This is a genomic window from Microbacterium trichothecenolyticum (assembly GCF_030818955.1).
Taxonomy (GTDB): domain Bacteria; phylum Actinomycetota; class Actinomycetes; order Actinomycetales; family Microbacteriaceae; genus Microbacterium; species Microbacterium trichothecenolyticum_B.
Map to the genome: position 1 here is coordinate 2,053,961 of NZ_JAUTBF010000001.1, position 56,281 is coordinate 2,110,241.

At 71.0% G+C, this 56,281-nt stretch carries 54 protein-coding genes and 4 pseudogenes (2 of these 58 cut by a window edge); 22 read left to right on the plus strand and 36 right to left on the minus strand.

Translation table 11 applies throughout. From position 1 onward, the window contains the following. The 3 genes and pseudogenes from QE412_RS09810 to QE412_RS09820 form a co-directional block, all read left to right on the plus strand. Window positions 1–1,505: pseudogene (locus QE412_RS09810) on the plus strand (ATP-dependent helicase) (it extends 3,173 nt beyond the left edge of the window). Next, a complete protein-coding gene (locus QE412_RS09815; protein WP_307482888.1) occupies window positions 1,498–2,274 on the plus strand; it encodes a DNA-formamidopyrimidine glycosylase family protein in 777 nt (258 codons plus the stop codon). The pseudogene QE412_RS09810 and the gene QE412_RS09815 overlap by 8 nt, the downstream one beginning before the upstream one ends. A 280-nt stretch (window positions 2,275–2,554) precedes the next feature. Continuing rightward, the gene (locus QE412_RS09820) at window positions 2,555–2,962 is read left to right on the plus strand and encodes a transferase (RefSeq protein ID WP_307482889.1); all 408 of its coding nucleotides are present in this window, start codon (window positions 2,555–2,557) and stop codon (window positions 2,960–2,962) included. An 83-nt stretch (window positions 2,963–3,045) separates the two neighbouring features. Here QE412_RS09820 and QE412_RS09825 read toward each other — a convergent pair whose 3' ends face one another. Continuing rightward, entirely contained in the window at window positions 3,046–3,435 is a 390-nt protein-coding gene (locus QE412_RS09825; protein WP_307482891.1) for a DUF1304 domain-containing protein, read from the minus strand. Between the two features lie 34 nt (window positions 3,436–3,469). Here QE412_RS09825 and QE412_RS09830 point away from each other — a divergent pair, with 34 nt between their 5' ends. The 4 genes from QE412_RS09830 (at window position 3,470) to QE412_RS09845 (ending at window position 8,021) form a co-directional block, all read left to right on the plus strand. After that, the gene (locus tag QE412_RS09830) at window positions 3,470–4,189 is read left to right on the plus strand and encodes a LysR substrate-binding domain-containing protein (protein ID WP_307482894.1); all 720 of its coding nucleotides are present in this window, start codon (window positions 3,470–3,472) and stop codon (window positions 4,187–4,189) included. A 121-nt stretch (window positions 4,190–4,310) separates the two neighbouring features. Further along, window positions 4,311–6,296 (plus strand): CocE/NonD family hydrolase, encoded by a 1,986-nt coding sequence (locus QE412_RS09835; RefSeq protein WP_307482897.1) that lies wholly within the window; start codon window positions 4,311–4,313, stop codon window positions 6,294–6,296. A gap of 112 nt (window positions 6,297–6,408) precedes the next feature. Further along, window positions 6,409–7,137 carry a GMP synthase gene (locus QE412_RS09840; RefSeq protein WP_307482901.1) on the plus strand — a complete coding sequence of 243 codons (729 nt, stop codon included), beginning with the start codon at window positions 6,409–6,411 and terminating at the stop codon, window positions 7,135–7,137. A 68-nt stretch (window positions 7,138–7,205) separates the two neighbouring features. Then, window positions 7,206–8,021: a tryptophan-rich sensory protein gene (locus tag QE412_RS09845; protein ID WP_307482903.1), complete on the plus strand. Its 816-nt coding sequence runs from the start codon at window positions 7,206–7,208 to the stop codon at window positions 8,019–8,021. Window positions 8,022–8,076: 55 nt separating this feature from the next. Here QE412_RS09845 and treZ read toward each other — a convergent pair whose 3' ends face one another. The 7 genes from treZ to QE412_RS09880 all read right to left on the minus strand — a co-directional run bounded on the left by treZ (window position 8,077) and on the right by QE412_RS09880 (window position 16,802). After that, window positions 8,077–9,828, minus strand: coding sequence for a malto-oligosyltrehalose trehalohydrolase (gene treZ / locus QE412_RS09850; RefSeq protein WP_307482906.1), 1,752 nt, complete (start codon window positions 9,826–9,828; stop codon window positions 8,077–8,079). Window positions 9,829–9,887: 59 nt separating this feature from the next. Then, window positions 9,888–12,275, minus strand: coding sequence for a malto-oligosyltrehalose synthase (gene treY, locus QE412_RS09855; RefSeq protein ID WP_307487160.1), 2,388 nt, complete (start codon window positions 12,273–12,275; stop codon window positions 9,888–9,890). Window positions 12,276–12,280: 5 nt separating this feature from the next. After that, on the minus strand, window positions 12,281–14,503 hold the full coding sequence (gene glgX, locus QE412_RS09860) for a glycogen debranching protein GlgX (RefSeq protein ID WP_307482909.1): 2,223 nt from the start codon (window positions 14,501–14,503) through the stop codon (window positions 12,281–12,283). Window positions 14,504–14,585: 82 nt separating this feature from the next. Continuing rightward, complete coding sequence (locus QE412_RS09865) at window positions 14,586–15,074, minus strand: glutaminase (protein WP_307482914.1); 489 nt, start codon at window positions 15,072–15,074, stop codon at window positions 14,586–14,588. Further along, on the minus strand, window positions 15,071–15,922 hold the full coding sequence (locus tag QE412_RS09870) for a transposase (RefSeq protein ID WP_307482917.1): 852 nt from the start codon (window positions 15,920–15,922) through the stop codon (window positions 15,071–15,073). Before QE412_RS09870 ends, QE412_RS09865 begins: the two co-directional genes overlap by 4 nt. A 21-nt stretch (window positions 15,923–15,943) precedes the next feature. Next, window positions 15,944–16,621, minus strand: coding sequence for a GTP pyrophosphokinase (locus QE412_RS09875; protein WP_307482920.1), 678 nt, complete (start codon window positions 16,619–16,621; stop codon window positions 15,944–15,946). Between the two features lie 43 nt (window positions 16,622–16,664). Further along, window positions 16,665–16,802: a hypothetical protein gene (locus QE412_RS09880; protein WP_307482922.1), complete on the minus strand. Its 138-nt coding sequence runs from the start codon at window positions 16,800–16,802 to the stop codon at window positions 16,665–16,667. A gap of 120 nt (window positions 16,803–16,922) precedes the next feature. Between QE412_RS09880 and QE412_RS09885 the strand changes: the two are divergent. Next, window positions 16,923–17,250 (plus strand): annotated as a pseudogene (locus QE412_RS09885) (DUF7882 family protein). 2 nt (window positions 17,251–17,252) lie between these two features. On the opposite strand, the gene QE412_RS09890 reads toward QE412_RS09885, so the two are convergent. Next, window positions 17,253–17,570, minus strand: a complete 318-nt coding sequence (locus QE412_RS09890; protein ID WP_307482924.1) for a DUF7882 family protein — start codon at window positions 17,568–17,570, stop codon at window positions 17,253–17,255. Between the two features lie 114 nt (window positions 17,571–17,684). Here QE412_RS09890 and QE412_RS09895 point away from each other — a divergent pair, with 114 nt between their 5' ends. Beyond that, window positions 17,685–17,996: a DUF7882 family protein gene (locus tag QE412_RS09895; protein WP_307482927.1), complete on the plus strand. Its 312-nt coding sequence runs from the start codon at window positions 17,685–17,687 to the stop codon at window positions 17,994–17,996. 1 nt (window position 17,997) lies between these two features. Here QE412_RS09895 and QE412_RS09900 read toward each other — a convergent pair whose 3' ends face one another. Beyond that, window positions 17,998–18,252 (minus strand): three-helix bundle dimerization domain-containing protein, encoded by a 255-nt coding sequence (locus tag QE412_RS09900; protein ID WP_307482930.1) that lies wholly within the window; start codon window positions 18,250–18,252, stop codon window positions 17,998–18,000. A gap of 92 nt (window positions 18,253–18,344) precedes the next feature. Further along, a complete protein-coding gene (locus QE412_RS09905; RefSeq protein ID WP_307482933.1) occupies window positions 18,345–18,872 on the minus strand; it encodes a MarR family winged helix-turn-helix transcriptional regulator in 528 nt (175 codons plus the stop codon). Between the two features lie 136 nt (window positions 18,873–19,008). Here QE412_RS09905 and QE412_RS09910 point away from each other — a divergent pair, with 136 nt between their 5' ends. Beyond that, window positions 19,009–19,497, plus strand: coding sequence for a MarR family winged helix-turn-helix transcriptional regulator (locus QE412_RS09910; RefSeq protein ID WP_307482937.1), 489 nt, complete (start codon window positions 19,009–19,011; stop codon window positions 19,495–19,497). A gap of 39 nt (window positions 19,498–19,536) precedes the next feature. Here the strand turns inward: QE412_RS09910 and QE412_RS09915 are convergent, their stop codons facing one another. Further along, window positions 19,537–19,776 (minus strand): DUF3072 domain-containing protein, encoded by a 240-nt coding sequence (locus tag QE412_RS09915; protein ID WP_307482939.1) that lies wholly within the window; start codon window positions 19,774–19,776, stop codon window positions 19,537–19,539. 78 nt (window positions 19,777–19,854) lie between these two features. On the opposite strand from QE412_RS09915, the gene QE412_RS09920 reads away from it, so the two are divergent. Continuing rightward, window positions 19,855–20,820, plus strand: coding sequence for an alpha/beta fold hydrolase (locus QE412_RS09920; RefSeq protein ID WP_307482942.1), 966 nt, complete (start codon window positions 19,855–19,857; stop codon window positions 20,818–20,820). Between the two features lie 30 nt (window positions 20,821–20,850). On the opposite strand, the gene QE412_RS09925 is transcribed toward QE412_RS09920, so the two are convergent. From QE412_RS09925 to fepB, 5 genes are all read right to left on the minus strand, one after another. Further along, on the minus strand, window positions 20,851–21,951 hold the full coding sequence (locus QE412_RS09925; protein WP_307482945.1) for an LLM class flavin-dependent oxidoreductase: 1,101 nt from the start codon (window positions 21,949–21,951) through the stop codon (window positions 20,851–20,853). Then, window positions 21,948–22,760 (minus strand): ABC transporter ATP-binding protein, encoded by an 813-nt coding sequence (locus QE412_RS09930; protein WP_307482948.1) that lies wholly within the window; start codon window positions 22,758–22,760, stop codon window positions 21,948–21,950. The genes QE412_RS09925 and QE412_RS09930 overlap by 4 nt, the downstream gene beginning before the upstream one ends. Continuing rightward, on the minus strand, window positions 22,760–23,839 hold the full coding sequence (locus QE412_RS09935; RefSeq protein WP_307482949.1) for a FecCD family ABC transporter permease: 1,080 nt from the start codon (window positions 23,837–23,839) through the stop codon (window positions 22,760–22,762). The genes QE412_RS09930 and QE412_RS09935 overlap by 1 nt, the downstream gene beginning before the upstream one ends. After that, entirely contained in the window at window positions 23,836–24,837 is a 1,002-nt protein-coding gene (locus QE412_RS09940; RefSeq protein WP_307482952.1) for a FecCD family ABC transporter permease, read from the minus strand. Before QE412_RS09940 ends, QE412_RS09935 begins: the two co-directional genes overlap by 4 nt. Before the next feature lie 102 nt (window positions 24,838–24,939). Next, complete coding sequence (gene fepB / locus QE412_RS09945; protein WP_307482955.1) at window positions 24,940–25,932, minus strand: Fe2+-enterobactin ABC transporter substrate-binding protein; 993 nt, start codon at window positions 25,930–25,932, stop codon at window positions 24,940–24,942. A gap of 149 nt (window positions 25,933–26,081) precedes the next feature. Here fepB and QE412_RS09950 point away from each other — a divergent pair, with 149 nt between their 5' ends. After that, window positions 26,082–27,515: a helix-turn-helix domain-containing protein gene (locus tag QE412_RS09950; RefSeq protein WP_307482957.1), complete on the plus strand. Its 1,434-nt coding sequence runs from the start codon at window positions 26,082–26,084 to the stop codon at window positions 27,513–27,515. A 263-nt stretch (window positions 27,516–27,778) separates the two neighbouring features. On the opposite strand, the gene QE412_RS09955 is transcribed toward QE412_RS09950, so the two are convergent. Then, window positions 27,779–27,952, minus strand: a complete 174-nt coding sequence (locus tag QE412_RS09955; protein ID WP_307482960.1) for a hypothetical protein — start codon at window positions 27,950–27,952, stop codon at window positions 27,779–27,781. Window positions 27,953–28,023: 71 nt separating this feature from the next. Between QE412_RS09955 and QE412_RS09960 the strand changes: the two genes are divergently transcribed. Both QE412_RS09960 and QE412_RS09965 read left to right on the plus strand, forming a co-directional pair. Further along, a complete protein-coding gene (locus QE412_RS09960; RefSeq protein ID WP_307482964.1) occupies window positions 28,024–28,710 on the plus strand; it encodes a hypothetical protein in 687 nt (228 codons plus the stop codon). 389 nt (window positions 28,711–29,099) lie between these two features. Beyond that, window positions 29,100–29,885 (plus strand): LamG-like jellyroll fold domain-containing protein, encoded by a 786-nt coding sequence (locus QE412_RS09965; protein WP_307482967.1) that lies wholly within the window; start codon window positions 29,100–29,102, stop codon window positions 29,883–29,885. A gap of 9 nt (window positions 29,886–29,894) precedes the next feature. Here the strand turns inward: QE412_RS09965 and QE412_RS09970 are convergent, their stop codons facing one another. The 3 genes from QE412_RS09970 to QE412_RS09980 all read right to left on the minus strand — a co-directional run bounded on the left by QE412_RS09970 (window position 29,895) and on the right by QE412_RS09980 (window position 32,295). After that, window positions 29,895–30,695: a DUF1206 domain-containing protein gene (locus QE412_RS09970; RefSeq protein ID WP_307482970.1), complete on the minus strand. Its 801-nt coding sequence runs from the start codon at window positions 30,693–30,695 to the stop codon at window positions 29,895–29,897. Continuing rightward, window positions 30,692–31,390 carry a phosphatase PAP2 family protein gene (locus QE412_RS09975; RefSeq protein ID WP_307482973.1) on the minus strand — a complete coding sequence of 233 codons (699 nt, stop codon included), beginning with the start codon at window positions 31,388–31,390 and terminating at the stop codon, window positions 30,692–30,694. The genes QE412_RS09970 and QE412_RS09975 overlap by 4 nt, the downstream gene beginning before the upstream one ends. A gap of 83 nt (window positions 31,391–31,473) precedes the next feature. Continuing rightward, on the minus strand, window positions 31,474–32,295 hold the full coding sequence (locus QE412_RS09980) for a TetR/AcrR family transcriptional regulator C-terminal domain-containing protein (protein ID WP_307482976.1): 822 nt from the start codon (window positions 32,293–32,295) through the stop codon (window positions 31,474–31,476). Here QE412_RS09980 and QE412_RS09985 point away from each other — a divergent pair. The 3 genes and pseudogenes from QE412_RS09985 to QE412_RS09995 form a co-directional block, all read left to right on the plus strand. After that, window positions 32,183–33,856 (plus strand): annotated as a pseudogene (locus tag QE412_RS09985) (amidase); the annotation flags it as partial. The gene QE412_RS09980 and the pseudogene QE412_RS09985 sit on opposite strands and share 113 nt — an antisense overlap. A gap of 366 nt (window positions 33,857–34,222) precedes the next feature. After that, window positions 34,223–37,087: an aminotransferase gene (locus QE412_RS09990; protein ID WP_307482980.1), complete on the plus strand. Its 2,865-nt coding sequence runs from the start codon at window positions 34,223–34,225 to the stop codon at window positions 37,085–37,087. Window positions 37,088–37,133: 46 nt separating this feature from the next. Continuing rightward, window positions 37,134–38,162, plus strand: a complete 1,029-nt coding sequence (locus tag QE412_RS09995) for an agmatine deiminase family protein (RefSeq protein WP_307482982.1) — start codon at window positions 37,134–37,136, stop codon at window positions 38,160–38,162. Window positions 38,163–38,166: 4 nt separating this feature from the next. On the opposite strand, the gene QE412_RS10000 is transcribed toward QE412_RS09995, so the two are convergent. Both QE412_RS10000 and QE412_RS10005 read right to left on the minus strand, forming a co-directional pair. Continuing rightward, on the minus strand, window positions 38,167–38,733 hold the full coding sequence (locus QE412_RS10000; RefSeq protein ID WP_307482985.1) for an AAA family ATPase: 567 nt from the start codon (window positions 38,731–38,733) through the stop codon (window positions 38,167–38,169). After that, a complete protein-coding gene (locus QE412_RS10005) occupies window positions 38,733–39,089 on the minus strand; it encodes a TA system antitoxin ParD family protein (protein WP_307482988.1) in 357 nt (118 codons plus the stop codon). The genes QE412_RS10000 and QE412_RS10005 overlap by 1 nt, the downstream gene beginning before the upstream one ends. A gap of 141 nt (window positions 39,090–39,230) precedes the next feature. Between QE412_RS10005 and QE412_RS10010 the strand changes: the two genes are divergently transcribed. From QE412_RS10010 to QE412_RS10025, 4 genes are all read left to right on the plus strand, one after another. After that, window positions 39,231–39,992: a Rossmann-like and DUF2520 domain-containing protein gene (locus tag QE412_RS10010; RefSeq protein WP_307482991.1), complete on the plus strand. Its 762-nt coding sequence runs from the start codon at window positions 39,231–39,233 to the stop codon at window positions 39,990–39,992. Then, entirely contained in the window at window positions 39,989–40,876 is an 888-nt protein-coding gene (gene panC, locus QE412_RS10015) for a pantoate--beta-alanine ligase (protein WP_307482992.1), read from the plus strand. The genes QE412_RS10010 and panC overlap by 4 nt, the downstream gene beginning before the upstream one ends. Beyond that, entirely contained in the window at window positions 40,873–41,727 is an 855-nt protein-coding gene (gene panB / locus QE412_RS10020) for a 3-methyl-2-oxobutanoate hydroxymethyltransferase (RefSeq protein ID WP_307482996.1), read from the plus strand. The genes panC and panB overlap by 4 nt, the downstream gene beginning before the upstream one ends. A gap of 213 nt (window positions 41,728–41,940) precedes the next feature. Then, window positions 41,941–42,510: a hypothetical protein gene (locus QE412_RS10025; protein WP_307482999.1), complete on the plus strand. Its 570-nt coding sequence runs from the start codon at window positions 41,941–41,943 to the stop codon at window positions 42,508–42,510. A 16-nt stretch (window positions 42,511–42,526) separates the two neighbouring features. On the opposite strand, the gene QE412_RS10030 is transcribed toward QE412_RS10025, so the two are convergent. From QE412_RS10030 to QE412_RS10075, 11 genes and pseudogenes are all read right to left on the minus strand, one after another. After that, entirely contained in the window at window positions 42,527–43,330 is an 804-nt protein-coding gene (locus QE412_RS10030; protein ID WP_307483002.1) for a DUF1684 domain-containing protein, read from the minus strand. Next, complete coding sequence (locus QE412_RS10035) at window positions 43,327–44,445, minus strand: LLM class flavin-dependent oxidoreductase (RefSeq protein ID WP_307483005.1); 1,119 nt, start codon at window positions 44,443–44,445, stop codon at window positions 43,327–43,329. Before QE412_RS10035 ends, QE412_RS10030 begins: the two co-directional genes overlap by 4 nt. Further along, window positions 44,442–45,575, minus strand: a complete 1,134-nt coding sequence (locus QE412_RS10040) for an LLM class flavin-dependent oxidoreductase (protein ID WP_307483008.1) — start codon at window positions 45,573–45,575, stop codon at window positions 44,442–44,444. The genes QE412_RS10035 and QE412_RS10040 overlap by 4 nt, the downstream gene beginning before the upstream one ends. Before the next feature lie 63 nt (window positions 45,576–45,638). Next, entirely contained in the window at window positions 45,639–47,300 is a 1,662-nt protein-coding gene (locus QE412_RS10045; RefSeq protein WP_307483009.1) for an ABC transporter substrate-binding protein, read from the minus strand. 23 nt (window positions 47,301–47,323) lie between these two features. Beyond that, window positions 47,324–49,024: a dipeptide ABC transporter ATP-binding protein gene (locus QE412_RS10050; RefSeq protein WP_307483014.1), complete on the minus strand. Its 1,701-nt coding sequence runs from the start codon at window positions 49,022–49,024 to the stop codon at window positions 47,324–47,326. Then, on the minus strand, window positions 49,021–49,878 hold the full coding sequence (locus QE412_RS10055) for an ABC transporter permease (RefSeq protein ID WP_307483017.1): 858 nt from the start codon (window positions 49,876–49,878) through the stop codon (window positions 49,021–49,023). Before QE412_RS10055 ends, QE412_RS10050 begins: the two co-directional genes overlap by 4 nt. After that, the gene (locus tag QE412_RS10060; protein ID WP_307483020.1) at window positions 49,875–50,888 is read right to left on the minus strand and encodes an ABC transporter permease; all 1,014 of its coding nucleotides are present in this window, start codon (window positions 50,886–50,888) and stop codon (window positions 49,875–49,877) included. Before QE412_RS10060 ends, QE412_RS10055 begins: the two co-directional genes overlap by 4 nt. Next, complete coding sequence (locus QE412_RS10065) at window positions 50,885–52,198, minus strand: amidohydrolase (protein WP_307483023.1); 1,314 nt, start codon at window positions 52,196–52,198, stop codon at window positions 50,885–50,887. The genes QE412_RS10060 and QE412_RS10065 overlap by 4 nt, the downstream gene beginning before the upstream one ends. After that, on the minus strand, window positions 52,195–53,139 hold the full coding sequence (locus QE412_RS10070) for an aldo/keto reductase (RefSeq protein ID WP_307483026.1): 945 nt from the start codon (window positions 53,137–53,139) through the stop codon (window positions 52,195–52,197). The genes QE412_RS10065 and QE412_RS10070 overlap by 4 nt, the downstream gene beginning before the upstream one ends. A gap of 579 nt (window positions 53,140–53,718) precedes the next feature. Further along, a complete protein-coding gene (locus QE412_RS17725) occupies window positions 53,719–53,859 on the minus strand; it encodes a hypothetical protein (RefSeq protein ID WP_373426545.1) in 141 nt (46 codons plus the stop codon). Between the two features lie 23 nt (window positions 53,860–53,882). Further along, a pseudogene (locus QE412_RS10075) lies at window positions 53,883–54,848 on the minus strand (IS3 family transposase). A gap of 85 nt (window positions 54,849–54,933) precedes the next feature. On the opposite strand from QE412_RS10075, the gene QE412_RS10080 reads away from it, so the two are divergent. Then, a complete protein-coding gene (locus tag QE412_RS10080) occupies window positions 54,934–55,230 on the plus strand; it encodes an ATP-binding protein (protein ID WP_307483028.1) in 297 nt (98 codons plus the stop codon). A 191-nt stretch (window positions 55,231–55,421) separates the two neighbouring features. Here QE412_RS10080 and QE412_RS10085 read toward each other — a convergent pair whose 3' ends face one another. Continuing rightward, the gene (locus tag QE412_RS10085) at window positions 55,422–56,009 is read right to left on the minus strand and encodes an NAD-dependent epimerase/dehydratase family protein (protein WP_307483030.1); all 588 of its coding nucleotides are present in this window, start codon (window positions 56,007–56,009) and stop codon (window positions 55,422–55,424) included. Beyond that, window positions 56,006–56,281: the 3' portion of a GNAT family N-acetyltransferase gene (locus QE412_RS10090; RefSeq protein WP_307483032.1), read on the minus strand. It continues 192 nt past the right edge of the window; 276 of the gene's 468 nt are visible here — the last part of the coding sequence; the start codon falls outside the window, past its right edge; it ends in the stop codon at window positions 56,006–56,008. The genes QE412_RS10085 and QE412_RS10090 overlap by 4 nt, the downstream gene beginning before the upstream one ends.

Here is a 56,281-nt window from a genome sequence, read left to right on the forward strand (position 1 = left end):
CGGTCGCCGACCGGCTCGGCGTCGGAGTCGCCGTCGCGCGGCTGACCCTGCAGCGCCTCGAGTCGCAGGGACGCCTGGCCAGCGGCTTCTTCCTGCCCGAAGCCTCGGGCCGATCGCGCGGCGACGACACGGAGTGGTGCGACGTCGAGGTGCTCCGGCGCCTGCGCATGCGCTCGCTCGCCGCCATCCGTGGGAGCGTCGAACCGGTGCCCCCGGCGGCCTACGCGCGGTTCCTGCCGGTCTGGCAGCACCTCGGCCGCCCGCTCGAGGGCATCGACGGGGTCCTCGCCGTGGTCGAGCAGCTCGCCGGCGTTCCCATCCCGGCGAGTGCGTGGGAGTCGCTCATCCTGCCCTCGCGGGTGTCCGACTACTCTCCGGCACTGCTCGACGAGCTCACCGCGACCGGTGAGGTGGTCTGGTCGGGCCACGGCACCCTGCCGGGCCGTGACGGCTGGATCGCCCTGCACCCGGCCGAAGCCGCGCCCTTCACCCTGCAAGACCCCGACGATCCCGACGACCCTGCACCGGATTCGCTCGAGGCGCGCCTCCTCGACGCCCTCGAAGGCGGTGGGGCGTACTTCGCGGCGCAGCTGAAGCAGCTCGCCGGCGCCGAGAACGAGCAGTCCGTGAACGATGCCCTCTGGGCGCTCACCTGGGCCGGACGGGTGACCAACGACACCTTCGCTCCCGTGCGCACGCTGCTCAGCGGGGGCGGGCAGTCCCACCGCGTGGCGCGGCGGGCCCCGCGGGCCAGGATGTACCGGGGCGCCGTCGTTCCCCGCGCCTCGTCGGCACCTCGCCCTCCGTCGCTCGGCGGGCGGTGGTCGCTCCTGCCCCAGCGCGAGCCCGACGCGGCAGCCCGGGCGACCGCGACGGCCAGTCTGCTGCTCGACCGCTACGGCGTCGTCACGCGGGGAGCGGTGCAGTCCGAGGGGGTTCCCGGCGGATTCGCACAGGTGTACCGCATTCTGGCGGGGTTCGAAGAAGCGGGGCACTGCCGCCGCGGGTACGTGATCGAAAAACTCGGCGCCGCGCAGTTCGCGGCGTCGGCGACGGTCGACCGCCTGCGCGAGTTCGCCGCGGTCGCCGACCCGCCGCCACTGCGCACGGTCACCCTCGCCGCGACCGACCCGGCGAACCCCTACGGCGCGGCGCTCGGCTGGCCGGCGATCGAGGGGGTCACCCACCGCCCCGGGCGGAAGGCCGGTGGACTCGTGGTGCTCGTCGACGGAGAGCTGACGATGTACCTCGAGCGCGGCGGTCGCAGCGCTCTCGCCTTCACCGACGATGAGGCGCGGCTGCTGGGTGCCGCCCGCCACCTCGCCGAGACCGCAAAGCGCCGCCGTCTCGAGACCCTCACGGTGGAGCAGGTGAACGGCGAGTTCGTGTACGGCACCGCGGTCGGTCGGGCCCTGCGCGAGGCCGGGTTCGTCGAGTCGACCAAGGGCCTGACCCTGCGCAAGGTCACCGCCGGTGACACGCTGCGAGAGGCCGCGCGTGCCTGAGGGCGATACCGTCTACCGCGCCGCGGCGAAGCTCACGGCCGCCCTGACCGGAAAGGTCGTGACGCGGTTCGACGTCCGCGTGCCCGGCAGCGCGACCGCCGACCTGCGAGGTGAGACGGTGCACGAGGTCGCCGCACGCGGAAAGCATCTGCTGCACCGCATCGGTGGCTACACGTTGCACTCGCACCTGAAGATGGAGGGCCGCTGGGACATCTATCGTCCCGGTGAGCGATGGCGGCGTCCGGCGTTCAAGGCGCGGGCGATCGTGGGCGTGAGCGGGGCCGATGCCGTCGGATTCGACCTCGCCATGGTGGAGGTGCTGCGAACGGTCGACGAGCACACCGTCATCGGTCATCTGGGTCCCGATCTGCTGGCCGACGACTGGGACGAAGCCGAAGCCGTGCGCCGAGTCTCGGCCGACGAGCGCGCGGCCCACGTCGCCCTGCTCGATCAACGAAACGTCGCGGGTTTCGGCAACGTCTACGCGAACGAACTGCTGTTCGTGCGCGGCATCGCTCCGACGACCCCGGCGACCGACATCGACGCGCAGGCCACGATCGCGCTCGGCGAGCGCATGATCCGAGCCAACCTGCCGCGTCCCGAACGCACCTTCACCGGCGACACGCGCCCGGGTCGCCGCTTCTGGGTCTACGGCCGGGAGGGCGCCCCCTGCCGCCGTTGTGGCACACCGATCCGCGCCACCTCGCTCGGTGCCTCGGCGACCAGCGAGCGCAACGTCTACTGGTGCCCGACATGCCAGCCCGGGTGACACCGTCGACGAGCCGGCGCCGCGCTCGCCGCGCGAATCGCGCGTGGTGCTCCCTCGCGAAGACGACCCCTTCGCACCGACCTGTCAACCCGGCAGTGGCTCCCGGCTCGCCGTGGGAGAACGGAGGGACGAAACAACGCCGGGGAACGAGCCGCAGTTCCTTCGACGTCGAGCAAACCGATGGCGGCACGGGCGACGAAGAAGCATTCGAGGGAATGAAGCTCATTCCCGACCCGTTGTCATTTATGTCGGCCGACCCGATAGCCGTCCGGAGGGGATCGTGGGAAAGAACTACATCGACATCGAGAACGACCACGGCGAGACGCTGCGCTACCGCAAGCACGTCAATGGTCGTGGACTCGTCGCGCACGGCGCGAAAGTCCACCCGTCGGCGCTGGTCGAGAACGGCGCCTACATCGAACCCGGCGTGCAGATCGCCGCGGGGGTTCGTGTCGGACGCGGCGCGTGGATCGAATCCGACGCCGTCATCGGGCCCGAGGCGCACATCGAGCCGCACGCGCACATCTGCGCCGGCGCGGTGATCGGGGCGGGTGCCCACATCGGTGTTCGCACGCAGGTGGGTCACAACGCGCGCGTCGCGACCGGTTCCCTCATCGGCGACGACGAGATCATCAACGACGGCGAAGCCGTCGCGACGGATCGGCGGGGGCTGCGTCTGGCCGCCTGACGCGCTGACGATCCGGCATCCACGACCCGCACGACTCCTCGGAGCGTGCGGGTTCGCGCGTCGCGGGCGATGGTCCGCGCGGGTCAGGTGAGGATCGTCAGCACCAGGCCGATGAGCGGCAGGGTGCCCTGGATCGCGGCGGGCCGCACGTACTTCCGGCCCGAGGTGATCAGCACGAGGGCCGCTGCCAGCATGGAGGCCAGCGAGAAGCACAGCAGGGTGCGCCCGACCGGGTCGCCGATGCCGCCGACGATCCACACGACGACGCCCACGAGGGCACCGATCGCGAGGAACAGGTTGTAGAAGCCCTGGTTGTAGGCCATGGGCTTGGTCGCATCGGCGGTCCGCTGGTCGACGATGCCGAACACCCGCCAGGTCTTCGGCTGCGTCCATCGCACGCTCTCGAGCACGAAGATATAGACGTGCAGCAGGGCCGCGAGCCCCGCGAAGACGAGAGCCAGGATGCCGATCATGCTCCCACGGTACTCGCGCGGATAGCCTGGAACCATGGCGAACGGCAGCGGCTCCCGCGGACGCGGCTCCGGCGGCAGCGCGCGCAAGCGCCCCGCCGTGCGTCCCCACACGGCGAAACGCCCGGCGAAGCCGAACCCCCGCCCCGCCCCGTCGCCCGCCGAACCGCCTCGCACGTTCGTGCTGGGCGCGGTGCCGGGGACGACGCCCGGCAAGTGGATCGATCTGTGGCGCGAACGCATGCCCCACGTCGCGCTCGAGCTGCGCGAGATCGATGTGGCCACCCAGCGGGCGCATCTCGACGACGTCGACGCCGCGCTCGTGCGCCTGCCCGTTTCGGCAGCCGACGACCTGCATGTCATCGAGCTCTACGCGGAGCTGCCCGTGGTGGTCGTGTCGGCGGATTCGCATCTGTCGGCCGCCGATGAGCTCGACGCGTCCGACCTCGCCGGCGAGATCGTCATCGTCCCGCTCGACGACGTGCTGCACGCGCAGATCCCGGATGCCGTGACCCCGGCGTTCGCGCCTCCGGCCGACACCGCCGAGGCCATCGCGACGGTCGCCGCGGGCGTGGGCGTCGTGATCGCGCCGATGTCGCTGGCCCGCGCGCACGCCCGCAAGGACGTGGACTATCGCGTGCTGCGGGACGGACCCGTCTCCCCCGTCGCCCTGGCATGGCTGCGTGAGCGGACGACGCCCGACGTCGAGGCGTTCGTGGGCATCGTGCGCGGCCGCACCGCCCGCTCGTCGCGCTGACACCGCGGCCGACACGGTGCCGCACCGCGACGCGGATGAGGCGCCGCGCCCGGACGCGCGTTCCCACGCGCGGACGCCGCGCGCGATATGTTGCCAGCGACGCGCACCGAGGGGAGACGGAATGCAGCGGCGACGCAGGATGTACACGGCGACGGCGGTCATCGCCGTGACGGTCGTCTTCACGGGTACTCCCGCCGCCGAGGCTTGGGACGGGACGACCACGACCACGCCGGTATCCCTCATCGACGCCGCATCCCCCGCGGTGTCCGAGGGCACCACCCACGCCGAGAACCCCTCGGTGCCCGAGGGGGCCGTCTGGAGCGAGCACTACCTGCCGGCGACCGTGCCCACCCGCGACGGTGGCGCCGTCGAGCTCCATGCCGACGTGCTGCGTCCCGCCGGCCTGTCCGCCGATGCGCGCACACCCGTCATCCTCATCAGCGGCCCGTACCTCTCGCACGCCGGCGTCCAGAGCGACGAACACAAGGCCTACACGGGCCCGACGATGCGCCACCGCGCATTCATCGACGGCGCCGGACTCATGGCCGCGGGCTACACGGTCGTCTTCGCCGACCTGCGCGGGTTCGGCGGTAGTTCCGGGTGCTACGACCTCGCCGGCCCCGGCGAGCAGGCGGACGTGCGCACCTTCGTGGAGTGGGCGGCATCCGCGCCATGGTCGAACGGTCGGGTGGGAATGTACGGCAAGTCGTACGACGCGGCCACCGGACTCATGGGCATCGCCTCGCGCCCCGCGGGTCTCGCCGCCGTCGTCGCCCAGGAACCGGCGTGGAACCTCTACGACTACCTCTACGAAAACGGCATCCCCTCCGAGAACAACCGCGTGACCATCAACGCGTTCAACCGCATCGCCGCGCTCCCCGGCATCGACCACTCCGGCACGGTCGACGGCGTCGTCGTACCGCCCGACACCGAGCGCTACCGCGCGAACGCGGCGTACGAGCAGACGCATCCGGAGTGCGCCAGCGGCATCCTGGCCGACACCCTGTCCACGCAACGCACCTCCCCCTTCTGGAGCGCTCGCGACCTCGCGGCGCAGGCCCACGGTTCGACGGTGCCGCTGTTGCTGACGCAGGGCTGGACCGAGAACAACACCCGCCCCGACGGCATGGCGGAGTTCCTGGATGCCATCGACGCACCGGTCAGCGCGTGGGCGGGGCCGTGGAACCACGTCGCCGGCAACGACGTCGACGACCAGGGGAACCTCGAGATGGGCCGTGCCGACTGGTTCGGCGAGGTGCGCGCGTTCTTCGACGCCCATCTGCGCGACGCTTCCGCGCCCGCCCCCTCGTGGGCGTTGCAGGACAATCTCGGCCGCTGGCGTCTGCAGTCCACCTGGCCGGGGGCGACACGCGAGGTCACGGCGTCCCTCTCCCCCGGGACGTACATCGACACCGGGGCCGGTGCAAACGCTCTGCCGCCGGGCGATCAGGGCGACGGAACCCTCTTCGGCACGGCGCCGCGCGATGCGCAGAGCATCGGCGCGTCGCAGACGCTCTCGACGCCCGTCACGGAGGCGACGCGGCTCAGCGGCACCATCGAGGTCGCTCTGCGGGCGCGCGGGAGCGGGGTGACCCACGTACGCGTGTGGGACGTCGGGACCGACGGCGTGCCGACCCTCTTCGACGAGGCGGCGGCGCCCGTGTCCGCCACGGGCGAGACCTCTCTGCACCTGCGCGACGTCGACTGGACCCTGCAGACGGGCCACGCGGTGCTCGTCTCGGTCGGGACGACCGACTCGACCGCGTGGCGCCCGACGCCCAGCGGTCAGACGATCACGATCGACGGCGGCACCATCGCCCTGCCCGTGCAGAGCACGGCGGGCGATGTCGCGACCGAGGGGCAGCCCGCACCGTTCCTGACGACCTATCTCGCGAACGCGCGGTGGCCGGTGGCGATCGGGGCGATATCGCCGAGCTTCTCGCTCTCCGCCCCCGCCCCGACACCGGCGCCGACGACGGCCGCGCCCGCCCGCCTGGCGGAGTCGGGCGTCGACATCGAGCCGACCGTGGCGCTGTGGGCGCTGGGCGCCGTCGCCGCCGGCATCGCCGTCGGTACGCGACGACGACGGTGGGCGCGTCGCCGCTGAGCGGGTCGCGGAGCGCGGGCGGCTTCCCTCGAGCGGAGCGCCCATGCGGGCACGGTGGCGTTCGCAGTCGCGCGCGGACCCCGGCGCCCTCGCCGACGCATAGAATCCCTGGGTGACCGCACGCCTGCTCTACGTCTGCGCCCGGCCGCAGCGCACAGCGGCGGTGGCCGAGTGGGCGTCGTTCCGCGACGGCCTCGGGGTGGGCGATGCCGACCTCGTACACCACGACCTCGTGCGCGATCCCCTGCCCGACGACCTCGACCGGTACGGCGGCGTCGTCGTGGGCGGGAGCCCCTTCAACGTCACCGACCCCGACAAGACCGATGACCAGCGCCGGCTCGAGCGCGATCTCGAACGCCTCGCCGGGGCCGCCATCGACGGCCGGACGAACGCGATGTTCACGTGCTACGGCATCGGCGTGGTGACGCGACTCCTCGGCGGCGAGGTCACGCTCCTGCACCCCGAGGGCACGGGCCCCACCGACATCTCGCTGACGGTGGCGGGGCGCGACGACGAGCTCTTCGGCATCCTGAATCCCCGGTTCGAGGCGCTCACCGCGCACAAAGAGGGCACCGCGAGCGTGCCGCCCGGGGCGACGCTGCTCGCCGAGAACGACGCCTGCCCGGTGCAGGCCTATCGCGTCGGCGCCGGGCTGTGGGCGACGCAGTTCCACCCCGAGCCCACCGCCGACGCGTTCGTGGCCCGCATGGTCGTGTACCGCGACGCGGGGTACTTCGACGCCGATGCGTTCGACGAGGTGTCGGCGCACGTGCGCACCGTCTCGGTCGAGCAGCCGACGCTGCTGCTGCGCTCGTTCGCCGCGCGGGCCGTCGCCGCGTGAGGCTCTCGCACACGATGCCGGATGTCAAGCCCGCGCCCGTGACTAGCTAGCTTTTCTAGTGTTCTACCATGAACGCAGCAACTCCCCGCCGGGGTAGCGACCTCGCCCGCCAGATCGTCGTCCTCTCCGCAGTGTCGTTCATGCTCATCGCGGCCGTCATCGGAGCCGGCGCCTTCGGCAACTCCGCCGTGCAGAACCAGCAGGGCGGCGCACTCGACACCGACGGCTCGTATCTCGCCCCGGCCGGGCCCGCCTTCTCGATCTGGTCGGTGATCTACCTGGGCCTCATCGCCTACGCGATCTGGCAGGCCCTCCCCCGCCAGCGCGCGAATCCGCGGCAGCGCGCGCTCGGATGGCTGATCGCCCTCACGATGGTGCTGAACGGCTCCTGGCTCGTCGCCGCGCGCTTGGGCCCCCTGTTCTCGACCGTCGTGGTCATCGTGCTCCTGCTGGCGGCCCTCGGTTGGACATTCCGCATCGCCGTCCTCACCCGCGACCCGCGCGGCGGGGTCGTCGACGCCGTGCTGATCGACGGCGTCACGGGCCTGCACCTCGGCTGGGTCACCCTCGCCACCGTCGCGAACGTCGCGGCGTGGCTGACGACGATCGTCCCTCCGACGTGGGCGGACGCCGCGGGAGCCATCGGCGTCGCCGTCCTCGTCGTGGTGGGCGTGATCGGCCTGGCCATCGCGTGGCGCAGCTCGTGGCGCCTCGCGCCCGCGCTCGCTCTCGCGTGGGGCCTGAGCTGGCTCGCCGTCGAGCGGTTCACCGGTCAACCACTCAGCACCGCGATCGGCGTGGCGGCCATCATCGTCGCCGCGGTGATCCTGCTGCCCCCGCTGCTCGTGAGCGGGCTGCGGCTGCTGCGCCCCGCGGTCGACTGACGCCGACGCCCCGCATGTCCCGAGCGCGCCACCGGCGCGGACCGCGGCCGCGGAGTCAGAGAGCCGGACCCACGATCGCGCTGCCCCCCGCGGGCACCGTCACGGCACCCTCGGCGAGCGCCACGCCCTCGACCGTCGCCAGCAGCACGCGGGCATCGGACGCCACGGATGCCGAGGCCTCGGCGTCCGAGAGGTTCACGACGACCACGAGGTCACGCCGCCGCAGCTCGTAGACCCGGCCCCCCTCGGCCTCGCGAGCCGCAGCCGACAGGCCCTCGCGCGACGGGTCGGTCAGTTCGGGCCGCTCGCGGCGGAGCTTCGCCAGCTCGCGGTACAGCCCGAGCAGCTGAGCGTGGTCGCCCTCGCCCACCTCGTCCCAGTCGAGCTTCGAGTTCTCGAACGTCGAGGGGTCCTGCGGGTCGGGAACCGTGGACTCGTCCCACCCCATCTTCGCGAACTCCGCGATGCGGCCTTCGGCGGTGGCCTTGCCGAGCTCGGGCTCGGGGTGCGAGGTGAAGAACTGCCACGGGGTGGTCGCTCCCCACTCCTCGCCCATGAACAGCATCGGCGTGCCGGGAGCGGTGAGGGTCAGCACGGCAGCCGCCGCGAGACGGTCGTAATCGAGCGTCTGCGACAGGCGGTCGCCGGCGGCACGGTTGCCGATCTGGTCGTGGTCCTGCGCGAAGGTCACGAGACGCCAGGTGGGCACGGCATCCGGGATGGGCTTGCCGTGCTTCTCCTCACGGAACGACGAGTACGTGCCGTCGTGGAAGAAACCGCCCTCACTGACCTTGCGGAACGCGTCGAGGTCGGCGAAGTCCTCGTAATAGCCGATGGTCTCGCCGGTCAGGGCGACGTGCGCGGCGTGGTGCCAGTCGTCGGACCACTGCGCGGTCAGACCGTAGCCGCCCGCCTCGCGCGGGAGGATGAGCTTCGGGTCGTTCATGTCGGATTCGGCGATGGTCGTCAGCGGGATGCCGCGGTGCGCCGACAGGGCGTCGGTGCGCTCGGCGATCTCCTGGAGCAGGTGCGGCTCGCGGTGGTCGAGCAGCGCGTGCACGGCATCCAGACGGAGGCCGTCGACGTGGTAGTCGCTCATCCACATCAGCGCATTGTCGAGGATGTACGCGCGCACGGCGTCCTCGTCGAGGTTGACCGAGTCGCCCCACGTGTTGCGGCTGCCCTCGCGCAGGTACTCGCCGAACTCGGGGAGGTAGTTGCCCGAGGGGCCCAGATGGTTGTAGACGACGTCCTGGATGACGGCGAGGCCGGCCGCGTGCGCCGCGTCGACGAAGCGCTGGTAGGCCTCGGGCCCGCCGTAGGCCTCGTGCACGGTGTACCAGAGCACACCGTCGTAGCCCCAGTTCCACGTGCCGTTGAAGCCGTTGACGGGCAGCAGCTCGACGTGCGTCACGCCCAGGTCGACGAGGTGGTCGAGGCGGCCGATGGCGGCATCCAGGGTTCCCTCGGGGGTGAAGGTGCCGAGGTGCAGCTCGTAGATGAGGCCGCCCGCGAGCTGCTTGCCCGTCCAGGCGGTGTCGTTCCAGCTGTACACGCTCGGGTCGAACCAGGCCGACGCCTCGTGCACGCCACCGGGCTGCCGGCGCGAGCGCGGGTCGGGACGCAGGTCGTCGCCGTCGCCGAGCACGAAGCCGTACCGCTCACCGTCGGCGAGGTCGATGGCCGCGGTCCACCACCCGTCCGCCGCCGACTCCATCTCGACGTCTTCGGCGACCGTGTCGCCGCTGTCGTCGAGCCGGCGCAGCCGCACCCGCTCGGCTTTGGGGGCCCAGACCTCGATGCTCATGGTTCTTTCCTTCGCGTGGGGACGATCACAGACGACACGAGGCGGCATCCGCCTCGCAATCAGAAGATCAGCAGGGCCACCGGGTACACCGCCAGCAGATCGGCCAGCGGCACGGCACCGCCGGCGAACGAGCGACCGGTCAGCACGTCGACGACGGGGGTCTCGGGCAGCAGCACCACGGTGTCGCGCCATCCGCCTCCGGCCGCGAGGCTCACCGGCAGGCGGGTGGCCACCGCGAACACGCCGCCGCGGTCGAACGCGACGACGTGATCGGACGCCGCGCCCGCGGCCTCGAGCGGACGGTAGATCTCGAGCGGGTGATCGCGGCGCACCCGCAGCGCACGCGAGGTCACCAGCAGTTTCGCCGCTCCCGTGGCATCCACGGCCGGAGGCTGCGCGCCCGGCGCGTCGATGGCGGCGAGCAGGCGCGCCCGCTCGGCGAAGTCGACGGCGCGACGGTTGTCGGGGTCGACGAGCGACTGCTCCCACAGCTCCGAGCCCTGGTACACGTCGGGGACGCCCGCGCCGAGGATCTGCAGGAGCTTGGCCGACAGGCCGTTGGACCAGCCCGCGGGCGCGATCTCGTCGACGAAGGCGCGCACGCGCTCCGCGGCGGGCCCGGTGGCCGCGTCGACGACGGCATGCATGCGCTGCTCGAACGCCTCGTCCTGCTCCCACCAGCCGGTGACCTCGCTCGCCTCGCGCGCGGCCTTCTCGGCGTACGCGTGCAGGCGCTCGCGGTAGACCTTGAGGCCTTCCGGAGTGGATGCCGAGGCCGGCCACGCCCCCACGATCGCCTGCCACAGCAGCGCGTCGAACGGGCCGTGACCGGTCGAGGCGATCCCACGGAACTCCTCCAGGCGCGCCGCCCACCGGTCGGGGATCTCCGCCAGCACCGAGATGCGCGCGCGGGTGTCCTCGCCGCGCTTGGTGTCGTGCGTCGACAGCGTCGTCATGGCGGTCGGCCACGACGCGTGTCGGAGGGCCTGCGCGGTGTGGAAGCCGTCCACGTCGAGCGCGAACTGGCCGGGGTCGCCGCCCACCTCGGTGAGCGAGCCCAGGCGCGTGTAGCGGTAGAACGCCGTGTCCTCGACGCCCTTCGCCATGACGGGGCCGGTCGTCTGCTGGAAGCGCCACGCGATCTCGAGGTCGGTGTCGGCGAGCGCCGGCACGAGCTTCTCGATGACGTCGCCGAGCTCGGGGCGACGCACTTCGGCCTCGCCCGCAGCCGCATCGAGGTGCGCGCGACCGGCCGGCAGGTAGGAGCGATAGACGGGGAAGCACGCGAGGATCTCGGCGAGCGCGTCCTGCAGCGCCTCGGCCTCGAACTCCTCACGGAGCGTGGAGGGGAGGCCGCGGACGATGCGGCGGATCTCCGACACCTGGATGGAGTCGGCGATCCTGCGCTTGGTGTCGTGGATGAGCTCGTGCCACCCGGTCAGCGGTTCGAGGCCGCTGTCGACGCGCAGTCGCGCATCCAGGGCGTCCAGCGCCGCCTCGCCCGCGGGGTCGGTGAGTACGCGGTCGATCTCGGCGAGCGCGTCGTAGCCCGTCGTCCCGGCGGTCTTCCACCACGACGGCAGTGCTTCACCGTGCTCGAGGATCTTCTCCACCAGCACGTATCCGGCATCCTCTCCCCCCGCGCCCTCCAGGGCGACGGCGAGACGATCCAGGTATCCCCCGGGGTCGACGAGACCGTCGGGGTGATCGACGCGAAGACCGTCGGCGAGGCCCTCGCGCACCCAGCGCAAGATCTCGGCGTGCGTCGCCTCGAACACCTCGGGCAGCTCGACCCGCACGCCCGCCAGGGTCGTGACGGCGAAGAAGCGGCGGTAGTTGAGCTCGGCGGCCTCGTCTTGCCAGAACCGCAGCTCGAAGTTCTGCGCGTCGAGCAGGGCGCGGATGTCGGCGTCCGAACGTCCCGTTCCCGGAGCGACCGGGAAGACGTGGTCGTAGTAGCGGATGAGTCCGTCGGGCGCGTCCCCTGCCGGCGTCGGGTCGTACGAGATCTCGTCGACGACGGCGTCGAGGTGATCGCCCAGAACGGGCACGCGCACCTTGCCGCCCCCGAACTCCCAGTCGATGTCGAACGCCGTCGCGTGCGCCGAGGCGCGCCCCTGACGCAGTACGTCCCACCACCACGCGTTCGTCCGCGGCTCCGAGACGCCCATGTGGTTCGGCACGATGTCGATCAGGATGCCGAGCCCTTCGGCGCGCGCGGCCGTCGCGAAACGCTCGAGCCCCTCGGCGCCACCTCGCGCGGGATCGACCCGCGTCACGTCGACGACGTCGTATCCGTGGTCCGAACCGGGCGTCGCCTCGAGGATCGGCGACAGGTACGCCCACGACACCCCGAGGTCACCGAGGTACCCGGTGACCTCGGCGGCGTCGTCGAGGGTGAACGATTCGCGGATCTGCAGGCGGTAGGTCGAAAGCGGATGCCGCATCGCGGTCACAGCTCCGGCTTGGGCGCTTGACCCGGCAGGTCGTCGGTGCCGACCACCTGGATCTGCGCCGTCAGCGAGGCGGCCACCGAGTGATCGACCTCCGGCTCGGGAAGGTGGTGCTCGCGCAGCACGATGAGCGACTTCGGCTCGAGCGGCAGGGTCTCGCCGGGCGAGAGCGGCTCGGTGTTGGCGCGTTCCCCGGCCGTGTCGACGTATGCGTCCCATTCGGGGGCGTACTCGAACGCCGGCAGGTGGAAGTCGACCGGCTCGTCGCCCGCGTTGAACAGCACGAGGAAGTGATCGTCGCTAATGGACTGCCCGCGCCGGTCGCGCTCACGGATGCCCTGCCCGTTGAGGAACACCCCGACCGCGCGCCCGAAGCCGGAGTCCCAATCGTCGGGCTGCATGAGCGAGCCGTCGGGCCGCAACCACACGACATCGGGAATCGGCGCGCCCTCCTCCATCTTCACGGGCCGGCCGTCGAAGAAGCGACTGCGGCGGAAGGTGGGGTGCTGCTTGCGCAAGCGCGCGAGGGCGGCGGTGAACTCGATGAGCGGGTGGTCGATGCTGGACCAGTCCACCCAGGTGATCTCGTTGTCCTGTGCGTAGCCGTTGTTGTTGCCGCCCTGGGTGCGACCGAGCTCGTCGCCGTGCAGGAGCATCGGCACACCCTGACTCAGCATCAGGGTCGCGATGAAGTTCCGCTGCTGCTGCGCGCGACGCGTGAGCACCTCGGGGTCGTCGGTGGCACCCTCGACGCCCATGTTGCTGGAGCGGTTGTGCGATTCGCCGTCGTTGTTGTCTTCGCCGTTGGCGTCATTGTGCTTCTCGTTGTACGACACCAGGTCGCGGAGCGTGAAGCCGTCGTGGGCGGTGACGAAGTTGATGGATGCCACGGGGCGGCGGCCAGAGTGCTCGTACAGGTCGGCGGAGCCGGTCAGACGAGACGCGAACTCGGCGAGCGCCTGGGGCTCCCCGCGCCAGAAGTCGCGCACCGTGTCGCGGTACTTGCCGTTCCACTCGGTCCACTGGGGCGGGAAGTTTCCGACCTGGTATCCGCCGGGGCCGACGTCCCACGGCTCGGCGATGAGCTTGACCTGCGACACGATCGGGTCCTGCTGCACGAGCTCGAAGAATGCGGCGAGGCGGTCGACCTCGTAGAACTCACGCGCGAGGGTGGATGCCAGGTCGAAGCGGAACCCGTCGACGTGCATCTCGAGCACCCAGTACCGCAGCGAGTCCATGATGAGCTGCAGCGTGTGCGGGTTGCCGACGTTGAGACTGTTGCCCGTGCCCGTGTAGTCGGTGTAGTAGCGCTTGTCGTCGTCTTCGAGGCGGTAGTACGCCTCGTTGTCGATGCCGCGCATCGACAGGGTGGGGCCCATGTGGTTGCCCTCGGCGGTGTGGTTGTAGACCACGTCGAGGATGACCTCGATACCGGCGGCGTGCAGCGCCTTGACCATGGCTTTGAACTCCTGCACCTGCTGGCCGTGGTCGCCGGTCGAGGAGTAGGTGTTCTGCGGCGCGAGGAAGGCGATGGTGTTGTAGCCCCAGTAGTTCGACAGGCCCTTCTCTTCGAGGGTCGAGTCGTTGACGAACTGGTGCACGGGCATCAACTCGATGGCGGTGACGCCGAGCTTGCGCAGGTGATCGATGACCGCCGGGTGCGCGATGCCGGCGTACGTGCCGCGCAACTCCTCGGGAACGTCGGGATGCAGCTGGGTGAGGCCCTTCACGTGGGCTTCGTAGATGAAGGTCTCGGCGTAGGGGGTCTTCGGCTGGCGGTCGCCCGACCAGTCGAAGAACGGGTTCACGACCACGCCCTTCATCATGTGCGGGGCCGAGTCCTCGTCGTTGAACGAGTCGGGATCGCCGAACTCGTAGCTGAAGACGGCCTGTCCCCACTCGACCTGTCCCTCGACGGCCTTCGCGTACGGGTCGAGCAGCAGCTTGCTCGGGTTGAAGCGCTTGCCGTTCGCGGGGTCGTACTCCCCGTGGACGCGATAGCCGTATCGCTGTCCCGGAAGGATGTTCGGCAGATACGCATGCCACACGAACGCGTCGACGTCGATCAGCTCGTAGCAGGTCTCCTCGCCGTTCTCGTCGAAGAGGCAGAGCTCGACTTTCTCCGCCCCCTCGCTGAACAGGGCGAAGTTCGTCCCGTTTCCGTCGTAAGTGGCCCCGAGGGGATAACTGGATCCTGGCCATACCTGCTGCACGTCGCTCACGATAGACCAGCGTCGTTTCCGAAACGCGCCGGGGTCATCGCTGTTGACACTCGCGGCACCCCCGACTATGCGCGCGGGCCCGCTACGCGCGCTCGGGCGGATGCCGGAGCAGATCGATCCGCTCCCACAGGTAGCGCTCCAGCGGCATGTAGCCGCCGGCCGCGCTCCAGCGCACGAGCGCCTCGCCGTCGCGCACCGCGAGCGGGCCGGATGCCGCGCCCAAGGCATCGAGATCGATCGGGCGCCACCCGATGTGCACCGTGTCGCCCTCGGGCACACCGCCCCGCGCGGCAGCGGCCGACAGCTCGGCACGGCGGCGTTGCGATTCGGCGGCGAAACCGCGGCGCACCTCCGCGCGGGAGCGGACGATATCGCCGGTGGCGAGCACCCCGTCGTCGGTGACCAGGAGCACACCGAGATGCCACGCCGTTCCCCTCGGCACGATGCGCGGGGCTCGCGGGATGCCGAGCAGCCGGCGCCCCTCCTGCAGCTCGCCGAGCCGCTCGCGCGGCGCGGCGCCGAGGCGCTCCCGCGCCTCGACGAGCAGCCGACGTACCGACGACGACGTCATGGCGCTCCCCCGCCGTCGCGAGCGGCCTCGGCCGCCTCGACCGCGCGGGCCGCGTTCTTCGCCGCCCGCGCGGCCGCGACGCGCTCCTCCTCGCGCGCTTCGACGACGGCGTCGGCTGCCGCGGCGGCGGCCTCGGCACGGGACAGCTCCGCGCGCAGCGCATCGATGCGCTCGTGCGCGCGATCCGCGCGTTCGCGGGCGGCATCGAGCAGCTTCTCGGCGACGGCGCGCTCCCGTTCGGCGTCGGATCGCGCGCGCTCGGCCTCGCGCACCGCGCGCTCAGCCGACCTGCGCCGACGTCGCTCGGCCAGATCGTCCGCAGGCGCGAGCACGGGAACCGCGACCGGCATCGAGCCCGCGACCGCCCCGCCGAGAGCGTGGCCCTCGAGGTCGGCGAGGTCGATCGCCGCCACCAGGCGTCCGGTGAGCACTGCGGCGGCGACGGCGTCGTCGACCACCGCGGCATTGACGGTCTTCTCGACCGCGTCCGACATCGCGGGGCTCAGCGGCGTCCCCGCCGCGTCGGCCAGATCGCGGGCTCGGCGCGCGAGGGCCGACACCAGCTGTCGACGCTGCTTTCCGAGCCGGGCGAGCTCCGCGGCATCCAGATCGTCTTGAGCCTCGTGCAGGGCGCGCGAAAGCTCCACCGCCTCGCCGAGCTGCCCGTCGCGCACGAGCAGATTGACCGCCCAGGCGGCGACGGTGGGCTTGCGCAGCTTGGCGATGCGGCACCCCGCGGCGCCGCCGACCTCGGCTGCCCGGGCGTTGCGGGCGGCCGTGAAGCGGGAGGGTGGGAGCGCGAGGAGTTCGGCGGCCGCCTCGTCGAGGAGGGCACCGTCATCGCTCATCGTCCTATTGTGACGGGAGCGTCAGAGCGGGACCACCCCGGTCGGCGCTCCGCGGATCTCGCGGTGCAGCCGCTCCATGCGGGCATCGAGCTCGGCCGCGGTGTCGGCGGCGTTCTTCAGCTCGGCCAGCAGCTCGGCGGGGACGAGGCGGTCGTACTTGTAGTAGATCTTGTGCTCGAGGCTCGCCCAGAAGTCCATCGCGATGGTGCGGAACTGCACCTCGACGGGAACGTCCACGCGCCCGGTCGACAGATACACGGGGACCTCGACGATCACGTGCAGGCTCTTGTATCCGTTGGCCTTCGGGCGGGCGATGTAGTCCTTCACGTCGCGGACGGTGATGTCGTCCTGCTGCGTGAGCAGGTCGGACAGACGATAGGCGTCGTCGATGAAACTGCAGGTGATCCGGATGCCGGCGATGTCGGTGATCGCCGCGCGGATCGAGCCGAAGTCGGCCTCGACGCCCTTGCGCCTGACCTTGTCGACGAGACTGTCGGGCGACTTCACGCGGCTCGAGACATGCTCGATCGGGTTGTAGGCGTGCATCTCCTGGAACTCTTCGCGAAGGATCGAAATCTTCGTCTCGACCTCGGCCAGCCCGAAGCGATACTCCATGAGAAAGCGCTGGAATTCGTCTCTGAGGGCCCGCAACGCCGCACCGGAGACGGTGATCTGCTGCTCGTCCAGCGGGTCCGACATACGCCAGACGTTATCGCGCGCCCTTACGAGGGTGCTGGGAGCGTCACGTCCGCGGGGAGTCGGCGGCGCGCGGAACGAGCTCACCGTCGATGACATCGATACCGATCAGTTCCCGGAAGACGTCCGGGAGGTCGTCCGGATCGGCCGGTTCCGGGAGCCGAGGAGTGGGGGGATGTGTCACGGCGCCCTCCTTCCGTGCAATGCCCCCACGATGACAGAGCATCGGCGCCGAGCCGGGCGGTCTTGACACCCGACGATCGTGGGCGTATCTCGGTGCGAGCTCTCGCGTATCGTGAAAGGCATGGGGACCATCCATTACGGCGGAAGCAGCACTGTCATCCACATCGAGGACCGTGCCCTGGCCCACCTCAAAGTCGTCATCTCGACCAAGCTGCGGGCGGGGCGAGAGCTTCACCCTGTCGTGGCGTCACCGCGACGACGAGGAGCGGGGGCGCAGCACGCTGTGGTTGCACCCGGCGATCCCGCTGCGTTTCGTGTTCGACGACGCAGAGCCCGCCACCCTCAGCCGGGAATGGATCGAACGTCTCGCCGAGTCGGCGAACTCGTCGGGCGGGATCTTCCTCGTTCCCGAGGACATCGCCCCGACGGCCGACGCCGAGACCCGCTGAGTTCACCCCTCTTCGACGACGGCGTCTTCGCTGGGTTCGGGGGTGATGGCCAGGCCGTTCGGGCCCGACGCCGCGAGCATGAGGTCTTCGACCCACACGCGGTTGATCCGGGGCTGGCGACTGCCGTAGAAGTGGAACTGGATGGGAACCGACGGGTGCATCCAGAAGCTGCGGCGACCGCTTCCGTCGCCCACCTCGACGTCGAACATGAACGACTCGGAACGACGCAGTTTGTTCATCACGACGATGCGCAGATGCGCCAGCGTGCGGTCATCGATGTCGACGGCGTTCGCGACGGTGTCGTAGATGAATCTGCCCATGCCGACGAGCCTAGCCGAGGAACGCACCGGGGCAGCCGGTTCCGGGATGCCATGCGGCGGGGCGCGGAAGCAACCCCCGGGCACCGCTGGTTCACCCGCGACTACCGTGTCGGTGTGGGAACTCTTTACTACGGCGACGTCGCGACGCCGATCGAGATCGAGGACCGCGCGCTCGCGCACGTCAAGGTGGTCATCGCGACCAAGCTCCGCCGGGGAGAGAGTTTCACGCTGTCGTGGACGCACGGACCCGGCCAGGAGGTGGGTCGCAGCACCGTCTGGCTGCACCCGTCGATCCCGCTGCGATTCGTCTTCGACGAGCCCGAGCCGGCACTGCTCAGCCGGGCATGGATCGAGGACCTCGCGAACTCGGCGAATTCGTCGGGCGGTCTGCTGATCGTGCCCGAACCCGAGCACCCGCGCCCCTGAGTCAGACGGGCTGCTGTTCGAGGATCTCTCTCGCGCCCTCTTCGACGGCGGCGGGCACGACGAGCGGGCGACCAGCAGAGAACGCCTCCCACTCGCGCAGCACGATGGCTTCGACGTGGTGCGGATCGCGCGCCGGGTAGGCGGCGCGAAGGCGATCGACGACGAGACGGAACGAGCTCGCCGCAACCCCGTCGATCACGAGGGCGGCGTCACCCGGCGGCACGTCCCGCCGCAACTCGACAGCATCCTCGTCCATAGCGCCATGGTTTCACGACCGAACCCGTGGCCCTAATACTCCGAAGGAAAGTAGGACGCCTACCTTCTTAGACGCCGATCCACCGCTCGCCCTCAGCGCGAGGACGCGGCCTGCTCGGGGTGCGGGTCGACCTGGTCGACGGCATCCTGGAGACGACCGAGGCACGCGATGACGGCCGCACTCTCTTCCGGGGTCATGTCGACGACGGCCGCCATCATCCGCTTGTGCATCGTGCCCAGCGTCGCGCGGACTTCCTCGTCGCTGGCCGCGGTGGCGACGATGTAGATGCTGCGTCTATCGGTCGGGTGGGGCACGCGGGTGACATGACCCGACTTCTCGAGGCGGTCGACGATGGCGGTGGTGGATGCCGTCGAGACGCCGAGGTAGCGCGTCAGCTCGCTCGGAGACACCTGGCGCTGCTCCCCGGCGGCGCGCAACAGGTAGCGCAGGACGAGGAGTTCGTTCTCTCCCATCGACATCGACTCGCGAGTGCGGCGGCGCATGGCGACCTCGGCGGCGCGGTAGACGCGGAACGCCTGGAGAACCTCGACCGCGCGGCGACGGCGGTCTTCTTCGCTCGCGCCGTACCAGTAGTGCGACGACTCGGCCCCGTTCTCCACTTCGGCATCCTATGCCAGGACGCGCCTCCCAGCCCCTGCCCGGGACCGTGTGCGACGGGTACCATGGCAAGTAGAACGGCTGTCTACTTGATCGGCATCGAAGAAAAGAGAGACCCGAGACATCGCGGGAGGCGAAATGAGAGATGCAGCGTCGGCCGACGACGTCGTGCAAGCCCTCGCAGACCTCACCGAATCGGGGGCGGCGTCAGAGCGTGCCGCTCTCCAGTCGCTGGGCATCGGCCCCAACGACGCGAAAGTCCTTCGGTTCCTGTTGCAGCGACGACCCGATGACGATCCCGTCACGCCGCGGAAGCTGGCCGGGATGCTGGGAATCTCGTCGGCGGCCACGACCGCGCTCATCGATCGTCTCGCCGACGCGGGATGGGTGGAGCGGGAGCCGTACCCCGGAGACCGCCGATCGATCGTGGTGCGCGAGACCATCGACGAGGCCTCGCCCGCACGCCGGATCCTGTCGGTGCGCCGCACCTCCGCCGTCGCCGCCGCGGGGCGGCTGGGTCCCGCTGAGCGTCGCATCGTCGCCGACTTCCTCGAAGATATCGCCCGGGGCGAAACGCAAGACATCGATCGCATGTGCCCCGACGACGGCGCGTCCCGCACGACCTGACGCGCAGATCGAGCGGGACGCGGTGATCACCGACGGGGTTCAGCCGTTCGAGCGACCGGTCTCGGCCTGCAGCCGCTCGATCTGCTCCGAAGCTTCGGCCTTGTTGAGATCGGCGGGGATCTCCTCGCCGGCCTCGCGGGCGAGGGTGTCCAGGTAGCTGCGCTGCGGAGCGGTCATCGGCTCGTCACCGGTGACCCAGTCCGAAGGGTCCTTCTCAGCGGGATCGTCACCCTCGCGGACGGCACCCAGGGTCTCTTCTTCACGGGAGGAATCGCTCATGGCCCGAGGCTATGTCGACGCCCGACCCGCCGCCCCGGGATTGACACGGCTCCTCGGCGCATACGGCATCCTGGTCGCATGTCCCGCGAGTCCCGCCCCACCGACGTCCAGGTCGAGACATATCGGCACGGCGACGCGCACACGCGGGTCACGCGGGTGACGACCGGCGCCGGCACCGGACGCTCCTTCGTCCTCGTGGCCGGCATCGGGGTGGCTGCGACGTACTTCGAGTTCCTCGCCCCGTTGCTCGCCGAGCACGGCGAGGTCTACGCCCTCGACCTTCCCGGCTTCGCCGGGGTCCCGGCATCCGGAGAACAGCCCACGCCCTCCTTCTTCGCGGACCAGGTCGACGGGGTGATCGCGCACTACGACCTCGACGACCCCGTGCTCATCGGCCACTCCATGGGCACGCAGGTGGTGACCGAGGTGCTGGCACGGCACCCGGATCTCTCGCACGCGGTACTCGTGAGCCCGGTGGTCGACGAAGACGAGGCGAACGCGTTCACGCAGGCCGTGCGCTTCGTGCAGTCCACCGCGCGAGAGTCGATGCACATCGCCCTGACGGCGGTCTCGGCGTACCTGCTGTGCGGCTTCCTCTACTTCTTCGAGACACTGCCGCACATGCTGCGCTATCGCATCTCCGACCGGATCGGCGAGGGCCGGGCCAGCCTGCTGCTCATCCGCGGGGAGTTCGACCGCCCCTCGCCCCGACGCCTGCACTCGCGGCTGGTCGCCCGGGCGTTGCGCGCCCGACGGTGGGAGATCGAGTCGGCCGCGCACGGCGTCGTCAACAGCCACGCGGTGGGGGTGGCCGAGCTCGTGCTGCGGCACGTGCGCGACGACCTGGCCGCCAAGGGGCGAATGCCTGCGGACGAGGCCGCGGTGCCGCCGGCGAAACACGCCGACGTGCGCATGGTGCTCGGTGCGATGGCCAGTCGCCTCGCCGAGTGGATCAGCGCAGCCCGCAAGGACGAGACCGGCGTCGAACGGGCGAAGGCGCGGCACGCGCGCGTGCTGTGGGAGGCATACCGCCCCGGGCGGTGACGGCGAGGGCGCGTCTGCCTTCCGCACGCGTCAGCTCGCCCACAGCCCCCGTTCAGAGCTGCCCGGCCCGCCGCCGGCGACCAGTCCGAGCGCGCGAAGGCGCGGCATCACCTCGTCGCACAACAACTCGACGCAGCGCCACGACCCCACCGGGAACGCGATGAACCCGTCGATCGCTCGCGCCCGCGCCCGAGCGACGATGGACGCCACCGCATCCTCCGGTGTTCCGACGACCGACCAATGAGGTCCCCCGGTGCGTCTGCGCCCCCTCAACGGATACGTCGCCCGCTCGATCGCAACGGCCTCTTCCCTCGTTCCGGCCAGGAGGAGGGACAGCCCGGGCAGGAGCCGCGGTCGGTCGGATCGCCCGCTCTCCCTCGCCGCGGCACGGATCGCGCTTCGCTGCACGGCCCCCGACTCGCTCTCGATCGCCGAGGCGAACATCGCGTCGGCGCGTCGTCCCGCCAGCGCGATCGTGCGCTCCCCGCCTCCCGCGACCATGAGCGGGAGCGGCCGCCGTGTCGGGGCGGGAAGCGGCAGCGGCCCCGCGACTCGAAAGTTCTCTCCCCCGTGATCCGTGGCACGCACCCGCTCGACGTCGACGAACACGCCGGCATCGCGATCGATGCGCATCGCGTCCGCGGGGAAGCCTGCACGCAGCGACTCCACGACGTCGATCAGTTCCTCGGCCCGCCGCCATCGCGCGGCAGAGTCGGGGAGGCGCTCGACGGAGAACTGCTCGTCCCCGGAACGCGACGTGACCACGTTCCACCCGATGCGCCCCGGAGCCAGGTGCTCCAGAGACACCAGCTGCCGGGCGACGGGATACGGCTCGGAGAAGGTCGCCGACACCGTCACCACCAGCGCGATCCGCTGCGTCGCCCCGGCCAGCTGTGCCGCCTGCACGATCGGGTCCAGTCCGAGGTGGGCGGGGTCGCTCCCGATCGTCTCCCGCGGCAGCGTGAGCGCATCGGGACGGAAGGCCAGGTCGAAGCCCGCGCGCTCGGCACGCACGACGGCGTCGACGATCGGACCGCCCGACAGCAGCTCCTCCGCCCGCGAGTCCTCGCGCCGCCAGGCCTGACCGCGCATCCAGGTCGGCGCCAGCGAGAACCCGGATACCAACGTCATACGATCGCCTCCTCGTCGGGGACCGGGAGGGGAGCGATCGGCACCACCATCGGCGTCCCCGTGACCGGGTGCCGCTGCACGAGCGCCTCCACTCCGAATGCCTCGGCGACCAGCCCGGTCGTCATCACCTGCTCGGGAGTCCCCGTCGCGACCACGCGCCCTTCGCGCATGACCACCAGGTGATCGGCGTAGCGGCAGGCCTGATCGAGGTCGTGCAGCACCAGCACGACCGTGCGTCCCTGCTCCCCGTTCAGTCGCCGGCACAGTTCCAGAACCTCCAGCTGGTGAGCGATGTCGAGATACGTCGTCGGCTCGTCGAGCAGCATCACCGGCGTCTCCTGTGCCAGCAGCATCGCGATCCACGCGCGCTGCCGCTGCCCACCGGAGAGCTCGTCCACCGGACGATCACGAAGCACCGCCACCCACGTCGAACGCATCGCGCGGTTCACGGCATCCGCGTCCTCCGCAGACCACTGCTGCAACAGCCGCTGGTGCGGGTAGCGTCCCCGCGCCACCAGCTCCGCGACCGTCACCCCGCCCGGGGCGGTCGCCGCCTGTGGCAGGAATCCCACCCGACGCGCGAACGCCTTCGGCGCGAACGATCTGACGTCGTCGCCGCCCAGCATCACCCTGCCGGACGCGGGCGGGAGCAGCCGCGCGAGTCCTCGCAGCAGAGTGGACTTCCCGCAGGCGTTCGCCCCGAGGATGACGGTGATCCTGCCCTCCGGGAGCGTCACGTCCAGGTGGTCGACGATCGTCCGATCGTCATACCGCAGCGTCAGCCCCTCGGCCACCAACGAATCCGACATCAACGCCACCCCTTCCCCTCGACCGAACCTCGGCTCGGCACCAGCAGCCACAGCAGGTACAGCCCGCCGACGACACCGGTCATCCGCCCGACGGGCACCGTGAACGTCACCGGCAGGAGCTGGGTCACGAGGTCGGCGACCACGAGCAGCGCCGCCCCCATCGCCGCCGCGCCGATCACCGGCGGCGCATCCGTGCGCAGCAGGCGCCGCACGAGCTGTGGCGCAGCGAGCGCGACGAACGCGATCGGTCCGACCGCTGCCGTCGCCAGGGCGGCCAGCACCACGGCGCACCCCACCAGCACGATCCGCGTGCGCTCCACACGCACTCCCAGCTGCGCGGCGATGTCGTCGCCGAGTTCCATCAGACTCGCCCGCCGTGAGAGCACCAGAACGATCGGGATCACGACGGCGACCCCGGCGAGCACGGGCAGCGCGTGGCTCCACTGGCGGGCGTCGAGCGAGCCGGACAGCCACAGGTTGGCCTGACTCGACGCGTCGATGGTGCCGCGCACCAGGAGCAGACCGTTGAGCGCCGCGGCGATGGCGCCCACACCGATGCCGACGAGGATCAGTTGCCGTCCGGCGATCCCCCCGCCCCGCCGCGCCAGCAGCATCACGATCACGACCGTGACGGCACCACCCACGACGGTGCCGAGCGCGACCTGCGTCGGCTGAGCACCGAACAGCACGATCTGCACCAGTGCCCCCGTCGCCGCGCCCGTGGTGAAGCCGATGACATCCGGGGAGCCGAGCGCGTTGCGCGCGAGCGACTGGAAGATCGAGCCTGACACCCCCAGCGCCGCGCCGGCCCCGATCGCGGCGAGCACGCGTGGCAGCCGCACCCCCTGCACCGCCCGGACCGTCATCGGGTCGTCCGCGACACCGAGGACGGCGCCGGGTACCGCACCCAGGGGGATCGGCAGGCTCCCCACCGTCATCGCCACCGCGCCGGCGCCCAGTGCCACGATGGCGAGCACCACGGTCACGACGATCGTTCGCGGTCGGACGAGGAGGGTGACGCGACCCAGCCGCAGCACTCGACGGCCGCCGGGCGCGACCGTCGTGACCGGCGCGCTCACAGCGGGGCCCATCGACGGCGACGCACCAGCGCCACGAAGAAGGGTCCGCCCAGGACGGCGACCATGATGCCGACACCCACTTCGCCGGGAGGTGCCACCACGCGTCCCAGCACATCCGCGACGAGCACGAGCGCCGCCCCGAGGGCCATGGCCGTCGGCAGCATGCGCCGGTGGTCGGAACCGACCACCATCCGCGCCACGTGCGGCGCCGTCAGGCCGACGAAGGCGATCGGACCGGCCGCCGCCGTGGCACCTCCCGCGAGCACGACCACGGCCAGCCCCGCGACCGTCCACACGAGTGCCGGACGTGCTCCCAGGGCGCGCGCCGCCTCGGGACCGAGCGAGGCGGCATCCAGTGCCCGCGCCAGCAGGAGCGCGAGGACGAGTCCGGTTCCGATCAGCACGACGGCGGGCGGGAGCACGTCCACGTCTCGCCCGGCGAGGGATCCGACCGCCCATGCGCGGTACCGGTCGAAGACCATGTCGTCGCCGTTCACGATCACGATCTGCGCCAGAGCGCCGAGTACGACGGACAGAGCCGCTCCCGCGAGCACGAGACGCACCGGGTCCGAGCCTCGACGTACTCCGCCCAGCAGCATCACGAGGGCTCCGGCGGCGGCGGCGCCGAGGAGCGCAGCCCCGAAGTACGCGATCGGGGCGACGAGCCCGGCCACCGCGATGGCCGCGGCCACGGCCACCGCCGCACCCGCATTCACGCCGAGCAGACCGGGCTCCGCGATGGGGTTGCGGGTCAGCGACTGCATCACGACACCGGCTGCTCCCAACGCCGCACCCACCAGGAGAGCTAGAGCGGCGCGCGGCAGCCGACGGTTCATCAGCAGCAGGTGCGCGTCGTCGGAAGGGTCGAAGGCCCACATCGCGCTCCACAGGTCCGAGGGGGCGAGCATGCGGGTTCCGACGATCGAGCTCAGCACGACGAGCGTGCCGACGACCGCGGTCGCGGCGACCAGCACGAGGATCAAGCGACCGCGGCTCACGCGTGAGGGAGCGGACATCGCCGTTTCAGCTGGTGAGGAGGTGTCGATCATGGCGTTCCACGATCGACCGACCGCTCCCTCCGAGCGGCCGGTCGATCCGTTTCAGGAGAACAGATCCCTGACGTGCTCGACGATCTCGGTCGAGCTGTACAGATCCATGCGGAAGGAGTTCGCGCCGAGTCCGTAGACCTGACCGGCGGCCACCGAGGGCACGTTCGCCAGCACGGGGTCGGCGGCGAACCGCTTCGCGGTGTCGTCGTCGGCCGACAGGATGAAGGTCGTCTCACTGGTCAGCTGCAGCAGGTTCTCGTAGGTCGCCCACACGAAGTCGGCGCGCTGTTGCGCCTGGGTGTGCCAGGCTGGATCGGGGTCCTCGACGGTGAAGCCGAGCGATTCGAGCAGATCCGCATGCGATCCGCCCACGCGGGCGATCGGGTTGTCCTGTCCGGGGCCGTTGAAGGAGATGACGTTGGCGGTACCGTCCGGCACGGTGATGGCGTCGGCCGTCTCGTGCACGAGGGCGTCGAAGTCCGCGATCGTCTTCTGGGCCTCGCCCTCCAGACCCGTGGCCTCTCCCAGCTCGACCGCCAGGTCCTGCCAGGTCTGAGCGCCGTAATCGACCACGATCGTGGGCGCGATCGACTGCAGGTCCGCCACCTGATCGGTCAGTGCATCGCGTCCGCTCGTGGCGACCACGATCAGGTCGGGCTCGTTCGCCATCACCGCTTCGAGATCGAACTCACCGACGCTCCAGAGATTGGTCACGGCGCGCTCCTGCGCGATGTCGGCCCACTGGTCGAACCAGACGCCGCCGACCTGCGATCCACTCGCCACCACGGGAGCGTCGATCGCGAGCAGCGTTCCGGTCACCGAGACGGCCGTCGACAGGATCCGCTTCGGCTGGACGGGGATCTCGGTCGTGGTGCCGTCTGCGTTCTCGAAGACGCGCGGCCACTCCCCGACCGCAGCCGAGGTGTCGCCGGGGATCGTCTGGTCCCCGGCGGTGGCGGCGCAACCGGAGAGGGCGAGGGCGCCCGCCAGCACGAGGCCGATCACGGCCGTCGCGCGGCGGCGCGCGGATGCGGAGATGGTCATGATTCCTTTCCATGGCCCCGGCCGGAAACCGACGGGGCTGTCGTCCGCGAATGCGGGTACGTGCGTCGTCGTCGGCGCGGAGCTCGGGCGCTCCTCCAACGAAGTTAGGCTGTCCTTACTTCATTCGCTGCACCCGGATCGGCACATTCTTGTCCTCACGTTCCCTCCCCGTCCTCGAGGCGATCCCGTCCGGGCCGACGCGCACGGTGGTGCGTCCGGGAGCAGCGATGCTGGTATGGATCGCCGCCGGCTCCGCCGAGGCGACTCTCGGGTCGTCCCGATGGTCGCTCGATGCGGGGCAGGCGCTGTGGGTTCCCGCCGACGCCGGGGCCGTGGTGCGCGGCACAGAAGAAGGCTGCGTCGTGCCGATCCGCATCAGAGAGGCCGATCGGCACGCCGGGCCGACAGCGCCGTTCGTCGCCACCATCGCCGCCGACGTCGTCCCCTCGCTCGTGACCGCGTTCACCCGCAGCCTCGGAGTGCTTCACGGTGGCGGCGTCCGCGCGGCCGCCGTGCTCGGGTGGCTCGGGCACCCGACCGCGGCGATCGTCGGACCCGCCATGCCCTCCTCCCCGGATCTGCGTCGTATCGCCGACGCGCTGCTCGCCGACTCGACCCGTTCGCCCGCCTCAGTGGGCTCCGAGAACGGGATCGGCGAGAGTGTGCTGGCGCGGCGATTCCGGGCCGAGACGGGGTGGACTCCGCTGCGCTGGCGTACCCGGCACGTACTCGCAGGTGCCGCCGAGCAGGTGCGCCGAGGCCGCCGCATCGCCCTCGTCGCCGCGGAGTCCGGATACGGCAGCCCGCAGGCGTTCGCGCGAGCATTCCACCGGGAGTGGGGCGTCGCCCCCTCCGACCTCGTCGAGGGGACTCGCGGAAAGGTCGAGGTCCGACGACACGGCGCGGAGCTCGGTCCGCAGCGCAACGGGTACCACGTCGTGATCTGGGTCGCCGCGGGCAGCGTCGAGCTGCACGTCGACGACCGGACGACGATGGCCCACGCGGGTGAGATCGCCTGCCTCCCCGCCGGCACGTCCTCGGGCTTCGAGGCCGGCGCCGAGGCCGCGGTCCTTCCGCTCGGATGGCTGCCGGGAGGGATCGACGTCGGCGCCGGAGTCATCGGGCACACCACCGCGCGGACTCCGCTCCTGCGACTGTCGGCGTGGGCGTACGCAGGAGCGGACCCCGTCACCGGCGGCGACCCGAGGCTCGTTCTGCAAAACCTCCTCGGCCTCGGCGAGCCGGACGACATCCCGATCGCCGACCTGACCTACGCGCTCCTCGGACGCCTGTCAGATCAGCCGGAGGACAAGAGATCGGCCGCGGAGCTGGCCGCGGAGCTCGGCGTCGCCCCCGCCGAGCTCCGCGACGCCGTCGAGGCCCTGACCGGCACGACGCTCGCCACGTGGCGCGCCCGCACACGGATGGCATGGGCGCGACGGCTGCTGCGCCAGGGCCTGTCCGCATCCGAGGTCGCCGACCGGGTCGGATACGCCGACGCCGCGGCCTTCAGCCGCGCATTCCGCCGCGCGCACGGCTTCTCGCCCCGAGGTTTCTCGCGCACACAGACGCGCAGACCCTGACGCGGATCGACGGCCCGTGAAGCCGAGTCAGGCTCCCAGGTCACGCCCTATCCCGCCGCCGCACCGGTCGGCAACCCCCGAGACGAGCGGCCGCGCACCGCGGAGCATGGGCACGTGGTTTGCCCGTCCCTCGACCCGAGACGATGGTGGCGCGATGCCGTCGGCGCCGATCGCCTGCTTCTCGCCGCCAAGACCGCTCTGGCCGCCGCCCTCGCGTGGTACCTCGCGCCCCTGGTGCCTTTCGCACACAGCGAGTACTCGTACTACGCGCCGCTGGGCGTGTTGGTGAGCATGTACCCCACCGTCGCCCGTTCCGCCTCCAGCGGCATGGAGGCGGTCATCGGACTCGCCGTCGGCATCGGGCTCGGGCTCGGCAGCCTCGCCGCTGTGGGGGCGGGGCTGCCCCGCATCGTCGCCGTCGCGATGGTCATCCTCATCGGTGTACTCCTCGCGGGCGTGCGCGCACTCGGGGTCGGGCGCGATTGGGTCGCGATAGCCGGGCCTCTTCGTGCTGCTGCTCGGCGGTGCCGACCCCGACGGCTACTCGTCGTCGTACCTCATCACCATGGCCTTCGGCGTGCTCGTGGGCGTGGTCGTCAATCTCGTGGTCGTGCCACCCCTGCGCGTGCAACGCGCGGACGACAGGCTCGGCCGCCTGCGCGACGATCTGGGCCGCGCGCTGCGCGGGCTCGCAGAATCGCTTCCCCGGCACGCCTTCGACCCCGCGTCGGCCGATGCCGCTTCCGCGGGGGTGACCCGCATGCTCGCCGACGTGCGCGAGGAGGTCGATCTCGCCGACGAGAGCCGCCGCTACAACCCCCGCAGTCGGCGTCTGCGAGCCCCGCGCGATCTGAACCGCCGCCGACTCGACGCCCTCGCCGCCGCCGCCGACGCGACGCGGGAGCTGTCGTCGACCCTGGCACGGCTCACCGCCGCCCCCGAGAGTGAGAGCCGCCTCCCCGACGACGCGCGACGCGTGCTCGGCAGTGCCATCGGTGCCGCATCGCACCTCGTGACCGCCGCCGACCCCGGGAGCGTCTCGGCGCAGCTGCGCGATGCCGAGAGGGCGCTGGCGCTCTACACCGAATGCCTTCGATCCCTCGCGGCGGAGCCGCTCGATGCCTGGGAGGCGGCGGTGAACGTGCGCCGCGTGCTCACGGCGTGCGGGCCGTTGGCCGACGCCACCGCCCGCTGATCCGCGTGCGGCCCGCGGCCAGCGGCACACGCAGGATCTCGTCGTCGGGCGATGCCCGAGCGTGAATCTCGCCCACCGTCCGCCGCGGCCCGGTTACGCCCTCTCACCCACCCCCGCGAGGCATCGGTGGGCACCGCAGGCGCGCCTGAAGCGGCTAGACCGGAGAACCGACCGCCCCCCACCCCTCCTCGAGGAGCACCCGTGCGCACTCAGACCCCCACGACCCCCCCCCCCCCCCCCCCCGCCGCCGTCGCCGGCTCGTCCTGCCCGTCGTCCTGGCGGGAAGCGTCGCCTCGCTCATCCTCGCGCTCGGGCTCTCGCCCACCGTCGCGGCCTTCACCGCGCAGATCCAGAACACCGTCGACACCGCCGGCAGCGGAACGCTCATCATGCAGGAGACGGTCACCACCAGCACGGGCTCGACGATCACGTGCAAGAGCACCGACAGCACGACGATCGACATGAACAGCGCCACGTGCACCCCCATCAACAAGTACGGCGGCACGATGACGATGACGGCGACGTGGGCCGCTTTCGCCCTTCCGGGCGGGTTGCTGCACGAACCCGACCTCTCCGGCAACGGCCATCACGGAGTCTGGGCGCGGGCGAGCACGCCGTCGGGAGACATCGGCTGCGCCCGAGACACTCCCGCGTCGTCTGTCCTCTTCTCCGGGGGGCAGTGTCTGTACGTTCCCTCGTGGCAGCACAATCCGAACGTGTTCGCCCTCGAGGCGTGGTTCTCGACGACCACGGCCCCCAGCGGCAAGATCATCGGCTTCGGCGACGGCTTCCTCACCCCGGACGATCCGTCTCACTGGGATCGGCACGTCTACCTCGATGACTCGGGGCGCGTCGTTTTCGGCCTGTTCTCCAACGGCTTCGTCACCCTCGCGAGCCCGGCGGGCACGTCGTACGCCGACGGGAAATGGCACTCGGTCATCGCCAATCTGTCCGGAGCGGGGGCCCAGCTCTACGTCGACGGCGTCCTCGTCGACGCGAACCCCTCGGTGACCACCGCGCAGAACTACGGGGGATACTGGCGCGTCGGCTGCGGACGGCTGACGTACGGGAGCTCGGCGCCGAGCACCTTCACCGGCCGCATCCAGTACGCCGCGATCTATGGGCGACCGCTCACCGCGATGGAGGCGCAGCAACATGCCGCAGCCGGTCGCTGACGCCGCCCGTCACATTCGCGCGTAACGCGCGCGGGCGAAGCAGAACAGGCCGTAGACGATCAGACCGGCACCGACGAGCCACAGCACGACCTGGCCGAACGGCAGACTCGCGAGCGAGCGAAGGGCCGCGTCGATGCCGCCGGCGGTGTTCGGATCGTGCTTCACCGCGGCGACGACGAACAGCACGCCCGTCACCCCGACGGCCACACCTTTCGCGACGTAGCCGACGGTGCCGAACACCCGGATGCCATGTCCGGCGGCGCCGCCGGGTGTCGAGAGGTGCTTCTCGAACGCCCGCGTGCAGCCGCGGATGACGAAGGCCACCCCAATGGCGGCCACGCCGATCCCGATGACGACCAGCAGTGCCACGCCGCCGGGCATGACGAGGATCCGCGCACTGAGCGTCTGCGACGACTCCGACGAGTCGGAGCGTCCCCCGAGAGCGAGCGTCAGCGCGGTGAACGCGATGGCCGCGTAGGCAACGGCGGTCCCGACGAACTTGGCCCGGTGGCCCCAACGCTTGGTGGTGTCGGCATCTCTTTCGACCACCGCCTCGGCGATCTGCCACACGGCGAGCGCGGCGAGGCCGATCACGATCGCCCAGAGGAGCGCGAGACCGCCGGGAGCATCGCGCACCTGTTGCAGCGCACCGCTCTGGTCGGCGCTCCCGCCCCCGCCGGTGGCGATGCCGATGGCGATGATCCCGATGAGCAGGTGGAGCAGCCCGAGCACGACGTATCCCGCACGCGCCGCGGCGCGCAACGCCGTCGAGTCCTGCGCTCTGTCCGCCGCGGCCTTCGCAGTTGTCATCCCGGCACGTTAGCGCCGGAGGAGGATTCGCCTCGGGGCCTTGCGCGCCGCACACGGAGCACTTCGACGAGGGCCCAGATGAGCGTCGCGACGACAACGCCCTCGAGGGCGCCCGCGACCACATCCGACAGCCAGTGGGCGTGCAGGTACGTGCGGCTCCACATCATGAGCAGTACCCAGGCGACCCCCGCCATCCACACCCATCGGCGACGCAGGATCAGCCCGAGACTCACCGCGATCGTCGTCGCGACCGCGGTGTGCCCCGACGGGAACGACGTCGCAACCGTCTCGGCGAGCGAGCCGTCGGGGCGATGACGGGCGATGACGGCGGCCATCGGCGCGCCGATGGCCACGACGACGACGATGGATGCCGCGACGGTCAACGCCTCCCACCGTCGCCGCCGGACGACGAAGACGACGACGACCGCGAGACCGATCACGATCATGCCGATCGTGCCGCCCACGATCGCGGGCACCCACGCGACGATGACGCCGACCGGAGAGGCCAGTTGCGCCATCGTGTCATCCCACCAGAGGTCGATCTCGAAGGGCGCGAGTCCGCCGACGGCGACCATGAGTCGCAGCGTCACGAAGAGCAGCGCCGCGGCGACCCCGACGACCAGCGCGATGGGTCGGCGTGCATCGATCCAGGGACGATCGGGCTGGGTGCTGGCGGTGTCGGTCACGGCATCCATGGAGGAATCGTGCCAGGACGACCGCGGGGAAGAAGAGCCGTTGCGCGGAGGGCGCGCGATACTCTCTCGGCGCGCCCGCCCGGTCAGTGCGGCCGTGCCGAGGCGATGAGCATCTCCAGCCCCCGCTCGAACGCCCGCGTCGCGAGAGGATCGTCGGGGTCTTCGGCGTCGAGTGTTTCGAAGGCCGCCGCGAACCGCGGCACACTCTCTTCTTGCCCAGCCGGGTCGAACACGACCCGAGGGCCCGACATGTCGAGGACGCTGCCGAGGATGAACGACTCGAACGCGGTCAGGAGCGGGAGCACGTCGCGGCTCTGCCACCCGACGGCTTCGGCGGCCACCGCGAACTGCTCGTACCCGGCCAGCAGCACCGGTGCCGAGGCGCGCTCGGTCATCAGCAGCGGGATCGCCCGCGCGTGCTGGGCGAAGGCCCGGCGGTACGACCAGGCCCACGCGCGCAGACCCTCCTCCCACGGCTTCTCGCTCAGCGGCGCGAAGTCGATGTGCCGCGAGACGAGCGCCCGCACGTCTTCGACCATGGCGGCGCGGTTGGCGACGTGGTTGTAGAGCGAGGTGGGGTTGACCCCGAGCCGGGCGGCGACGCGTCGCACGCTCGCTCCGTCGGGGCCGTGGCGATCGACGAGCGCGAGTGCCGTGCGCGCGATGAGCTCGCGGCTCAGCAGCGGCTTCGAGGGACGAGCGATGGCAGCCTCCAGGGGTCGTTGCGAGCCTACGCACGGCCGGGCGGAAAACGCGTGGCTCCCGTAAAACAAACAGTGTATGTTTACCGCCATGACCACCGAGGCCTTCACCGTCGTCGAGGCGGACGTCGACGCGCTGCAGGCGGCGCTCGCTGCGGGAACCGTCACCAGCGTCGAGCTCGTCGCCCGGTACCTCAACCGCATCGGCGCGTACGACCGCTCCGGCATGCGCCTCAACGCGGTCCCCGTGCTGCACCCCGGCGTCTTCGCCGAGGCCCGCGCCGCCGACGAACGGCGTGCGCGGGGCGAGCGACGCGGCCCCCTCGACGGCATCCCTTTCACCGCGAAGGACAGCTATCGGGTGACGGGCCTGCCCGTGGCATCCGGGTCACCCGCCTTCGTCGACGTCATCGCCCGAGACGACGCCTTCGCGATCGAACGGCTGCGCGCGGCCGGCGCCGTCTTCCTCGGGCTGACCAACATGCCGCCCATGGCCGCCGGCGGCATGCAGCGCGGCGTCTACGGCCGTGCCGAGTCGCCCTACAACGCCGACTTCCTCACCTCGGCGTTCGGCTCGGGCTCATCAAACGGCTCGGGCACCGCGACCGCGGCGAGCTTCGCCGCGTTCGGCCTGGGCGAAGAGACCTGGTCTTCGGGGCGCGCGCCGGCCTCTCACAACGCCCTCGTGGCCTACACCCCCTCACGCGGGGTGATCTCGGTACGCGGCAACTGGCCGCTCGTGCCGACGATGGACGTCGTGGTGCCGCACACGCGCTCGATCGCCGACCTGCGCCACGTGCTGGACGCCGTGATCGCCGACGACCCCGACACCTCCGGCGACCTGTGGCGTATGCAGCCCTGGATCGATCTGCCGCACCCCTCCGCGGTGCGCCCCGACTCGTTCGCCACACTGGAGACGCCGCCGCTGGCGGGACGGCGCTTCGCCGTGCCGCGCATCTACGTCAACGGCGACCCCGACAGCGCGATCCCCATCGACACCCGCGAAAGCGTGATGGAGCTGTGGCGCGCCCTGCGCGCCGACCTCGAGGCCGCCGGCGCCGAGGTCGTCGAGACCGACTTCCCGGTGGTCGAGCGCTACGAGAAGCTGCACGAGGGCGACGAGGACTTCCTCGACCGGGGTTTCGTCACCCGCGAGTTCCTCGATGACGAGGTCGGCGACCTGGCGGTGTGGGCGATGGACGCCTTCCTGCGCTCCAACGGCGACCCCGATCTGAACCGCCTGGCCGACGCCGACCCGACCCGGATCTTCCCGCCGCCCGCCGGCGCGCTGCACGACCGGTACGGCATCTGGCATTTCGACATCTCGTACGACATCGGCGACTACGTGCAGCGTGCCCGCGCGTGGGAGCCCGACTGGCGCGAGGTGCCGAGCCTCGAGCGCGGCCTGCGGGGCCTCGAACATACGCGCCGCGTGGACTTCGAGCAGTGGTTGCACGAAGAGGGCTTCGACGCGGTGACCTTTCCCACGCAGTCCGACGTCGGCCCCGCCGACGCCGACGTGAACCCGGCCTCGGCCGACATCGCGTGGCGCAACGGCGTATGGGTGTCCAACGGCAACCTCGTTCCCCGCCATCTCGGCATCCCGACCGTGACGGTGCCGATGGGGACGATGGCCGATACGGGGATGCCGGTGGGTCTGACGATCGCGGGAGCGGCGTACAGCGACACCCGGCTCGTGCAGCTCGGCGCGGCGATCGCGGCTCTCGGCGAGCGCCGCACGCCGCCGCCGCGCACACCGGCCCTGTCCGACGAGGCGCTGTTCGCCACGTCGAGACCCGTCGCCGCGGGTGATCTGACGGTGTCGCTCGACGACGTCTCCCTCTCGGGCACCCGGGTGCGGTTCACCGCGACGGTCACGACCGGTGAGGAGGCCGAGGTGGTCGCCTTCGTCGACGGCGCTCGCGTCGGGGTCTCGCGCGACGGTGCGCATGTCAGCGGCGCGACCGATGTCGCACCCGGCGCGTACGGTGAGCCCGTGAGCGAGTGGGTCGCCCCGTACGGTCCACTCGTCGTCGTCGTCGCCCGCACCACCGCCGGCGTCGTCGCCGGGGCGGTCGCGACCACCCCGCATGCTTCGCTCTGAGATCCCAGCCCTTCGAGGAAGAGACTGATGACCGACGTCTTCGACTACTTCGCCCAGGTCGACCTCCCCACGCCCACGCTCTCCGACGACGAGGTGCGCCGGCTGTTCGCCGAGGTCTTCGGCATCGACATCGACGTGCAGGCGCTGGGCAGCCAACAGGATCAGAACTTCCGCGTCTTCGCGTGCGGCTCGGCGGAACCGCTCGGGGTGCTCAAGCTCAGCAACCCGGTCTTCAGCGAGGCCGAGATCGACATGCAAGACGCCGCGGCCGCCGTCGTCGCCGACCGGAGCGCGCAGGTACGCGTCCCCCGCATCGTGGAGGGCCCGCGCGGGCCGATGTCGGCGTGGTGGGAGTCGTCGCAGGGGCGCATCCACGCGCGCGTCATCGAGAACATCGCCGGACGCACCCTCACGGGCTCCGGCTACCTCTCCTCCGCCGTCGTCGAGGCCATGGGCGCCCTGGCCGGGGCGGTCAGCCTGTCGCTCGCCGACTTCGCGCACCCCGCGAGCGGTCGGGTGCTGCAGTGGAATCTGCAGCATGCCGCCCGCGTGATCGACACCCTGCTCCCCCTCGAACCGGATGCCGCGGTGCGCGGTGCCGCGCACCGCGCGGCCGATGCGGCCCTCGCCGCCCTCGCGCCCGTCGCCGACGCTCTGCCGGTGCAGGCCGGGCACTTCGACGTCACCGATGACAACGTGCTGCGCGCCGACGGCAACGCGGTGCCCGACGCGATCATCGACTTCGGCGACGTCTGCGCCTCATGGCGGGTGGGTGAAATCGCGGTGACGGTGTCGTCGGTGCTCCACCACGACGGCGCCTCGCCCGAGACGACGCTGCCCGCCATCCGCGCGTTCGACCAGCTGCGGGCCCTGAGCGACGACGAGATCACGGCGTTGTGGCCGCTCGTCGTGCTGCGCGGCGTCGTGCTCGTGCTCAGCGGGCGGGCCCAGGTGCGCCTCGACGACGAGAACCTGTACGCCTCGACCGCGCTCGAGCGGGAGTTCCGCATCCTCGAGCAGGCGGCGTCCGTCCCCCTTGCGGTGATGACCGCCACGATCCGTGCGGCTCTGGGCCGCCGTTCCCGCCCGGACCGCGCCTGGACCGGCCCGCAGCTCGTGCCCGTCGTCGGGCCGCGCGTCGAGCTCGACGCCTCGACCGAGTCGCCCCTGAACGACGACGGTGCGTGGCTCGACCCGACGGCCCTGGATGCCGCCGCCACCGCGGCCCTCGATGCCGGCGCCGCGGCGGTCACCGTGCCCGCGTGGCGGGCGCAGCTCACCGGCACCGTCGATCCTCTCCCCTCGACGACGGCGACCATCCCGACGGGGGTCACCCTCTGGCTGGATCAGCCGGCACCCCTGCCGCCCGGCGAGGTCGTCCACGACGGCGACGCCCTCACGTGGACCTCGGGCGATGAGACCGTGATCGTCACGGGGATGCCGGTGGGCTCGGCATCCCCGGTTCTCCCCTCCCGGAGGCGCCTGGTCCTCAGGCGGGCGGCCGGCGGCGACGTTCCGCCGCTCCGCGTCTCGCCCTCGCTGGCCGCAGCCTGGCGCCAGGTCGTCGGCGACCCCGGCGCGGCCCTCGGCCTTACCGCCGTGCCGCCGCCCGCCGACGACGCCCTCGACCGGCGGCACGCGGTGCTGGCCGAGGTGCAGGAGCACTACTACGCCGCGCCTCCGCGCATCGAGCGCGGCTGGCGTGAGTATCTGATCGACGTCGACGGGCGCGTGTACCTCGACATGGTCAACAACGTCGCCTCGGTCGGGCACGCCCACCCGCACGTCGTCACGGCGGGCGCACGGCAGATGCACCTGCTGAACACGAACTCGCGGTTCCACTACCGGGCCATCGCCGACTACGCCGAGCGCATCGCCGCGACCCTCCCCGACGGCTTCGACACCGTGTTCTTCGTCAACTCCGGTTCCGAGGCCACCGACCTCGCGATCCGCCTGGCCATGGCCGCGACCGGTCGCCCCGACATCGTCGCGATGCGCGAGGCGTACCACGGCTGGACCTACGCCAGCGATGCGGTGTCGACCTCGATCGCCGACAACCCGTTCGCCCTCGAGACCCGGCCCGCGTGGGTGCACACCGTCGATGCCGCCAATTCCTATCGCGGCCGGCACCGGGGAGCGGATGCCGAGAAGTACGCGCCCGAGGCCGTCGCCGTGATCGACGAGCTCGCGGCATCCGGTCGCCCGCCCGCGGGCTTCATCGCCGAGCCGTACTTCGGCAACGCCGGTGGCGTCGCGCTGCCCGACGGATACCTGAGCGCGGTGTACGCCGCGATCCGCAGCCACGGCGGACTCGCCATCGCCGACGAGGTGCAGGTCGGCTACGGCCGGCTCGGCGAATGGTTCTGGGGCTTCCAGCAGCAGGGCGCCGTGCCCGACATCGTCGCCGTGGCGAAGTCGATCGGCGGCGGCCACCCCCTCGGGGCGGTCATCACGCGCCGCGAGATCGCCGACCGCTACCGCACGCAGGGATACTTCTTCTCGTCCACCGGCGGCTCGCCCGTGTCGGCGGCGATCGGCATGGCCGTGCTCGACGTGATCGCGCAGGAGGGCCTGCAAGAGAACGCCCGGGTCGTCGGCGGCCATCTGAAGAGGCGGCTCGAAGAGCTCGCGGGCGTGCACGCCCTCATCGGCGCCGTACACGGGTCGGGGCTCTACCTCGGGCTCGAGTTCGTGCGCGATCGCGAGACCCTGGAGCCCGCCACCGCCGAGACCGCCGCCATCTGCGACCGCCTGCTCGAACTCGGCGTCGTCATGCAGCCCACCGGCGACCACCAGAACGTGCTCAAGATCAAGCCGCCGCTGGTCACGACGCGCGCCTCGGTCGACGTGTTCGTCGACGCGCTGGATCACGTGCTGACCACCGGGTTCTGACGCCCCGCACCCGAGCACCCGCCCACCCCCATCAGAAGGAGCCGCCATGTGGCGCATGCCCGCCGAATCCGCCCGGCACGAGCGCACGTGGATGGCTTTCCCCCGCGAGGGCGTCACCCTGGGCGAGGGCACGGCGACCCGCGAGGAGGGGTACCGCGCGTGGGCCGACGTCGCCCACGCCGTCGCGCAGTTCGAGCCGGTCACGATGGTCGTCGACCCGACCGAGATGACCCGCGCCCGACGCATGCTCACCTCGTCGATCGAGATCGTCGAAGCCCCGCTGGACGAGTTCTGGATGCGCGACGTGGGGCCCACCTTCGTCGTCGACCCGGACCGGCCGGGTGTGCTCGGCGCGGTCGACTGGATCTTCAACGGCTGGGGCGCCCCCGATTGGGCCGAGTGGCAGAAGTCGGCTCTTCTGGCCCGGGTGGTGGCAGAGCACGTCGGCGCCGAGCGCATCGACTCGCTGCTCGTGGCCGAGGGCGGCGGCCTGCACGTCGACGGCGAGGGCACCGTGCTGCTGACCGAGACCGTGCAGCTCGACCCGCGCCGCAACCCCTTCGCCGATCGCGCCCGCGTCGAGGCCGAGATGGCTCGCACGATCGGGGCGACGGATGCCGTGTGGCTCTCACGAGGCCTGACCCGCGACTACGACGACTTCGGTACCAACGGCCACGTCGACATCGTCGCGACCTTCGCCGCACCCGATCACGTGCTCATCCACGATCAGACCGATGCCGACCACCCTGACCACGAGGTCTCGCGCCTCGTCCGCCGGGAGCTCTCCGACGCCTTCGCGGCCCTCGGACGCACCGTGACCATCACCGGCGTTCCCGCTCCCTCGACCGTGCGCGACGACCACGGATGGGTGGACTGGAGCTACATCAACCATCTCGTCACCAACGACGGCGTGGTGCTGTGCGGCTTCGGCGACGAGACCGCCGACGCCCGCGCACGCGACATCGTCGCGGACGCGTACCCGGGGCGGCGTGTGGTCACGGTCGACGCACGTGCGCTGTTCGACCGGGGTGGCGGCATCCACTGCATCACGCAGCAGCAGCCCACCGTGAACTGAGCGGTCACCGGAGAACGTCGGGCGTCCACTCCGGCCACTCCACCCGCCCGACCGGGATGCCGTTCTGATACCGAGCCACGAGCCGGAACGGCGCGGCAGCGCGGCTGTTGTCGAGAAAATCGGCGCGATCTGCGATGTCGCGAGCGGCGGACACGTACGTCCAGAGTCGCTCGTACCGCGCGCGCACCTTCTGCTCGGGCACGTCGTGTCCGCGATCGAAAGCCACGCGCTCCTGGACGCGGCGCACGGTGACCTCGAGCGGGAGCATCATCACGTGGAGGTGGACGTGGTAACCATGGGCTCGGGCCTCCTGCACGAGCTGGAGCTTGCTCTCGTGACTGAACACGGTTTCCGAGATGAAGGAGTCGCCGCGCGCGATCGCGTGCGCGCGCTGTTCAGCGGCGGCTTGCGAGGCCTCGCGAGCGTGTTCCATCTGCGCATCCGGCCATCGTTCGGCAGCGATCACATCGGCGTTGATGAAGGGCAGATGCGTCACGGAGCCGATGACGCGGGTCACGAATGTGGTCTTCCCGGAGCCGTTCGGACCCGCGATCAGATGGAGGACGGGCATCAGTGGGCGCGAGGATCGCGCGCGACGACGCCTCCGTCGTCATCCGCTTCGGTCCATGGCCGCCCGGCGGAGGTGAACTCCGCGGCAAGGTCGAGAGAGGCGATGCGATGCGCGAACTGTTCTTCCCACTCGGCGCGCACGCGCGCCTGTTCCGGTTCCGAGAGGTTGTCGTAGCGCGCCTCACCGGCGAGTACGCGCTGGATATCGCGGGCACTCACGCGCGCCGACGACTCGAGTTCACGGCCGATCCGCGCCCAATGAGAGATCTGTTGGGCGGCACTTCGACTGGCGGCGGCACCGACCGCCTGCGCCGCCTCGTAGAGGTCTCCGTCCACGCGGGTGGGCATCGTACGCATCTCTTCAGTGTAGCAATCTGCTACACGACAGGGGGGCGCACTCGTGTTCCGGCGTACGGCAGCACCGACAGAGCCCTCCCCCGCGGGAGCGACTACGGTGGGATGCGGCGAAGCCGCCCTCGCGGCTGTCGCCCCACGCTCATGAGACCGCCCCTTCCCTCGCCCCTCCTGCTCGCCGGGCCCGTCCTCGTCGTCGGCGACGGCCGCATGGGCCGCGCGCTCGTCGCAGCCCTCGAGGAGGCCGGCGTGCGGGTCGCGGGCCCCGTGGGCCGGGGCGAGACGGGTGCGGACGCCGGGATCGTGCTCCTGGCGGTGCCGGATGCCGCGATCGCGTCCGCTGCCAGTGCCCTCGCCCCCGGACGCCTGGTCGGCCACCTCTCCGGGGCACGAGATCTCTCCGTCCTGCACCCGCACGAGGCCTTCAGCCTCCACCCCCTCATGACGGTGACCGGCCCCGGGGCGCCCTTCGCGGGTGTCACCGCCGCCCTCGCGGCGACCACCCCCGCGGCGTTCTCGGTCGCGGCCGCTCTCGCCGACGTCCTGGGGATGACGGGGGTCGAGGTCCGCGACGAAGACCGGGTGGCGTACCACGCCGCCGCCTCGATCGCGGCGAACTTCCTCGTGACGCTCGAAGGGATCGCCGAGCAGCTCGCGGCGACCGCCGGGATCGAGCGGGAGGCCCTCGTTCCCCTCGTGCGCGCCGCCGTCGACAACTGGGCCGACCGCGGAGCCGCCGCCGCCCTGACCGGTCCGGTCTCCCGCGGCGATACGGCCACGATCGCGCGACAGCGCCAGGCGATCGCCGAGCGCCTCCCCGACCGCGTGGCGCTGTTCGATGCCCTGGTCGACGCCACGCGCGAGCTCGCCGCCACCCAACGCACCAGAATCGAGGCCGCCCCGTGAGCGTTCGCGTTGTTCGCACCGTCGCCGAGTTGCGCGCAGCCCTCGCCCCGCACCGGGCGGCCGGGATCGGTTTCGTGCCCACCATGGGAGCCCTGCACGAGGGGCACCTGTCGCTGCTGCGTGCTGCCCGTGCCGAGAACGCCACGGTCGTGCTGTCGATCTTCGTCAACCCGACGCAGTTCGGCGAGGCCGCCGACCTCGCGGCGTATCCGCGCACCGAAGACGCCGACGTCGCGCTGGCCGGCGAGGCCGGCACCGACCTCGTCTTCGCCCCCTCCGCTGCCGAGATGTACCCGGCCGGTTTCGCCACGTCCGTTTGCGTGGGCGGCGCCATCACTGCAACGCTCGAGGGGGCGCTCCGCGGCCGCTCCCACTTCGACGGAGTCGCCACGGTCGTCGCGAAGCTGTTGCTCGCGGTGCAGCCCGACCGCGCGTACTTCGGCGCCAAAGACGCACAGCAAGTCGTCGTGGTGCGGCGGATGGTGAGCGATCTCGGCATCCCCGTCGAGATCGTCGCGTGCCCGACCTCTCGCGACGCCGACGGCCTGGCCCGCTCGAGCCGCAACACGCGCCTGTCGGCCGAGGCGCGTGAGCAGGCGGCCGCCATCCCCCGGTCTCTGCGCGCCGCTCAGGACGCCTTCGCCGGCGGCATCCGCGATCCGCGCGGACTCACGATCCGGGTGCGCGACGAACTCGCCGCGGCGGGGTTGGACCCGGAGTACGTCGAGATCGTCGACGCCGACACTCTCGAGCCGATCGCCGACCTGGCGGGGCCCGCGCTGCTCGCCGTCGCCGTGCGCGTCGGCGAGGTTCGGCTCATCGACAACGTGGTGCTCGCCCCGGGCGTCGACGACCGCATCGCCCTCGAAAGCGGATCCGCGTGACGCGCCCCAAGGTGACGTTGCCCCGCCTCCGCGCGCTGGCGGCCGAGGCAACGCCGATCGTCATGGTCACGGCATACGACTTCGCGTCGGGCCGGGTCGCCGAGCGCGCCGGTGTCGACATCGTGCTGGTCGGCGATTCCGGCGCCCAGGTCGTCCTGGGCCACCCCGACACCACCTCGGTGACACTCGACGAGATGCTGACGCTCGCAAAGGCCGTACGCCGAGCCGTGCACACGCCGCTCGTCCTGTGCGACTTACCCTTCGGCTCGAGCGAGCTGAGCGACGAGCAGGCGGTGGCGACCTCCGTCCGCTTCGTGCACGAGGCCGGCGCCGAGGCGGTCAAGCTCGAGGGCGCGAGCCCGGCACGCCTGTCGCGCCTACGGGCGATCGTCGAGGCGGGCATCCCGGTCGTGGGCCACGTGGGCCTCACCCCGCAGACCGCCACGGCTCTCGGCGGTCTCCGCACCCAGGGGCGCACCGTCGACGAGGCCTTGCGCGTGGCTCGCGACGCGCTCGCGGTACAGGATGCCGGAGCCTGCGCGCTCGTCATCGAAGCCGTGCCCGCCGACGTCGTCGCGGAGATCCGGCGGGCGCTGCGCATACCCGTCATCGGTATCGGCGCGGGTGCTGCCGACGGCCAAGTGCTCGTGCAGCATGATCTGCTCGGTATCTCGGAGGGCCGTGTGCCCACGTTCGTCAAGCGCTACGCAGACCTCGGCAAGGCGATGGTCGACGGCGTCGAGGCGTACGCGCGGGAGGTGCGCGACGGGCACTTCCCGGCGGTCGAGCACACCTACCCGGCCTCCGCCGACGTCGTGGCAGCTGTGCGGGAGTTCGTCGACGGCCGGTGAGCGGCCGGCTGCTCTGCCCCCCCCCCCCCCCCCCCCCCCGGCCCGCCGGGAAGCGGCACACGAGCGAGGCGTCGCGGGATCACGGCCCGGAGCGGCACGTCGTCCCACGGCTTCGTCGCGAGCGCGGCGGTGGGAGAAGCACGACGACACGCGTCAGGCGTCTCCCGGCGATTCGGCTCGCGTTCGCCCGGATGATTCGACGTAGTCTGAGGCATGGCGCAGACAACGAGTACGGACCGGACCGGCACCATCGTGGCCGTCGTCGGCGGATCTCCCACCGATGCTCTCGCGTCCTTCGAGGGCCTTCCCGGGGTCGCGACGCTGTCGCTCCGCGACAGTGAGCCCGCACTCGCGGCGCGGCGCATCGAGGCCGCGCGGGCACCGTGGGTCGTCCATGACGCCGATCCGCTCGTCCACGTGGCCGCCGCCTGGATCGAGCTCTACGAGGAACGCGCCACGCTCGGCACGTTGGAGGTCGAGGTCGAGAACACCCTCGGAAGCTTCGAGCGCGGCGAGGCGATCATGCCCGACTACTACGTCGTGCTCGACCCCGACCAGGCCGACACCACCTGGAGGCACTGGTGGTGCGGGGCGCTCGGGCACCGCGCTCCCCGTCGCGTTCTGCCCGCGCAGGCACCGACCAGCCCGCGCGACCGGGCGCTTCGCACGCTCCTGACCGCCCTGCCGTCGTCGCGCCCGTGGCCCGATCCGACCGCTTGGCTTCCTGGGCTCGCGTTCGAGATCCCCGACCGGATCGGGTTGCGAGATCTCGGAGCGCCCTGACCCGGCAACATCGTGGTCAGGAACGGGGCGGGGTTCTGCGCGGGGAGCGTTCACCGCCGTCACGCAGCGGACGTTTCTCTCCCGCGGGGATGGGGATATCGAGCCGGTTGCGGGCGGATGGCAGCGGGCACACGTAGTGATCGCTGAAGGCGCACGGCGGCAGGAAGGCGCGCGTGAAGTCGATCTGCGTCGCCCCGTCGGCGTCCGGAAGGGGGACGCGCAAGAACCGGAAGCGATACGACTCCGCACCGCTCGTGGCATCCGCGAAGACGACCGACAGCGCGTCGGGTCCCACGGTGGCATCCAGTGACCGTGAGCGGCCGTCCGGCGTCGTGAGATGCAGCACGCCCACGGCGGAGGCGAGAGAGCGGTGTCCGTCGACGAGCTCGACCTCGCGGGGTGCGTCCGACGGCTCGAACCGCGCCGGCAGCGCCCACTCGGCCAGAGGCTCCCACGCGTCGATCCCCACGAGACCGGCACGTTCGGCCGCCGCCGGGTCGAACACGCGCAGCGCCGGTGCTCCGTCGCGCACGAAGGCGCGGAGCTCCTTCTCGGCCGCTCTCAGCACGTCGCCCCCGCGCAGCACGACGTCATCGCCCACGGCACGTCCCTCGGAATCGGTGTAGCCGCTCGCCGCCAATCCCGTGCCGACCACGCGGTCGCCGTCGGCCGACCACTGCCCGGCGACGCCGTCGAGACGTCGAGGCTCGGCCGTCAGCCACGCCGTCTCGGCGAGGGCCGCCACCCCGTGCGGAGCGAACACCGCACGGTCCCGGGCCCGGCGCCAGTCGTGCCAGGCCGTCGTGAGCGCATCGCTCATGACACGGTCACCGCCTCGGCGGTCCCCGCTTCCGCCCGCGCGGCACGCCACCCCTCTTCCACGAGCGGGACCACCTGCTCGATCAGCACCCGCGCTTTCTCCAGCGTCTGGTCGATCGAGTGCGTCACCGGATGGATGCCGAGCACCAGCTCGTCGGTGAGGGCGACGGTGGGGTCGGCGAGCAGATCGTCGGCGAGGGCGCGCGGATCGCCCCACGCGAAGTTGTCGGAGAGGAACTGCTCGGGCACCGAGAGCGAGGGATCGAGGCGACCGAGCTGGGCCGCGAAGGAATTCCACCGCGAGGCCGTCTCGGACGCCTCGGCGAGCGCGGCGTCGGTCGTGGTCCCCGGGAACGCCGAGCGGGAGGTGATGACGTAGGGCGTGCGGGCATCGCCCCAGGTCTCGGCGAACACGCGGCGGTACTCGACGACCGAGTCCGCCTGCCGCTGCTGGAACGCTCGACGGGCCTCGGGGGTGCGCTCGGGGCCGTTGCCGAAGCGTTCGAGGATGAGTCCGATGCCGCGACGGGCGGCCGCACGGATGCTCTCGATGTTGGAGCTCCCGGCGAACTGACGCCCCTCCAGGGCCGGGGCCGGTGGCCAGATCGAGGCCGATCCGCCCTCCACGGTGTTGCCGCGCAGGGCCCAGTCCAGGGTGTCGAGCTTGGCCTCGAAGGTGCCGTCGCGGTCGGGGTGGTACGCCTCGAAGACGTGGAACGAGTCGCTCGGAACGCCCTTTCCGAGCCCGGCGAGAAGCCGCTGGCCGGACAGATGGTCGATGACGGCGAGGTCTTCCGCGACGCGCACCGCGTCATCGAGCACCACCGGCAGCACCGCCGTGCCCAGGGCGATGCGTGAGGTGCTCACCGCGGCCGCGCCGAGGAACGCGTAGGGCGAGGGCAGTGCCGCCCAGCCCGAGAAGAAGTGCCGCGTCGCGATCCAGGCGCTGTCGTAGCCGAGTTCCTCGATCCCCTGGATGAGGCGGATGTTGTCGCGATAGATGCGCGACAGATCGTCGTGCTGGTCGAGGTGGGTGATGAAGCCGACGCGCAGTCGCGACCCCAGAGGACCGGTTCCGCGCGGATCGAGGGTGCTGGGCAGCGAGGGGCGGGTCATGTGAGGACCTTTCCGGTGAGGGGGCGATCGGGGACGCGCTCGGCGCTGACATCGGGCTCGGCGACCGCGTCGTCGTACGGGGTGAGGTCGGATGGGGCGGGCCGCGCCGGGATGCCGCGATCGGTCCACGGGACCGAGGTGCGCGCCGCGTCGGCTTGCAAGTGGGGCAGCTGCTCGGCGAAGAGCTCGATGGACTCGAGCACGTGAGCGTGGGCGACGTGCGGCCCCTGGAACTGGATGGCCGTCTCCTCGGTGCCGTCGAACTGCTCGGTCCACTCCCAGATGCGATCGGCCACCTCGGAGGCCGTCCCGACCGCAAAGCTGAGCTTGTCGGCGATGTCGTCGAAACTCGCGCTGTCGGGGCCGCCGCGCCAGTTCGTGCGCAGGTAGATCGCGGCGTACTCGCGCAGGAACTCCACCGCGCGTTCCCGAGCGAGCCGGCGGGTGGGAGCGACCAGGCCCGAGCGCAGGTGGATGACCTCGCCGTCGGGGACGGCGGCGCGGTACTCCGCGTTGATGCGCAGCCGTTCGGCGAGCGGGAGGGGTCGCGGGATCATGAGGCGGAATCCGTGCGCACTCGCGAGCGACACGGCGTTGCGCCCGGCCGCCGTCCACAGCAGGTCGCGGGCCGGCCGCCCGGCGGGCGGAGAGATCTCGACGTCGCGGAACGTGTAGAACTCCCCCTCGAAGTCGACCACGCCGTCATCGATCGCCTGGCGCAGGATCTCGACGACCTCGCGCGCCCGGGCCGCGGCATCCGACCGGTCGAAGCCCCACACGGCGGCGAACTCCTCGCTCGCGATACCGGTGCCGACACCGAGGTCGAGGCGACCGCCCGAGAGCGCGTCGACCAGCAGCGCCTGCTCGGCGAGACGGATGGGGTGGTAGAACGGCGCGCAGACGACCGAGGTGCCCAGGCGGATGCGTGAGGTGACACCGCTCAGGCGCGCGAAGAGGGTGAGGGGGTCGGGCACCTCTCCGCGCATGCGGAAATGGTGCTCGGTGACCCAGACGCCGTGATAACCCAGCCGGTCGCCGAGAACGACCTGCTCCTCGAGCTCACGGTAGAAGGAGGCGGGTGACTGCCCGGGCGAGACGTCACCGTAGGAAAAGAGATCGATACGGGGCATGGGGGTCTTTCTGAAAGGAGGAACCGGGGTCCGGGGCGGCTCAGACGCGCCGCCCCGGACGCGTCAGGACGCGAGCCAGACGTCGTAGAAGCTGTCGGTGTACCCGACCTTGTCGAACTTCCAGCCCTGCACAGCGGCCGTCGTGCCGACGATCTTCTGCGGAATGTACAGCGGCACGGCGTAGCCCTCGTCGAGGATGCGGTGCTGCACCTTCTGCGCGGCGGCGATGCGCGTCTGCGGGTCGAGGCTCGACGAGATCACGCCGTAGGCCTCGTCGATGACCGGGTCGCTCACGAGACCGTAGTTGATGCCGGACCCTCCACCGGACTTCGGGATGGCGCGGGTGGTGAAGGGCACCACGCTCGTGCCGACGTCGGCGAAGCCGCGCGAGGCGTCGGCCAGGTTGTGCTGACCCTTGGCGAGCTCGGTGGTGAACGCCGCGGAGTCGAAGGGCGTGCGCACGACCTCGAAGCCGGCCTTCTTCAGCGACGAGGCGATGGCCTCGCCCAGCTGCTGACGCTGGTCGGTCTGCACATAGAGGCTGTCGACGGGCCACTGCACGGTGAGGCGCTTGCCGTCCTTGACGCGGTAGCCCTCGGCATCCACCTCGGTGTACCCGGCCTTCTCGAGCAGCGACTCCGCCTCGTCGAGGTCGTAGCCCCACGATCCGACGAGCGACTCGTCGAAGGCACCCTCGGGGGGAGTTCCGGGCAGGGTCGTCGACCACGCCTTCTGGTAGACCCCGCCATACACCCCCTTGAGCAGACCGTCGACGTCGATCGCCGAGCGCAGGGCGAGCCGCACGTTGAGGTCGTCGAAGGGGGCGATGTTCGGGTTCAGCGCGAGGTAGTACGGCGTGCCCGTGTTGTCCTGCTGCAGCACCGTGTCACCCGCGGCCTGGACCTCGGGAATGTTCAGCGGCGGCACCTGGTCGACCGCGTCGGCCTGCCCCGACGTCAGCGCACCGATGCGGGCCTGCGGCTCGGGCACGAACTGCACGACGACCTCGTCGAGGTACGCCGGCCCGCTGTGACCCCACGTCTCGGGGGCCCACTGGTAGTCGTCGTTGCGCTCGAGCACGAGCTTGCTGCCCTTGACGTACTCGGCCACCTTGAACGGCCCCGTACCGACAGACAGCAGGGGGTTGCTGCTGAGCTCGGCCGGCGTGTGAGCCGACAGGACCGCTCCGGAGTAGATCGGCCAGTGCGGCGTCGAGAAGGCGTGGATGAGCGCGGCGTTGGGGCGCGACAGCGTGACCTTCAGCGTGTGCTCGTCGACGACCTCGGTGCCGGCGATACCGGTCGAGACGGTGGCGAGGTCGGGCTCGTTCAGCGGACGGTCGATGTTCTGCTTCAGCACCGCAGCGGTGAACGGCGTTCCGTCGTGGAACGTCACGCCTTCGCGCAGGTGGAAGGTGTAGGTCAGGCCGTCGTCGCTGATGTCCCACGACGTCGCCAGGTCGGGCTTGTACGTGCCGTCGGCGTCTTGTGCGACGAGGGTGTCGAAGATCGAGCTGTTGAGGGAGTTGACGTTCAGGCTCGGGATCCGCTGGCCGTCCCAGACGGGGGGCTCGGTGGTCGCGAGGTAGGTGAGGGTGCCTCCCGTCACCGGGGTGGCGGGGACGTCGGCGTTCGGTGCGGTGCTGCTGCCGCCCGCGCACGAAGAGAGAGCCAGCGCCGCGACGACGGCGAGCGTCGGGGCGAGGAAACGGGTTCTGCGGGACATGTGGATCTTTCTCGGGTGAGGGTTCAGGATCGGGTGGGCAGGGTGGGAATGGCTCGGACGAGCTCCCGGGTATAGGGGTGGCGCGGGTCGTCGAAGACGTCGTCGACGGCGCCGGACTCGACGATGCGACCCGCGCGCATGACCACCACGTCGTCGGCGACGTGGCGTACCACCCCCAGGTCGTGCGAGATGAAGAGCAGGCTGATGCCCAGGCCCACCCGGAGGTCGGACAGCAGATCGAGCACCTGCGCCTGCACCGACACGTCGAGCGCCGACACCGGCTCGTCGCACACGAGCACCTCGGGATCGACGGCGAGCGCGCGCACGATCGCGACGCGTTGGCGCTGACCGCCCGAGAGGGAGAGGGGATGCCGCGACAGCAGCGCCGTGTCGAGCCCGACCTGCTGCAGCAAGGCGCCGGCACGTTCTCGACGATCGCGGCGAGCGACGCCCGCGGCGCCGAGGGCCTCCGACACCACGGCCTCCACATCGTGCCGGGGGTCGAACGAGCCCAGCGGATCCTGCGAGATCACCTGGATGCGGTGACGTCGCGCCCGTCGTGCGCGCTCGGTGGCGGGCACCCAGGGCTCACCGTCGAGCTCGACGGTGCCGGTGTCGGCAGCGGTGAGTCCGAGCACGATGCCGGCGAGCGTGGACTTGCCCGAACCGGATTCGCCCACCACCCCCAGAGACGTGCCCCGCGGGAGGGTGAACGAGATGTCGTCGACGGCGAGCAGACGGCCCCCGTCGGGGCGTCGGTAGGTCTTCGTCACGCCCGTGACACGCAGGGCCGGCGTCAGGGGGTCGCGCGTCGGCGAGGCGGGCGGAACGGGCGTCTCGGCGCGGGAACGGATGACGCCGAGCCGGCGCGGGGCAACAGAGCGTCGGGGCGTCGGTGCCGGCCGTTCGAGGCGCACGGGTGCCGCCTGCGACAGTCGCTCCCCGCGCGAGCGCTCCGAGGGGATCGCGTCGATGAGGCGCCGCGTGTAGGCGGCCGACGGGGCCGACAGCACCCGGGACGCCTCACCGCGCTCGACGACCTGTCCGTCTTTGAGTACGAGGATCTCATCCGCCAGGTCTGCGACGACGGCGAGATCGTGACTGACCAGCAGCAGCGCCGTGCCCTCGTCTCGCACGCGCCGCAGCAGGTGCAGCACCTGGCGCTGCACCGTCACATCCAGAGCCGTGGTCGGCTCGTCGGCGATGAGCACGCGGGGCCCGGCGGCGAGGGCGCTGGCGATGAGCGCGCGTTGGCGCAGGCCCCCGGACAGCTCGTGCGGGTATTGCGCGGCCCGAAGCTCCGGCTCGGGAACGCCGACGTCTGCCAACAGCTCCAGCGCCCGCTCCCGGCGATCGCCTCGGGCCGCGTGCGTGTGCACGCGGACGGCATCCGTCACCTGAGGACCGATCCGCACGAACGGATCGAGCGAGACGAGGGCGTCCTGAAGCACCAGGCCCACGTCGGCTCCGCGCACGCGGCGCCAGGCGTGCTCGCCGAGGCCGAGCAGATCGGTGCCGTCGAGTGTCAACTCCTCGGCCTCGACGCGGGAGCCCGGGCCGACCAGGCCCAGCAGGCTCCGGCCGGTCACCGACTTGCCCGAGCCGGACTCGCCCACCAGGGCCACACAGCGCCCGGGCTCGAGGTCGAAACCGACGCCGTCGACCGCCACCGTGTCGCCGAAGCTCACGCGCAGATCACGCACGCGCACGAGCGGCGCGCTCACAGCGAGCTCCGGCGGGAGACGAAGCGCTGCTGCGCCCAGCGACCGGCGACGGTGATCGCCACGACCGACGCCGTGATGAACAGGCCCGGCCAGATCGACAGCGCGGGTGCGATCGAGAGGTACTGGCGGGATTCGGCCAGCATGAGACCCCACTCCGGCGTCGGGGGAACGGCACCCAGCCCCAAGAAGCTCAGGGCCGCGCCGAAGATGATCGAGACGCCCACGCCCAGCACGGCACTGACGAGAACGGGGCCCAGGCTGTTGGGGACGACGTGACGGGCCACCAGCCGAACAGGCGGCAGGCCCAACGTCACGGCGCTGCCCACGTAGCCCGACTGGCGCACCTGCAACACCTGCGAGCGCACGAGACGAGCCGCCCCGGGGATGCGGCCGAGCCCGACCGCCCAGATCACGCTCGCCTGTCCGGGGCCGAGCACCGCGATGGCGACGAGGGCGACGAGCACCTCAGGAAATGCCAGGAGCACGTCCAGACCGCGCGACACGATCCGGTCGGTGATTCCCCGGGTGTACCCGGCGATCACCCCCAACAGCACTCCTCCGGCGAGGGCGATCACGGTCGCGCCGACGCCGAGCGACAGCGAGTACCACGCGCCGTGCACGAGGCGGGAGTACAGGTCGCGACCCAGCTGATCGGTGCCGAGCCAGTGCGCGGCGCTCGGTGGGGCGAACGCGTCGGCGGGGTCGCTGGCGAGGGGGTCCTGGGTGGCGAGCAGTCCGGGCGCGACCGCGGCCGCCACGAGCGCGGCGATGACCACGAACGCCGCGATCACGCCGACGGGAACGCGATCGAAGCGCCGCGGGGTGGCCGCGTGGGGAGCGAGGGCGACGGTCATGATGCCTTCCGCAGTCGGGGGTCGATGAGCGGGTACAGCAGATCGACCGCGGTGTTCAGCAGGATGAAGACGAAGGCGGCGAAGATCACCACCCCCATCACGAGCGGGATGTCACGGTCCTGCAGGGCGTCGACGGCGAGGCGCCCGATGCCGGGCCGCGAGAAGAGCGTCTCGATGACCGCCGTGCCGCTGAGCAGGGATCCCACGATGACCGAGCTCAGGGTCAGCGCCGGAAGACTGGCGTGGCGCAGCACATGCCGCGAGCGCACCTCGCTCTCACTCAGGCCCCGCGCCCGCAACGTCGTCACGAACGGTTCGTGAAGGGTGTGCTCCATGCGTTCGCGCAGCACCTGCGTCAGCACTCCGACCAGGGGCACGGCGAGCGTCACCACCGGCAGGACCAGAGACGCCGGTCCCGTCCCCCCGAAGGCGGGCACCCATCGCAGGCCGAACGAGAACACCGTCATCAGCACGATGCCCAGCCAGAACGACGGCGTCGACACCGCGATGAGCTCGAACCCCTGGGCGAGCACCCGGGCGAACGGGCGCCGGCCGCTCGTGGCGAGGGCGAGCACGACGGATGCCGCGACGGCCACGACCATCGCCCACGTCGTGAGCTCCACGGTGGGGCCGAGCTCCGACCAGAGGATCTCGGTCACGGGGACGCCCCGCTGGTAGCTCACCCCGAGATCGCCGCGGGCGACCCCGGCGAGGTAGGTGACGTACTGCACGAAGACCGGCTGGTCGAGTCCGTACTGGGCGGCGACGGCCGCGCGCATCGCGGGGGTCACGTCCTGGATGCCGGCCATGAGCTTGTCGAGCGGGTCGCCGGGGATGAGCTTCACCGCGAGGAACGTGAGCGTCGCCGCGGCCCAGACGACGAGGACGATGTCCACCAGCGTGCGCACGGCGACACGGATCCACGAACCGCCGCGACGTGACCTGACCGGTGCGCCGGATTGTGGCGAGGCGTCGTCGATCGTGCGCGGCCGCCCCTCTTGCAGGGTCACGGCGCCACTCTCCGCCGACCGCCGGTGGCGGCGAACTCCGCGGCGACGTCGGCACGCAGCTCCTCGTCGGAGACGAAGTCGGCCGCCGCCCCGGCGAGGGCGATCGCGGCGTCCACGAGCGCGTCGAAGGCGGCCGGTTGCACGGTGCTGTCGGCGAAGGCCGCGTTGTGGGGCAGCACACCCGGTGCCGCTCCCAGGCCCAGGGTCGGGTGGATCGACGGCACGAACCAGCTGACGTTGCCCATGTCGGTCGACGGGCCGCCTTGCCGCGCGGTTCTCGGACGGAGGGGGACGACACGGCCCCGCCGCTCCAGCGCCGTCGCCCACCGCTCCGTGAGGGTGACGTTCGGCCGCAGCGGGAGGTAGGCGGGTACGAAGTCGAGGTCGAGGTCGAGCCGCGTGCCGGTCGACAGCGCCGCCGCCTCGAGGATCGCGACGACCCGCTCGACGAGGACGTCGAGGGTGGCGATGTCGTCGGAGCGGATGAGGAATTCCGCCGATGCGCGCTCGGGGACCACGTTCGCCGCCGCGCCGCCGTCGGTGATGATGCCGTGGATGCGGTCGACGGGAAGGATGTGCTGGCGCAGCTGGGCGATCGACTGGTACGCCGTGACCACGGCATCCAGAGCGTTCAGTCCGAGGTAGGGGCTGAGCGCCGCGTGTCCCGCGCGACCGTGATAGGTCGCGACGAGGCGGCGCACGCCGCTGGTGCCGCCGCCGAGGATCGCCCCGACGTCGTCGCCCGTTGACGGGTGCACCATGCCCGCCGCGTCGACGTCGTCGAAGCCGCCGGCACGGAGGATGAGTTCCTTTCCTCCACCGCCCTCTTCGGCGGGGGCGCCGATGATGCTGACGCGCCCGTCGCGGACGACGTCGGATGCCGCGAGGAAAGCGCCCACCGCGATCGCCGCGATGATGTTGTGGCCGCACGCGTGGCCGATACCGGGAAGCGCGTCGTACTCGGCGACCACGGCGAAGTGCGGTCCGCCCGTTCCGCGGGTGGCGCGGAAAGCCGTGGGCAGTGCGAAGGCCCCGCGCTCGACCTCGGCGCCGTGCGCCTCGAGCAGGTCGGCGATCCGGGCGGCGCTGCGCACCTCTTCGAAACCGACCTCGGGGTTCGCGTGCAGATCCACGGCGAGGGCGGTGAGCTCGGGGCGCAGCTGCTCGACCCGAGCTGCGATGGCGGCGTGGACCGACGCATCCGCGCCCCGGCGATCGCGGCGGACCGCGTCGACGACGGTGGCCTCCGCGCGGGCGCGGCCCCACGCGGTGTAGACCTCGAGGGGGTCGACGGTGTGTCGAGCGCTCATGCCTCGTCCTTCGATCGTCGGGGGTCGAACGCCGTATCGCCCACTTCGCGAGCGACGACCTCGTCGATCCGGGCCAGGGTCTCGGCATCCAGTCGAATGCCCGCGGCTCGCGCATTGGCCGCGAGATGGTCTGAGGAGCGACTGCCGACCACGGCTCCCGCCCCGGGCAACGTGGTGAAGATCCACGCGAGCGCCACCTGGGCACCGTCGAGTCCGAGCGGCGCGCCGATGGCGGACAGGCCGGCGAACAGCGCCCGGTGCTGGTCGGCGCCGATCCCGCGACCCAGCAGCGGCCAGTACGCGAGGAAAGGGATGCCGCGCCGCTCGAGACCGCGGGCGAGATCGGCGTCGTTCCTCGCCACGACGTTGTAGAGGCTCTGAACGGCGGCGAGCTCGGGCTCGAGCGCGAGAACCTCTTCGAGCTGCGGCGCGGTGGGCTGACTGACACCGATGTGCCCGATCAGCCCCTGGCTGCGCAGCTGCTGCAATGCACCGAGCTGGTCGGCGAGCGGGTAGTCGGGATCGATGCGGTGCAGATAGACCAGGTCGATGCGCTCGCGCCGAAGTCTCGACAGGCTCGCGTGCACCTGCTGTCGCAGGTAGTCGGGGCGACCGAGCACTCCCCACTCCCCGGGACCGGGCCGCAGCATCCCGACCTTGGTGGCCACGAGCACCTCGGCGCGATCGCCCACCACGTCGCCGATGATCTGCTCGCTGACGGCGGGACCGAGTGAGTCGGCGGTGTCGATGTGGTCGATGCCGGCCTCGAGGGCTGCGCGCAGTATGCCGCGGGGCACGTCGAGGTCGCGCGGCACGCCCCACCCGTCGCCGGCGGTCAGACGCGCCCCACCAAGAGCGACGCGAGACACACGGTGTCCGGCGAGGTCGAAAACGGCGCGCGCGGGCGCGTCAGTGTCGGGCAGCGAGGCGGCGAGGCTCACGGGACTCCTTGGGAGCTGGTCGGGTGCGCCACGACGCTAGGGGACGGGCGTGCCGACAGCCGCCCGGGCTGTCACACGTCGTCAAACCTCGTCATCCACCGTCAAACCGCGTCACAAAGAGCGTCATGTTACGTGGGAGAAGCTCGGCCGCAGGACGCCCGAGAGGGCAGCGCGACCGCGCGCGAACCGGCCGACCTCGGCCGGGCATCTGCGCTACCGGAACCTCGCGTCAACCGCGACGACGGCCCCGTTTTCTCGTCGCGAGGAGCCTGAGGATCGCCGGAACTCCGATGTAGGCGGCGAACGGAACCGCGGCTGCGGTCAGGAGCGCGGATCGCAGAACCAGTGGCAGCTCTTCGAACGGCGCGAGGCTCGCCTGGCCGACTGTCACCACGGGGAAGATGACCAGCCACGTGATCTCTCGTCCAAGCGTAAACAACGGTCGAGCTACCCTCAACAGCCGAAGGGCCGGCGCCCGCCGACCTCGTTGCGCGTTCGATACGAGGCACCGCGGAGGAAGGCGGCAACGGCCCTGTAGCGAGCCAGTAATGACGAGACTCAAGTGCTTTCTCGCGTTCGTCACGTTTCATCGGCTGTCACTCCTGCGCGGATTCCCGCGAGGAGGAGGTCGAGTCCGGTGAGGAACTGATCTCGGTCGTCGTGATCGCGAAGGTTGGCAACGGCTGCGTTGAGGAACGGATAGGTTGTGACCTGCCCCACGGATTTGGTGCCAGTCGCGGTCGCTAACTCGCGGCGGGGATGTCGTTGATGTTGAGTGTCTCGTATTCGATCGGTGTGCGGTGGCCGAGGGCGGAGTGTCGGCGTTGCCGGTTGTGGAAGATCTCGATGTACTCGAAGATCGCGTTCGCGAGCTCGACCCGGGTCTTCCACTTCTTCCGATCCAGCAGCTCGATCTGCATTGATGACCAGAAGCTTTCCATCATCGCGTTGTCCAGTCCGTCACCGACGGATCCGAAGGAGGGGAGCAAGCCTGCGGAGCGGATCTTCTCCCCGAAGAGCCATGAGGTGAATTGCGTTCCGTGGTCCGCATGAACAATGCCGCCCGGCTCAGGGCGACGATTCCGGATGGCCATGTCGAGCGCGTTGATGACGAGGGTGGTGCGGATCGGGCCGGGGAGCCCGTAGATCCCGGCTTGATGCATGAGTGTGAACACGGTCTTGTCGCTGACGGTCACGCCCATCGCCATGGTCAACTCGGCGTGGACGCGGCGGTACCCGTAGGTGCCGCGGGAGGTGACGTGCACTTCCCGGATCAGCCCGGTCAGCCATTGCCGGCGCAGTTCGGACTGGGTCAGTGGTTTGCGTTTGACACGGTAGTAGTGTTGCCTCGCAAACCCCGAGGACGCGGCAACAGCGGTCGATCGGGATCCCGGCGTCGGCGAGGCGGTCGATCACCGGGAAGAGTCTTTTGGGTGGACACGCTCCTCGTCGAGGAACCTTGCCGCCTGCCGAACGATCAGCAGCTCGCTCTCAAGCTCTCTGATTCGACGCTTCGCTGCGCGTAGCTCTGCCGATTCCGAAGACGGGACACCGGGACGGCGACCGTTGTCGATGTCGTCCTGACGGATCCAGTTCGAGAGCGTGACGGGGTGGATGCCGAGTTCGACGGCTGTCTGCTTGGCCTGCTTGCCAGCACGCACGAGCGCGACAGCACGAGCACGAAACTCCGGCGGATAAGGACGTGGCATGAGGATGAGCCTTCCGGATCAGGCCACCAGTTAGCCACCGAACCTGGAACCCTTTCCATGGGGCAGGTCAAGATGTCACCTATCCGTGCAGCAGACCCCTCAGCTCTACAGCCGCATCGGCTTCCCCCACGAATACCGTCCCCTCCGCAGCGATGAACTCACCGCCGTCGTCACGCAACGCCTCCCCTCACCGGACCCAGCCGACGACGGACTCGCACACACCGCTGCCCTAGCCGCCATCGTGCGCACCACCAACGGGAACTTCCGCCTCGCCGATCGCCTTGTCACTCAAATCAGACGTGTCCTTGACATCAACGGGCACACCCACCTCACGCCCGAGGCTGTCGACGCCGCCCAGGAAGCCCTCCTCATCGGACGCTGAACGACGCGGTAAGCGCGACACCTATTGCCGCGATTCACAGAGATCGCTGACGTCGGGTCGGTCGGATGTAGCGGAATCGGAGGTTTATGGCACCCTGGGTTGCCCCGGGTCCGCCATAGTGGGAGCTTGGCTCGAGGTCCGGGCTTACGCGACAACCACGTGGTCACCATTTGCGAGCACGGCCGGTCTGATCAGTCGATCAGTTCGCGGATTCCCGTGGATGCGTCGAATAGCGCGACTGTCGCTTGTGCAGCGCTGTCGACAGCCAAGCGGGGCTCGGCTGGTGGCTCGTCAGGGTAATAGGTGCCTGCGCCGTAGAGCCGGCCGTACCGGAGTACCACCCCGCCGTAGGTGAGGACGCTGCGCTCAAGGAAGGCGACACCGTGGGCGGTATCCGAACCGGGCTCTAAGTCCCAGGCGACGCTTTGTGCGAGGAATCTGGGGTGACCGGCAGCTTCGGCGGCGGCGAGGAGGTTGGTTGTCCCCTCGATGCGGATGCGGGCGTTCGCGGATTGCCGGGTCGCAATTTCGCCGGCCTGATCCGGGAGGTCGGTCAGTTGGTGCAGGATGACGTCGGGAGCAAAAGCCGTCGTTACTGATCGCAGTTTGTCGGCGTCAAAGACGTCGCAGATGATCCCTCGGGCGCCAAGACCCTCGACCGTGCGGCAGCCACGCTCCGACCGTGTGATCCCGAGCACGACACTGCCTCGCTGGACGAGGAGCGGGAGGATTGCGCGTCCGAGTACACCCGATGCGCCGGCAACGAGAACGCGCATCATTCTGTCCCCTTGTTCGGGATCATCTCGTACGTGATCCACGGTGTCAGTGTGGCAACGCGGTCGTAGATCGAACGCGCTGGCCCGTTCGATCCGGCCGTGAACCATCGCACCACGTCAGCTCCCGCCGCGGCCGCGGTCTCCGCCACCGCAACGAGGAGCGCGGTCGCGACCCCATGGCCACGCGCTGACGGGTCTGTGAACAAGTCATCGAGAAACAACCCCATCGAGGCTCTCATCGGCCGGGCATAGAGACGAACGTTCGCCAGGCCGAC

Bases quoted from the DNA above. Each gene is read 5' to 3' on its own strand.
- QE412_RS09825 (WP_307482891.1), bottom strand. From the start codon at position 3,435: ATGATCGGCATCCTGGCTCTCGTCTTCGCGGGGCTCGCGGCCCTGCTG.
- QE412_RS09830 (WP_307482894.1), top strand. From the start codon at position 3,470: ATGGCGAACGGCAGCGGCTCCCGCGGACGCGGCTCCGGCGGCAGCGCG.
- QE412_RS09835 (WP_307482897.1), top strand. From the start codon at position 4,311: ATGCAGCGGCGACGCAGGATGTACACGGCGACGGCGGTCATCGCCGTG.
- QE412_RS09845 (WP_307482903.1), top strand. From the start codon at position 7,206: ATGAACGCAGCAACTCCCCGCCGGGGTAGCGACCTCGCCCGCCAGATC.
- treZ (WP_307482906.1), bottom strand. From the start codon at position 9,828: ATGAGCATCGAGGTCTGGGCCCCCAAAGCCGAGCGGGTGCGGCTGCGC.
- treY (WP_307487160.1), bottom strand. From the start codon at position 12,275: ATGCGGCATCCGCTTTCGACCTACCGCCTGCAGATCCGCGAATCGTTC.
- QE412_RS09865 (WP_307482914.1), bottom strand. From the start codon at position 15,074: ATGACGTCGTCGTCGGTACGTCGGCTGCTCGTCGAGGCGCGGGAGCGC.
- QE412_RS09870 (WP_307482917.1), bottom strand. From the start codon at position 15,922: ATGAGCGATGACGGTGCCCTCCTCGACGAGGCGGCCGCCGAACTCCTC.
- QE412_RS09875 (WP_307482920.1), bottom strand. From the start codon at position 16,621: ATGTCGGACCCGCTGGACGAGCAGCAGATCACCGTCTCCGGTGCGGCG.
- QE412_RS09890 (WP_307482924.1), bottom strand. From the start codon at position 17,570: ATGGGCAGATTCATCTACGACACCGTCGCGAACGCCGTCGACATCGAT.
- QE412_RS09900 (WP_307482930.1), bottom strand. From the start codon at position 18,252: ATGGACGAGGATGCTGTCGAGTTGCGGCGGGACGTGCCGCCGGGTGAC.
- QE412_RS09910 (WP_307482937.1), top strand. From the start codon at position 19,009: ATGAGAGATGCAGCGTCGGCCGACGACGTCGTGCAAGCCCTCGCAGAC.
- QE412_RS09915 (WP_307482939.1), bottom strand. From the start codon at position 19,776: ATGAGCGATTCCTCCCGTGAAGAAGAGACCCTGGGTGCCGTCCGCGAG.
- QE412_RS09920 (WP_307482942.1), top strand. From the start codon at position 19,855: ATGTCCCGCGAGTCCCGCCCCACCGACGTCCAGGTCGAGACATATCGG.
- QE412_RS09925 (WP_307482945.1), bottom strand. From the start codon at position 21,951: ATGACGTTGGTATCCGGGTTCTCGCTGGCGCCGACCTGGATGCGCGGT.
- QE412_RS09930 (WP_307482948.1), bottom strand. From the start codon at position 22,760: ATGTCGGATTCGTTGGTGGCCGAGGGGCTGACGCTGCGGTATGACGAT.
- fepB (WP_307482955.1), bottom strand. From the start codon at position 25,932: ATGACCATCTCCGCATCCGCGCGCCGCCGCGCGACGGCCGTGATCGGC.
- QE412_RS09955 (WP_307482960.1), bottom strand. From the start codon at position 27,952: ATGAGGATGACCATCGCGACGGCGACGATGCGGGGCAGCCCCGCCCCC.
- QE412_RS09965 (WP_307482967.1), top strand. From the start codon at position 29,100: ATGCAGGAGACGGTCACCACCAGCACGGGCTCGACGATCACGTGCAAG.
- QE412_RS09970 (WP_307482970.1), bottom strand. From the start codon at position 30,695: ATGACAACTGCGAAGGCCGCGGCGGACAGAGCGCAGGACTCGACGGCG.
- QE412_RS09975 (WP_307482973.1), bottom strand. From the start codon at position 31,390: ATGGATGCCGTGACCGACACCGCCAGCACCCAGCCCGATCGTCCCTGG.
- QE412_RS09980 (WP_307482976.1), bottom strand. From the start codon at position 32,295: ATGCGGTTGAGGTACCGGGCGACGAGCTCGACGCTGGTGACGGTTCCC.
- QE412_RS09990 (WP_307482980.1), top strand. From the start codon at position 34,223: ATGACCGACGTCTTCGACTACTTCGCCCAGGTCGACCTCCCCACGCCC.
- QE412_RS09995 (WP_307482982.1), top strand. From the start codon at position 37,134: ATGTGGCGCATGCCCGCCGAATCCGCCCGGCACGAGCGCACGTGGATG.
- QE412_RS10000 (WP_307482985.1), bottom strand. From the start codon at position 38,733: ATGCCCGTCCTCCATCTGATCGCGGGTCCGAACGGCTCCGGGAAGACC.
- QE412_RS10005 (WP_307482988.1), bottom strand. From the start codon at position 39,089: ATGCGTACGATGCCCACCCGCGTGGACGGAGACCTCTACGAGGCGGCG.
- QE412_RS10010 (WP_307482991.1), top strand. From the start codon at position 39,231: ATGAGACCGCCCCTTCCCTCGCCCCTCCTGCTCGCCGGGCCCGTCCTC.
- QE412_RS10025 (WP_307482999.1), top strand. From the start codon at position 41,941: ATGGCGCAGACAACGAGTACGGACCGGACCGGCACCATCGTGGCCGTC.
- QE412_RS10030 (WP_307483002.1), bottom strand. From the start codon at position 43,330: ATGAGCGATGCGCTCACGACGGCCTGGCACGACTGGCGCCGGGCCCGG.
- QE412_RS10035 (WP_307483005.1), bottom strand. From the start codon at position 44,445: ATGACCCGCCCCTCGCTGCCCAGCACCCTCGATCCGCGCGGAACCGGT.
- QE412_RS10040 (WP_307483008.1), bottom strand. From the start codon at position 45,575: ATGCCCCGTATCGATCTCTTTTCCTACGGTGACGTCTCGCCCGGGCAG.
- QE412_RS10045 (WP_307483009.1), bottom strand. From the start codon at position 47,300: ATGTCCCGCAGAACCCGTTTCCTCGCCCCGACGCTCGCCGTCGTCGCG.
- QE412_RS10055 (WP_307483017.1), bottom strand. From the start codon at position 49,878: ATGACCGTCGCCCTCGCTCCCCACGCGGCCACCCCGCGGCGCTTCGAT.
- QE412_RS10065 (WP_307483023.1), bottom strand. From the start codon at position 52,198: ATGAGCGCTCGACACACCGTCGACCCCCTCGAGGTCTACACCGCGTGG.
- QE412_RS10085 (WP_307483030.1), bottom strand. From the start codon at position 56,009: ATGATGCGCGTTCTCGTTGCCGGCGCATCGGGTGTACTCGGACGCGCA.